The 57,671-nt window shown below is 47.5% G+C and carries 48 protein-coding genes; 33 read left to right on the forward strand and 15 right to left on the reverse strand.

The window, feature by feature from the left end:
• From EOO49_RS14835 to EOO49_RS14860, 6 genes are all read left to right on the forward strand, one after another.
• The coding region (locus tag EOO49_RS14835) for a hypothetical protein (protein ID WP_290847069.1) at positions 1-264 on the forward strand (264 nt) is incomplete at its 5' end.
• A gap of 239 nt (positions 265-503) precedes the next feature.
• On the forward strand, positions 504-2,057 hold the full coding sequence (locus tag EOO49_RS14840; RefSeq protein ID WP_290847071.1) for a bifunctional response regulator/alkaline phosphatase family protein: 1,554 nt from the start codon (positions 504-506) through the stop codon (positions 2,055-2,057).
• Positions 2,058-2,067: 10 nt separating this feature from the next.
• Positions 2,068-2,484, forward strand: coding sequence for a tRNA (adenosine(37)-N6)-threonylcarbamoyltransferase complex ATPase subunit type 1 TsaE (gene tsaE, locus EOO49_RS14845; RefSeq protein ID WP_290847073.1), 417 nt, complete (start codon positions 2,068-2,070; stop codon positions 2,482-2,484).
• Between the two features lie 420 nt (positions 2,485-2,904).
• On the forward strand, positions 2,905-4,098 hold the full coding sequence (locus EOO49_RS14850) for an alanine dehydrogenase (protein WP_290847075.1): 1,194 nt from the start codon (positions 2,905-2,907) through the stop codon (positions 4,096-4,098).
• Between the two features lie 60 nt (positions 4,099-4,158).
• Positions 4,159-4,542, forward strand: a complete 384-nt coding sequence (locus EOO49_RS14855) for a DUF4258 domain-containing protein (protein ID WP_290847077.1) — start codon at positions 4,159-4,161, stop codon at positions 4,540-4,542.
• Between the two features lie 285 nt (positions 4,543-4,827).
• Positions 4,828-6,606: an ABC transporter transmembrane domain-containing protein gene (locus tag EOO49_RS14860; protein ID WP_290847079.1), complete on the forward strand. Its 1,779-nt coding sequence runs from the start codon at positions 4,828-4,830 to the stop codon at positions 6,604-6,606.
• A 558-nt stretch (positions 6,607-7,164) separates the two neighbouring features.
• Here EOO49_RS14860 and EOO49_RS14865 read toward each other — a convergent pair.
• The gene (locus EOO49_RS14865; RefSeq protein WP_290847081.1) at positions 7,165-7,803 is read right to left on the reverse strand and encodes a hypothetical protein; all 639 of its coding nucleotides are present in this window, start codon (positions 7,801-7,803) and stop codon (positions 7,165-7,167) included.
• Positions 7,803-9,191: a phosphoglucosamine mutase gene (gene glmM, locus EOO49_RS14870; RefSeq protein WP_290847083.1), complete on the reverse strand. Its 1,389-nt coding sequence runs from the start codon at positions 9,189-9,191 to the stop codon at positions 7,803-7,805. The genes EOO49_RS14865 and glmM overlap by 1 nt, the downstream gene beginning before the upstream one ends.
• A 226-nt stretch (positions 9,192-9,417) precedes the next feature.
• On the opposite strand from glmM, the gene EOO49_RS14875 reads away from it, so the two are divergent.
• From EOO49_RS14875 to EOO49_RS14920, 10 genes are all read left to right on the forward strand, one after another.
• Positions 9,418-10,140: a thioredoxin fold domain-containing protein gene (locus tag EOO49_RS14875; RefSeq protein ID WP_290847085.1), complete on the forward strand. Its 723-nt coding sequence runs from the start codon at positions 9,418-9,420 to the stop codon at positions 10,138-10,140.
• A 3-nt stretch (positions 10,141-10,143) separates the two neighbouring features.
• Positions 10,144-11,454 (forward strand): HAMP domain-containing sensor histidine kinase, encoded by a 1,311-nt coding sequence (locus tag EOO49_RS14880; protein WP_290847087.1) that lies wholly within the window; start codon positions 10,144-10,146, stop codon positions 11,452-11,454.
• Between the two features lie 24 nt (positions 11,455-11,478).
• Positions 11,479-11,925 carry a response regulator gene (locus EOO49_RS14885; protein ID WP_290847089.1) on the forward strand — a complete coding sequence of 149 codons (447 nt, stop codon included), beginning with the start codon at positions 11,479-11,481 and terminating at the stop codon, positions 11,923-11,925.
• Between the two features lie 114 nt (positions 11,926-12,039).
• Entirely contained in the window at positions 12,040-12,624 is a 585-nt protein-coding gene (locus EOO49_RS14890; protein WP_290847091.1) for an acyl carrier protein phosphodiesterase, read from the forward strand.
• Positions 12,621-14,300: a gamma-glutamyltransferase gene (gene ggt, locus EOO49_RS14895; protein ID WP_290847093.1), complete on the forward strand. Its 1,680-nt coding sequence runs from the start codon at positions 12,621-12,623 to the stop codon at positions 14,298-14,300. Before EOO49_RS14890 ends, ggt begins: the two co-directional genes overlap by 4 nt.
• Before the next feature lie 34 nt (positions 14,301-14,334).
• On the forward strand, positions 14,335-14,712 hold the full coding sequence (locus tag EOO49_RS14900; RefSeq protein ID WP_290847095.1) for a VOC family protein: 378 nt from the start codon (positions 14,335-14,337) through the stop codon (positions 14,710-14,712).
• Positions 14,713-14,811: 99 nt separating this feature from the next.
• Positions 14,812-16,635 carry a chloride channel protein gene (locus EOO49_RS14905; RefSeq protein WP_290847097.1) on the forward strand — a complete coding sequence of 608 codons (1,824 nt, stop codon included), beginning with the start codon at positions 14,812-14,814 and terminating at the stop codon, positions 16,633-16,635.
• A complete protein-coding gene (locus tag EOO49_RS14910; RefSeq protein WP_290847099.1) occupies positions 16,632-17,072 on the forward strand; it encodes a hypothetical protein in 441 nt (146 codons plus the stop codon). The genes EOO49_RS14905 and EOO49_RS14910 overlap by 4 nt, the downstream gene beginning before the upstream one ends.
• Positions 17,073-17,149: 77 nt before the next feature.
• A complete protein-coding gene (gene uvrA, locus EOO49_RS14915) occupies positions 17,150-19,981 on the forward strand; it encodes an excinuclease ABC subunit UvrA (protein ID WP_290847101.1) in 2,832 nt (943 codons plus the stop codon).
• Between the two features lie 227 nt (positions 19,982-20,208).
• Entirely contained in the window at positions 20,209-20,673 is a 465-nt protein-coding gene (locus EOO49_RS14920) for a hypothetical protein (RefSeq protein WP_290847103.1), read from the forward strand.
• On the opposite strand, the gene EOO49_RS14925 is transcribed toward EOO49_RS14920, so the two are convergent.
• The gene (locus tag EOO49_RS14925; RefSeq protein ID WP_290847105.1) at positions 20,651-21,064 is read right to left on the reverse strand and encodes a hypothetical protein; all 414 of its coding nucleotides are present in this window, start codon (positions 21,062-21,064) and stop codon (positions 20,651-20,653) included. The genes EOO49_RS14920 and EOO49_RS14925 overlap by 23 nt on opposite strands.
• 275 nt (positions 21,065-21,339) lie before the next feature.
• Here EOO49_RS14925 and EOO49_RS14930 point away from each other — a divergent pair, with 275 nt between their 5' ends.
• The 3 genes from EOO49_RS14930 (at position 21,340) to EOO49_RS14940 (ending at position 25,237) form a co-directional block, all read left to right on the forward strand.
• The gene (locus tag EOO49_RS14930; RefSeq protein WP_290847107.1) at positions 21,340-22,068 is read left to right on the forward strand and encodes a TIGR00730 family Rossman fold protein; all 729 of its coding nucleotides are present in this window, start codon (positions 21,340-21,342) and stop codon (positions 22,066-22,068) included.
• 36 nt (positions 22,069-22,104) lie between these two features.
• Positions 22,105-22,248 (forward strand): hypothetical protein, encoded by a 144-nt coding sequence (locus EOO49_RS14935; protein ID WP_290847109.1) that lies wholly within the window; start codon positions 22,105-22,107, stop codon positions 22,246-22,248.
• A 148-nt stretch (positions 22,249-22,396) separates the two neighbouring features.
• Positions 22,397-25,237, forward strand: a complete 2,841-nt coding sequence (locus tag EOO49_RS14940) for an aminopeptidase (RefSeq protein ID WP_366927244.1) — start codon at positions 22,397-22,399, stop codon at positions 25,235-25,237.
• Between the two features lie 432 nt (positions 25,238-25,669).
• Here EOO49_RS14940 and EOO49_RS14945 read toward each other — a convergent pair whose 3' ends face one another.
• Positions 25,670-25,825, reverse strand: a complete 156-nt coding sequence (locus EOO49_RS14945; RefSeq protein ID WP_290847111.1) for a hypothetical protein — start codon at positions 25,823-25,825, stop codon at positions 25,670-25,672.
• A 468-nt stretch (positions 25,826-26,293) separates the two neighbouring features.
• Here EOO49_RS14945 and EOO49_RS14950 point away from each other — a divergent pair, with 468 nt between their 5' ends.
• From EOO49_RS14950 to EOO49_RS14975, 6 genes are all read left to right on the forward strand, one after another.
• Positions 26,294-28,702 carry a thiamine pyrophosphate-dependent enzyme gene (locus tag EOO49_RS14950; protein ID WP_290847113.1) on the forward strand — a complete coding sequence of 803 codons (2,409 nt, stop codon included), beginning with the start codon at positions 26,294-26,296 and terminating at the stop codon, positions 28,700-28,702.
• A 151-nt stretch (positions 28,703-28,853) separates the two neighbouring features.
• The gene (locus EOO49_RS14955; protein WP_290847114.1) at positions 28,854-29,102 is read left to right on the forward strand and encodes a hypothetical protein; all 249 of its coding nucleotides are present in this window, start codon (positions 28,854-28,856) and stop codon (positions 29,100-29,102) included.
• 4 nt (positions 29,103-29,106) lie between these two features.
• Positions 29,107-29,379 (forward strand): hypothetical protein, encoded by a 273-nt coding sequence (locus tag EOO49_RS14960; protein ID WP_290847116.1) that lies wholly within the window; start codon positions 29,107-29,109, stop codon positions 29,377-29,379.
• A gap of 465 nt (positions 29,380-29,844) precedes the next feature.
• On the forward strand, positions 29,845-30,753 hold the full coding sequence (locus EOO49_RS14965) for an NAD(P)/FAD-dependent oxidoreductase (protein WP_290847118.1): 909 nt from the start codon (positions 29,845-29,847) through the stop codon (positions 30,751-30,753).
• Positions 30,753-31,433 (forward strand): peptidoglycan DD-metalloendopeptidase family protein, encoded by a 681-nt coding sequence (locus EOO49_RS14970; protein WP_290847120.1) that lies wholly within the window; start codon positions 30,753-30,755, stop codon positions 31,431-31,433. Before EOO49_RS14965 ends, EOO49_RS14970 begins: the two co-directional genes overlap by 1 nt.
• The gene (locus EOO49_RS14975; protein ID WP_290847122.1) at positions 31,430-31,927 is read left to right on the forward strand and encodes a hypothetical protein; all 498 of its coding nucleotides are present in this window, start codon (positions 31,430-31,432) and stop codon (positions 31,925-31,927) included. Before EOO49_RS14970 ends, EOO49_RS14975 begins: the two co-directional genes overlap by 4 nt.
• Positions 31,928-31,957: 30 nt before the next feature.
• On the opposite strand, the gene corA is transcribed toward EOO49_RS14975, so the two are convergent.
• On the reverse strand, positions 31,958-33,040 hold the full coding sequence (gene corA, locus EOO49_RS14980) for a magnesium/cobalt transporter CorA (protein ID WP_290847124.1): 1,083 nt from the start codon (positions 33,038-33,040) through the stop codon (positions 31,958-31,960).
• 135 nt (positions 33,041-33,175) lie between these two features.
• Here corA and hutI point away from each other — a divergent pair, with 135 nt between their 5' ends.
• Complete coding sequence (gene hutI, locus EOO49_RS14985; RefSeq protein WP_290847125.1) at positions 33,176-34,414, forward strand: imidazolonepropionase; 1,239 nt, start codon at positions 33,176-33,178, stop codon at positions 34,412-34,414.
• 44 nt (positions 34,415-34,458) lie between these two features.
• Here the strand turns inward: hutI and EOO49_RS14990 are convergent, their stop codons facing one another.
• The gene (locus EOO49_RS14990; protein WP_290847128.1) at positions 34,459-35,340 is read right to left on the reverse strand and encodes a hypothetical protein; all 882 of its coding nucleotides are present in this window, start codon (positions 35,338-35,340) and stop codon (positions 34,459-34,461) included.
• A gap of 123 nt (positions 35,341-35,463) precedes the next feature.
• On the opposite strand from EOO49_RS14990, the gene EOO49_RS14995 reads away from it, so the two are divergent.
• A complete protein-coding gene (locus tag EOO49_RS14995; protein ID WP_290847130.1) occupies positions 35,464-36,504 on the forward strand; it encodes a formimidoylglutamase in 1,041 nt (346 codons plus the stop codon).
• A 451-nt stretch (positions 36,505-36,955) separates the two neighbouring features.
• Here EOO49_RS14995 and rpsA read toward each other — a convergent pair whose 3' ends face one another.
• Positions 36,956-38,725 carry a 30S ribosomal protein S1 gene (gene rpsA, locus EOO49_RS15000; RefSeq protein ID WP_290847132.1) on the reverse strand — a complete coding sequence of 590 codons (1,770 nt, stop codon included), beginning with the start codon at positions 38,723-38,725 and terminating at the stop codon, positions 36,956-36,958.
• A 317-nt stretch (positions 38,726-39,042) separates the two neighbouring features.
• Between rpsA and EOO49_RS15005 the strand changes: the two genes are divergently transcribed.
• Positions 39,043-42,321, forward strand: a complete 3,279-nt coding sequence (locus EOO49_RS15005) for a T9SS type B sorting domain-containing protein (RefSeq protein WP_290847135.1) — start codon at positions 39,043-39,045, stop codon at positions 42,319-42,321.
• 274 nt (positions 42,322-42,595) lie between these two features.
• Here the strand turns inward: EOO49_RS15005 and EOO49_RS15010 are convergent, their stop codons facing one another.
• The 5 genes from EOO49_RS15010 to EOO49_RS15030 all read right to left on the reverse strand — a co-directional run bounded on the left by EOO49_RS15010 (position 42,596) and on the right by EOO49_RS15030 (position 49,373).
• Positions 42,596-43,915 carry a nucleoside permease gene (locus EOO49_RS15010; RefSeq protein WP_290847137.1) on the reverse strand — a complete coding sequence of 440 codons (1,320 nt, stop codon included), beginning with the start codon at positions 43,913-43,915 and terminating at the stop codon, positions 42,596-42,598.
• A gap of 41 nt (positions 43,916-43,956) precedes the next feature.
• Positions 43,957-44,640, reverse strand: a complete 684-nt coding sequence (cmk, locus tag EOO49_RS15015) for a (d)CMP kinase (protein ID WP_290847139.1) — start codon at positions 44,638-44,640, stop codon at positions 43,957-43,959.
• The gene (gene porQ, locus EOO49_RS15020) at positions 44,641-45,669 is read right to left on the reverse strand and encodes a type IX secretion system protein PorQ (RefSeq protein ID WP_290847141.1); all 1,029 of its coding nucleotides are present in this window, start codon (positions 45,667-45,669) and stop codon (positions 44,641-44,643) included.
• A gap of 168 nt (positions 45,670-45,837) precedes the next feature.
• The gene (lon, locus tag EOO49_RS15025) at positions 45,838-48,288 is read right to left on the reverse strand and encodes an endopeptidase La (protein WP_290847143.1); all 2,451 of its coding nucleotides are present in this window, start codon (positions 48,286-48,288) and stop codon (positions 45,838-45,840) included.
• A 191-nt stretch (positions 48,289-48,479) separates the two neighbouring features.
• Complete coding sequence (locus tag EOO49_RS15030) at positions 48,480-49,373, reverse strand: DUF6252 family protein (protein WP_290847146.1); 894 nt, start codon at positions 49,371-49,373, stop codon at positions 48,480-48,482.
• Positions 49,374-49,674: 301 nt separating this feature from the next.
• Between EOO49_RS15030 and EOO49_RS15035 the strand changes: the two genes are divergently transcribed.
• The 5 genes from EOO49_RS15035 to EOO49_RS15055 are packed head-to-tail and all read left to right on the forward strand — an operon-like array spanning position 49,675 to position 53,235.
• Positions 49,675-50,232: an RNA polymerase sigma factor gene (locus EOO49_RS15035; protein ID WP_290847148.1), complete on the forward strand. Its 558-nt coding sequence runs from the start codon at positions 49,675-49,677 to the stop codon at positions 50,230-50,232.
• A 14-nt stretch (positions 50,233-50,246) separates the two neighbouring features.
• Entirely contained in the window at positions 50,247-50,789 is a 543-nt protein-coding gene (locus EOO49_RS15040; protein WP_290847150.1) for an anti-sigma factor, read from the forward strand.
• Positions 50,773-51,828 (forward strand): hypothetical protein, encoded by a 1,056-nt coding sequence (locus tag EOO49_RS15045; RefSeq protein ID WP_290847152.1) that lies wholly within the window; start codon positions 50,773-50,775, stop codon positions 51,826-51,828. Before EOO49_RS15040 ends, EOO49_RS15045 begins: the two co-directional genes overlap by 17 nt.
• A 29-nt stretch (positions 51,829-51,857) precedes the next feature.
• Positions 51,858-52,535 carry a head GIN domain-containing protein gene (locus EOO49_RS15050; protein ID WP_290847154.1) on the forward strand — a complete coding sequence of 226 codons (678 nt, stop codon included), beginning with the start codon at positions 51,858-51,860 and terminating at the stop codon, positions 52,533-52,535.
• A gap of 4 nt (positions 52,536-52,539) precedes the next feature.
• On the forward strand, positions 52,540-53,235 hold the full coding sequence (locus EOO49_RS15055; RefSeq protein WP_290847156.1) for a head GIN domain-containing protein: 696 nt from the start codon (positions 52,540-52,542) through the stop codon (positions 53,233-53,235).
• 38 nt (positions 53,236-53,273) lie between these two features.
• Here EOO49_RS15055 and EOO49_RS15060 read toward each other — a convergent pair whose 3' ends face one another.
• The 3 genes from EOO49_RS15060 to EOO49_RS15070 form a co-directional block, all read right to left on the reverse strand.
• Entirely contained in the window at positions 53,274-54,602 is a 1,329-nt protein-coding gene (locus tag EOO49_RS15060) for an MFS transporter (RefSeq protein WP_290847158.1), read from the reverse strand.
• A gap of 113 nt (positions 54,603-54,715) precedes the next feature.
• Positions 54,716-55,531, reverse strand: a complete 816-nt coding sequence (locus EOO49_RS15065) for a M48 family metallopeptidase (protein WP_290847160.1) — start codon at positions 55,529-55,531, stop codon at positions 54,716-54,718.
• Positions 55,532-55,917: 386 nt separating this feature from the next.
• Positions 55,918-57,657, reverse strand: a complete 1,740-nt coding sequence (locus tag EOO49_RS15070; protein ID WP_290847162.1) for an agmatine deiminase family protein — start codon at positions 57,655-57,657, stop codon at positions 55,918-55,920.
• Between the last annotated feature and the right edge of the window lie 14 nt (positions 57,658-57,671).

A 57,671-nucleotide genomic window follows, 5' to 3' on the forward strand; every position in this document is an offset into this window, starting at 1 on the left:
GCGAGTTCCTTTAATTCCCGAATTTCCAAGGCTGTCAGGTCGCCAAAATCGGTCGTGCCGCGAGCCTTTTTGTTACTTTTGCGGCGAGGCAAAAGTAAGCCCCGCTGGCAGGCGACGAATCAAAATCAAGGCCTGCGGCAGCGCAGCTGCCGAAAGAAGCAAAATGAGCGAAGCTCATTTTTATCAGGCTTCGAGAGTGAGATTGGTTCAGGGAAAAACATAAATTTCTTAAAGAAAAAAGGATCGTCTTACAACAATCCCTAGCCCGGATGACGGCAACTAGCCTTTTGCAGAAAAAACCGAATTTTTCTAAGTTTAAAACAGCGACCGCCGGAAGCTCGTTTTAAACCCTAGAAAAACCGGTTTTTACAAAAAAGCTAGTGCCAGTCAGCCGGAAAAAGCTCCAAAAAAAACAAAACCCAAACCCCGCGACTTTTACCAAAATTTTAGGAGCGCCAGCAATGTTAAAATGTTAAATTGCCCTCGCTAATTCAACCACAACTATGGATAAAATTCAGATACTTTGGGTAGACGACGAGATCGACATGCTCAAACCCCACATTCTTTTTCTGGAGAAAAAAAACTACGAGGTCACTACCAGAAACAACGGTCCGGACGCGATCGACGTGTTCGACGAAAAGAATTTCGACATCGTGTTCCTGGACGAGAACATGCCCGGAATGAACGGCCTTGAGGTGCTTGCCGAGATCAAGGAGAAAAAAGCATCGGTGCCTGTGGTGATGATCACGAAATCGGAGGAAGAATATATCATGGAAGAAGCGATCGGCTCCAAGATTGCCGATTATCTGATCAAACCTGTGAACCCAAACCAAATCCTGTTGTCGCTCAAGAAAAATCTCGACAATTCGCGTCTGGTTTCTGAAAAGACGACACTCGATTACCAAAAGGAATTCCGCAAGATCGCTATGGAAATGGCTATGGTGAATTCGTGGGAAGAATGGATAGACGTGTACAAAAAGCTTATTTTCTGGGAACTTGAACTCGAGAACATCGAAGACCAGAGCATGGTCGAAATCCTCGAATCGCAAATGACCGAGGCCAATTCGCAGTTCGGGAAATTCATCGAACGCAATTATGAGGATTGGTTCGAACCCAAAGCCGACAAGCCTGTGACTTCGAACGCTTTGTTCAGGGAATTGGTCGTTCCCGAACTCAAGAAAAAAGACCGTCCGATACTTTTCGTGGTCATCGACAATTTGCGTTACGACCAATGGAAATCTTTCGAGGCTGTCGTTTCCAACCATTACAAACTCGAGAAAGAACAGGCCTACTACTCTATTTTGCCGACTGCGACGCAATATGCGAGAAACGCAATTTTTTCGGGACTGCTTCCGACGGAAATGGAAAAACAGTTTCCGCAATATTGGAAGAACGACATTGACGAAGGCGGGAAAAACCTGTACGAAGCCGAGTTTTTGACAGCTCAATTGAAACGCCTCGGACTCAACATCAAACAAGACTATTTCAAGATCACGAACCTTGCCGGCGGAAAAAAACTGTCAGAAACGTTCAAGTCGTATAAAGACAATGATCTGGTGACGGTCGTTTACAATTTCATCGACATGTTGTCTCACGCCAAGACCGAAATGGATGTCGTCAAAGAATTGGCATCTGACGACAAGGCTTACCGCTCGCTTACTTTGAGTTGGTTCAAGAACTCGCCTTTGCTAGAGATTATCCAGCAGGCGCAATCTCTTGGTTTCAAACTCATTATTACGACCGACCACGGCACGATCAACGTCAAAAATCCGTCGAAAGTGATCGGAGACAAAAACACGAGCCTGAACTTGCGTTACAAGACCGGGAGAAGTTTGTCTTATGAGGAAAAAGAGGTTTTCGCGGTGAAGGATCCGAGGAAAATCGGGTTGCCGCAGATCAATATGAGCTCGTCGTTCATCTTTGCCAAAAACGACGATTTTCTCGCTTACGTCAACAATTACAACCATTACGTGAGTTATTACCGCAACACGTACCAGCACGGCGGAATTTCGCTGGAGGAAATGATCGTTCCGTTTTTGGTGTTCAATCCGAAGTAATTCAATTGAGATGATTTTTGAATTTGATCTAGACGGAATCCACCTGGCCGCACGTGCCATCCTGGATTCCGAACCCAAAAAGACCCTGCTTTTCTACGGGGAAATGGGCGCCGGAAAAACCACGCTGATAAAGGAAATCGCACGCGCTTTGGGCGTTGAAGGCGCAACGAGCAGTCCGACTTTTTCGCTTGTCAACGAATACAGCATCAATCCGCACGAGAAGTTGTTCCACTTTGATATGTATCGGATAAAAAACGAGTCCGAAGCTTATGATATGGGAATGGACGAATATCTTTACTCGGGAAGTTGGTGTCTTATCGAATGGCCGGAGATGATTCCGAACCTGATTCCCGAAGAACATTCTAAAGTTAGTATCTCGATTTTGGACGATGGACGACGTCGTTTGGAGTTTGGGAATTTTCAGTAACTGCTTTGCGGAAGAAGTGGCAGTTCGCAGTAGCAGTGGCAGTAGCAGAAGCAGTAGCAGTTCGCAGCAGCAGTGGCAGTGGCAGTAGTAATGGCAGAATGTCCTAACCGGAAATTGCTTCGCCAAAGAAACGGCTTTCATAAAGTCCATATGTAGTTCGGCCATTATAAAGTCTCGTTTTCGGCACAACACTACTACTGCTACTACTACTGCTACTGCTACTGCTACTGCTACTGCTACTGCTACTGCTACTGCAACTGCTACTGCTACTGCAACTGCTACTGCTACTGCAACTGCTACTGCAACTGCAACTTCAACTTCAACTGCCACTGACATCCAACCACCGTTTCCACTATTTTTAAAAAACGCGCTAGGCGTTTCGAACATTTTGCATAATTTAGGCAAGCAAATTCCAGAACCATGGCACTGACGCCTTTTACCAAGCAACAACTGTTACCGCAGGAAGAAACACTTGAGGTCACGCCTCAAAAAAGCGACCTCTTTATCGGTATCCCGAAAGAAACTTCTTATCAGGAAAGACGTATTTGTCTTACGCCCGACGCCGTAAGTTCGCTTGTTTCGCACGGACATCGCGTCATGATTGAATCCGGAGCCGGAATTGCCGCGAGCTATTGCGACAAGGAATACAGCGATGCCGGAGCCGAAATCACAGCCGATACCAAAAAGGTTTTCGGTTGCCCGATTTTGCTCAAGGTCGAGCCTTTGACGATGAAGGAAATCGAAATGGTGAATCCATCGACGATCGTCATTTCGGCCATCCAACTCAAAACCCGGAAAAAGGAATATTTCGAAGCTTTGGCCAAGAAAAAGGTCACGGGTTTGGCATTTGAATATATCAAGGACGAGGACGGATCGTATCCGGCAGTAAAAACCTTGAGCGAAATCGCGGGAACAGCCTCGATCTTGATTGCTTCCGAACTCATGATAAACAACGACTTCGGAAAAGGATTGCTCTTCGGAAACATCACTGGAGTCGCTCCGACAGAAGTCGTGATCCTTGGCGCCGGAACCGTGGGTGAATTCGCCGCGCGTTCCGCTTTGGGGCTCGGTGCGAGCATCAAGGTTTTCGACAATTCGATCACCAAATTGCGTCGTTTGCAGCAAAATCTCGGAAATCGTATTTTCACTTCGACGATACAACCCAAAAGCCTACTCAAAGCGTTAAGGCGTTGCGACGTCGCCATTGGAGCGATGCGAGGAAAAGACCGATGTCCGGTCGTCGTGAGCGAAACCATGGTCGAGCACATGAAACGCGGCGCTGTCGTGGTCGATGTTTCTATCGATATGGGCGGTTGTTTTGAAACGTCAGAAGTCACGACGCACGAAAAACCGACGTTCATCAAACACAATGTCGTCCATTATTGCGTTCCGAACATTCCCTCGCGTTATTCGAAATCGGCATCGCTTTCCATCAGCAACATCATTTCTCCTTATTTGCTGCAAATTGCTGAAAACGGCGGAATCGAACCCGCAATCCGTATGGACAAAGGCCTGAGAAACGGCGTTTACCTGTATCACGGGATTTTGACCAACAAGACAATCAGTGAGTGGTTCAATCTTCCCGATAACGACATCAACCTAATCGTTTTTTAAATCCGCGAAAGCGTTCCCAAATCAACAATTAGCTTTATTTTTGCGGGCAAAATCAAACAAATGAAATTCTACGCCCGTTTCGCCTACTACATTTTCGGATTCGCCATCGGCATCTTTTTCGTGTCCATGATCTGGAGCCAGAAAGGCACGAGCTGCAACTATTTCCCGAATGCCCGCGTGCTGAACGACATCCGTCAGAAACCTTTCTACTACTCGCCCGCGGCAGATAGCGCAATCGCAAAAGGCGTGATTTCCAAAGACGAGATCAAGATGATCCTAACCAACGGCGATGTCGATTTTTCCCAAAGCAACAAGAACACAAATGGCGGAAAACTATACATAATCGAAGGCGAGACGGCCAAAAACCAGGCCGTGGTTCTAGAAGTCGTCAATCAGACAGACAAGGCAACTTTGCGTTCGGTCAAAGCGGTTTCAGACAAATAATTTTTGGACGTGCCGGCGGCTGGCCCGAAAGTGACTTTACCGTCAAAAAAAAATCTCCATTCCAAAACTATAATCCAGAAGCCGCCGTCGGGCTGCAGGCACTCGCTTTTTGCCTTTCCTTTTGGGATTAGGTTGAGCATTCGGCTGGGCAAAAGAGCTCAAACAAAGCCAGCATCCCTCACGCGACTTCTATCCCGAAAAATTGACTCAAGGAATCATAAAATCGTGTTTGCGTATTAAGATTTCTTAACAGTTCCATTTCGTACTTTTGCGCAAATTCCAACCATGCCACGCCGCGTCGAAAACGATCTTCCGAAAGCCAAGATCACCACTTCATCACTTCAGAGAGGTTTACAGATATTCAGATATTCGGGCCAACATCGTTGGAAATTCTACCTCGGACTCGTTTTTCTGGTCTTGACTGGCGCGACAGCTCTCGCCTTTCCTACTTTGTTGGGACAATTGGTCGATTGCGCCAAAGCCGGAAATCTGGCCGAAGCCAATACGATTGCGTTAGGTTTGGTCGGGATTTTGTTCTGCCAGGCCTTTTTCTCGTTTTTCAGACTTTCGCTTTTCGTGAATTTCACCGAACACACACTTGGAAACCTGCGTCTGGCGCTTTACTCGAACCTTATCAAGTTGCCGATGACGTTCTTTTCGCAAAAACGCGTCGGGGAATTGAACAGCAGATTGAGTGCCGACACTTCCCAAATCTACGACACGCTAACCACGACAATCGCCGAATTCCTGCGTCAGTTTATCCTGATCATCGGAGGAATCATATTACTTGCCGTGATGAGCATCAAACTCACCGCGATGATGTTGGCGATCGTTCCGCTTGTGGCCGTTGCCGCGGTCATTTTTGGGCGATTCATCCGAAAGTATTCCAAGAAAACACAAGACACTGTGGCCGAAAGCCAGGTGATCGTCGAGGAAACGCTGCAAGGCATCAGCAATGTGAAAGCGTTCGCAAACGAATGGTACGAAACGGCGCGCTACACCACAAAGATCAAGGAAATCATCGACCTCGGAATCAAAGGCGGCCAATATCGCGGCTACTTCGCGTCTTTCATCATTTTCTGTCTTTTCGGATCGATCGTCGCCGTGGTCTGGTTTGGCGTGACTTTGATAATCGACAGACAGATGGAAATTGGCGAATTGATATCGTTCGTACTTTATTCGATCTTCGTCGGAGCCTCTTTTGGTGGGATCGCCGAATTGTACGCCCAAATCCAGAAAGCCATCGGAGCGACCGAAAGGGTTTTCGAACTTTTGGACGAAACGCCCGAAGAAATCAGGTTCGTTCCCCAAAGCGACATCCCGAAAATAAAAGGAGAAGTCGCATTCAACCACGTGGCTTTCAGTTATCCGTCGCGCAAGGAAATCCAGGTTTTGAAAGACGTGAATTTCAAAGCTGACTTCGGACAGAAAATTGCGCTCGTCGGGCCAAGTGGCGTCGGAAAATCCACGATTGCGTCTTTGTTGCTTCGGTTTTACGACATCGAAGGCGGACAAATCCTCATCGACGGAAAAGACATTTCCCAATACGACCTCGAAACCTTGAGAGGAAACATGAGCATCGTGCCTCAAGACGTGATCCTGTTTGGCGGAACGATTCGCGAAAACATCGCCTACGGAAAACCCGAAGCCAGCGAAGAAGAGATCGAAACCGCTGCCAAACGCGCCAATGCGTACGATTTCGTGATCGGTTTTCCGGAGAAATTCGAGACGATTGTGGGCGAACGTGGCATCAAACTTTCGGGCGGACAAAGACAACGCATCGCCATCGCGAGAGCTTTACTCAAAAATCCGGCAATCCTAATTTTGGACGAAGCTACTTCCTCACTCGATTCCGAAAGCGAAAAACTGGTTCAGGAAGCTTTGGAAATATTGATGGAAGGCCGCACGAGCATCATCATCGCCCACCGTTTGTCAACAATCAGGACGGCCGATAAAATTTTGGTCATCGACAAAGGCGAAATCATCGAACAAGGCACTCACGTTGAACTCATGTCGGTTGAGAATGGACTTTATCGCAGTTTGAGTACGCTGCAGTTTAGTTAATGCAGTTGCAGTAGCAGTTGCAGTAGCAGTTGCAGTAGCAGTTGCAGTAGCAGTTGCAGTGTTGATGCCCAGATTCGAGAAATCAGTGTTATCCGTGCAATCCGTGTTCCTACTCGCTTGCAAAAAACAGAACGCGGATCTTGGCAGATTTTCTCAGATTTTCGCGGATTTTACCTTTTCTGAATTGACCATCTGACGCAAGAGATTAGTATCATCCGTTACATCCGTGCAATCCGTGTTCCCATTCGTTGCGCAAAAAATGGAACGCGGATTTTGGCAGATTTCTCAGATTTTCGCGGATTTTATCTTTTCGAATTGATGGCCTATACAAAAGATTGAAGTCATTAGTATTGAGCGTTCAATCAGCGTTCCAGAAATATCGAAGCACATCGGCAAACGCATCAGGAAACAAGACCCGAAAAACAGCAGCATAAAAAAATCCGTCCCAAACCTGAGACGGATCTAATTTATGATAGGAATTCGGCATAATCCGCATCTGCATCTGCATCTGCAACTGCAACTGCTACTGCTACTGCTACTGCAACTGCCAAAAAATTGCTACTTCAAACTATTAATCCCATACCCAATCTTCTTCCGACGGAAAATATCGCGCAAGATCGAATACTTGCCGTCGCAACCTGAAAGCAGGCTCATTTTGTTGAACCAGTCCACGTCCGGGCGAATTACGAATCGGTTGCACTCGAAAGCGACTTCGATGTAAGCCACGACCTTGTTCGACGCGTCGAGAAACATCACCGCGTTTCTTGGCGTGTAACATTTAGTCGTCTGCATATTGAATTCTTTCGATTCGGGTTTTGTGCGGTAGTTGAAAAACCATCGGCTCAATGAATCTTTTTCCGAAGACGTGAGTTCGGCGACTTCAAGCGCCGCGAATTTCTTGACGCGTCCGCCCAAAATGTTCGAAACGTCGAATTCCCTGACGACTTTCATGTGCATTTTCGAGGCGACCGAAGCGCTGTCTTCGGCGGTAATGACCTCGCCTTTCTCGTCCACGATCGGTTTATCGGAGTAAGCCGTCGAGAAAAACGAAATAAGCACAATTTTCCTGGCAGATGAAAACGGTGGCATCGCACGGCGCTTGTCGGCAGACAGCGTTCCGTACCAACCGCAGGCTTTGTCCTGGGCAAAACCAGAAATGACGACGAGCAGCAAAAGTGCCGCGAAACAGTTTTTCATCATATTCCGGCTACGGCCTTGATTTCGTCAATGATTCGAAGCGCCAATTCGTCGGCGGCTTGTTGGGTTTTGGCTTCGGTGTAGATCCGGATGATCGGTTCGGTGTTCGATTTTCTCAAATGCACCCAATTTTCGGCGAAGTCGATCTTCACGCCGTCGATCGTCGAGATTTTTTCCGATTTGTATTTATCGGACATTCCAACCAAAATCGCATCGACATCCAAAGTCGGTGTCAATTCGATCTTGTTTTTGCTCATATAATATTCCGGATACGAAGCGCGCAATTCCGAAACCTTCATATTCTTGTTGGCCAGATGCGTCAAAAACAAAGCGACGCCAACCAGACTGTCGCGTCCGTAGTGCGATTCCGGATAGATGATTCCTCCGTTTCCTTCGCCTCCGATCACGGCCATGTTCTTTTTCATAAGTTCGACCACATTCACTTCACCGACGGCGCTTGCCTCGTATGAACCTGAGTGTTTTGCGGCGATGTCGGCCAAGGCGCGAGATGACGACATGTTCGAAACCGCACTTCCCGGTGTTTTGCTAAGTACATAATCTGCGACAGCTACCAAAGTGTATTCCTCTCCGAACATTTCACCGTCTTCCGAGATGAACGCCAAACGGTCAACATCGGGATCGACCACAATTCCCAAATCGGCTTTCTCTTCTACGACCAACTTGCAGATGTCGCCCAAATGTTCCTTCAAAGGTTCCGGATTGTGCGGAAAATGTCCGTTCGGTTCGCAGTATAATTTGACGGTTTCCACTCCGAGCTGCTCGAGCAATTTCGGGATGATCACGCCGCCGGACGAATTGACTCCGTCGACGACGACCTTGAATTTCGCGGCGCGGATCGCGTCGGCATCGACCAAAGCCAATTCCAGGACCTCGTCGATGTGAATGTCCATATAAGCGTCGTTGGCGATGATTTCACCAAGTGAGTCGACATCGGCGAAATCGAAAGCTTCGGCTTCTGCAATATCGAGGATTTTCGCACCTTCGGCTCCGCTTAGGAATTCGCCTTTCTCGTTGAGAAGCTTGAGCGCGTTCCATTGTTTCGGGTTGTGGGAAGCCGTAAGGATGATGCCGCCATCGGCCTTTTCGAGCGGAACGGCAATTTCTACCGTAGGCGTTGTGGAAAGTCCCAAATCGATCACGTCAATTCCGAGGCCGACCAATGTATTTACCACGAGGTTATGGATCATTGGACCGGAAATCCTCGCATCGCGGCCTATCACGACTGTCAGTTTTTCTTTTTTGCTGTAATTCCTGAGCCACGTTCCGTAAGCCGAAGCAAATTTTACGGCGTCTACCGGAGTGAGATTGTCGCCGGTTTTTCCTCCGATCGTTCCGCGGATGCCTGAAATCGATTTTATAAGTGTCACTTGTCTGGTTTTAATGATTAGCGCGCAAATATACTGTTTTGCCTTGTTCCGTCTTGACCTTGAGCCCATTTGTACGCCACTATTTTTATTTTGGATACAAATTTTGCATGGGTTATAAACCGTAACATTATCGCACATTAATAATGCTATTTTGTAGTCCAAATACTATTAACTATATCGTTACATGTATTTCATCGATTAAAATATACACTTAATCGGAATATTTGTGCCGAAAAATTTTGCCGGATTGGAAGGAATTCCTAGATTCGCCAAAAATGTAGGAAGCACACGCCACAAAGTGCTTTGCATTTCCAAGAAAAATTACATGGGAAAACGCGCTCGAAAATGGCTTGTCACAAGCTGGCTTTTGCTGGTTTTGACTTGCGTTTGCTGGATTTTTTGGAGTACCGAGCTGGTTTATGCCAAACCGACTCCGATTCCATCCGATTACCGCGAAGTGTCGGCCGGAAGTGCGATCGACGTTTCCCAAACTTTCGACAGATCATCGGGCAAACCGATATTGATCCACTTTTTCAACCCCGATTGTCCTTGCTCCAAATTCAACATCAAACACGTCAAGTCATTGGTTTCCAAATACAAGGATAGCTTTGATTTTGCGATTGTCGTGCTTTCGGAAAAAGGCAAATACGACGCATCTGACATCAATGACAAATTCGGCCTTGACCTACAAATTTCATTCGACGAGGACATCGCCAAAAAATGTGGTGTGATTTCGACGCCTCAAGCAGTCATTCTCGATGCCGAAAGCCGATTGTTCTTCAAAGGCAATTACAACAAGGCGCGCTATTGCACCGATGCCAAAAGCGATTACGCGAGAATGGCCATCGATTCCCTGCTCAAGCACAAAACCGATCCCAAATTCAATCCTTTGGCGCACGTAGCTTATGGCTGCGCTTTGCCTTCGGACAAAACCTGCCGTAAAAACTGACGCATGACCGACATCACCGCACCTTCGGAAAAAGAAATCGCGCACGCTACGGGATTCGAGGACGAGATCAAATTGAAATCGGATAGGCTCATCAATTACTTTTTGCCCGCATTTTTCGCGACCGGACTTTTGCTTGCGCCGGTCTACGACACCTGGAATGTGGCCTTGGGCATTGGGATTCCGCTTTTGTCGGCTTATTACATCTCAAAACTCCTGTTGCCCGATTCTAATTTGTACCAATATGTTTTGGGATCGGTTCTGGGACTTTTCATGGCGCAGTTCATCTATCAGATGCACGGCATGTTCGAGATGCACTTTTTCGCTTTCATAGGAAGCGCGATCCTGATCACTTACCAGAACTGGAAACTCCAGATTACGATCGCGACGGTCGTGATCGCTCACCACGCGATTTTCGGTTATCTGCAATATTCGGGAATGGACGCCATCTATTTTTCCCAACTCGATTTCATGGACATCGAGACTTTCGCCGTGCACGGTTTTCTGGCCTCGGTGATCTTCGTACTTTGCGGCGCCTGGTCTTACGACATGAGCAAATATGCAAATCGCCATATCAAACTCACGTACGAACTCGGGAAACTCCAGAAAAACGAGGAACAGAACAAGCTTTTGCGCAAGACGAACCTCGAACTCGACAAATTCGCTTATAGCGTTTCACACGATCTGCGCGCGCCTTTACTGTCGATGCAAGGCATTGTCGAGCTGACTTCACTTTCGACCGAAGAAGAACTCACGAGAAAACACATGGAAATGCTCATGGAAAGCGTGGGCAAACTCGATACTTTCATTTCGGATATCCACCATTACAGCCGAAATGCGCGAATGGCCATGAAACTCGAGCCGATCGATTTCGAGGATTTGCTCTCGGGCGTAAACCAGCAATTGGCTTACATGAACGGCACGCGTCCGGTTGACATCCAGGTTACCGTCGACAGTTCACACAAATTCGTATCGGACAAATATCGCGTCCAAATGGTGATGAACAACCTGGTCTCGAACGCCATCCGCTACCAAAACATCGAGAACGAGAATCCTTTCGTGAAAGTATTGGTTTCGATGTCGCCCGAAAATGCCACGATTACCGTCAAAGACAACGGCATCGGCATCAACGACGAGAATTACCACAAGATTTTCGATATGTTCTACCGCGTTTCGGACCAATCGAAAGGTTCCGGCCTCGGGCTTTACATCGTGAAGGAAACCGTCGACGTGCTCCAAGGTTCGATAAGCCTCGAATCTGAAGTGGGAACCGGAACCACATTCGTCATAAAATTGCCCAACAACGCTGCCTCATAAAAACGCAAAACAAAAACCTACGACATGACAAAATCACAAGACAGACCTTACGAGCTGGTACTATCGGTAGATGACAACGCCATTGACCGCTACATTTGCTCGACGATCGTCAAAAAGTTCAACTTCGCCAAACGCGTGCTCGAGTTCGACATGGCGACCAAGGCGCTCGATTACCTGAAGGAAAATGCCCACATTCCCGAGAACATTCCGCAAATCATCTTTCTCGACATCAACATGCCGGGCATGAACGGATTCGAATTCCTGGAAGAAGCCTCGAAACTGTCGAACGTGATCAAGAATACGTGCTGTATCGTGATGCTGACGTCGTCGTTGAATCCCGACGATCGCGATCGCGCCTCCAGAAGTACGATCGTCAAGGATTACATCAACAAACCTTTGAGCCAAAGCAAACTGGACGAGGTCGAGGAGATTTTCAACAGCCAGTTCAACGGTTGCGGAGAAGTCGCCTAAAACCAATATTTTGCCAAAAACTTCACCGGATGCCAAAAGTGTCCGGTTTTTTTGCGGCTGTATTTGCGTACTTCTTCCTCCGGCACATTCACCACTTTTCCTTACATTTAACGAATGAACTTTCTCGCCCACATCTATCTTTCGGAAAACGACGACCTGATAAAAATAGGTAATTTCATGGCCGACGGCGTGCGCGGACGCGATTACGAAACCATGCATCCGCAAATCCAGAAGGGCATTCTGCTGCATCGGTTCATCGACACTTACACTGACAATCATCCGGTTTTCAGGCAAAGTACCAAGCGGCTTCACGAGCGCTATCACCATTATGCCGGCGTTATCGTCGATGTGGTTTACGATCATTTCCTGGCCAAGAACTGGAAGAAATATTCCGATGAGAATCTAGCCGATTTCATTGACCGATTTTACGATTCGCTCACGACTTACCACGAACTGCTGAACGAGAAAACGCAAAAAATGGCGCCTTACATGATTCGGTCGAACTGGCTTTTCAACTACCAATTCAAGGACGGCATCGCCAGAATTTTATATCAGATGGACCAACGGACGCGCAACAACTCCAAAATGCAGTTCGCCATTGAGGAACTCAACGAATTCTACGAAGATTTCGAGCGCGAATTCACCGAATTTTTCGAGGATTTGAGAAAGAACGCAAAAGAAAAACTACTTTCGCTATGATCCGGTTTTTTTTGCAATTCCGTCTGCAACTACTTTTGCTACTGTTACTTTCACTATTTCCCCAATACGCATCCTCCCAAAAAGCAATGGTCGTTTCGGCCAAGAAAGAAGCCTCGGACATCGGTTTGCAAGTCATGAAAAACGGCGGGAACGCGTTCGATGCGATGATCGCGACACAACTCGCGCTGACTGTCGCCTATCCTTACGCAGGAAATATCTCGGGCGGCGGCTTCATGGTTTACAGAAAAGCGAATGGCGAAACCGGAACGCTCGATTTCCGCGAGGTCGCACCAAAAGCTTCGAACAAGGACATGTTTTTGGATTCCGATGGTAATGTGATCGCCGGAAAAAGTACCGAAACCGCGTTCTCGGTTGGCGTGCCCGGGTCGTTGGCCGCGATTTTCGACGTGCATGAAAAGTTCGGGAAAACCCCGATGGAAAAACTTATCGCGCCTTCGATCGCCTTGGCCGAAAAAGGGATCGTGCTTACCCAAAAAGACATCGACCAGATCGAGGCCAACCAAAAAGACATCATCCGTTTGAACGGAAACCAAACGATTTACGCCCAAAGCTACAAAGTTGGGGACGTGATCAAATTTCCGGCGCTGGCCGAGACTTTGAGACGTATCTCGAAAAATGGACGGGACGAATGCTACAAAGGCGAAACGGCCCAAAAACTCATCGGATACATCTCAAAAAAAGGCGGCATCATGACACTTGAAGATTTGTCGGATTACAAGACCGTCTGGAGAGAACCGATCGCTTTCCGGTACAAGAATCTCAACATCATCACGATGCGTCCGCCTAGCAGCGGTGGAATTTGCCTTGCCCAGATCTTTAGATCGATCGAGGATTACGACCTAAAAAAACTTGGTCACAATTCCGAAAAATACATCCAGCTTTTGACCGAAGCCGAACGCCGATCTTATGCCGATCGCAACCATTTCCTGGGCGATCCGGATTTCGTCAAGATTCCTGTTGCTGAATTACTTGACAAAAAATATCTGAAGCGTCGCATGAATTCGTTCAACTTCGAAAAAGCGACGTCATCGACCGACGTTTCCCACGGCGAGATCGCATTTTCAGAAAGTGATGAAACGACGCATTTCTCGATCGTGGACCAATTCGGGAACGCGGTTTCGGTGACGACGACGCTAAACGGCGCTTTCGGATCGAAACTGTATTGCGACGAGCTCGGTTTTTTCCTCAACAACGAAATGGACGATTTTTCGGCAAAACCCGGCGTCGCGAATTATTTCGGCTTGACCGGAAGCAAAGCCAACGCAATCGCGCCGGGAAAACGCATGTTGAGCTCGATGACGCCGACAATTATTGAAAAGGACGGGAAATTATTTCTCGTTTTGGGAACGCCCGGTGGTTCGACGATCATCACCTCGGTTTTGCAAACGATCCTGAACGTGCACGAATTTGGAATGGATATGCAACAAGCCGTGGACGCGAAACGGTTGCATCATCAGTGGCTTCCGGACGTGATCATTGCCGAACCGGGCGCCTTGTCTGACGAAAAAACCAAAAATCTCGAAGCGAAAGGCTACAAAGTCGATGCGAAGTTCTGGCCGATCATCGGGAAAGTCGACGCGATTCTCGTCAGGAAAGACAAATCGCTCGAAGCCGGGGCTGATAAACGCGGTGACGACGCGGCTTCCGGCTTCTGAACAACAAATCAAACCAACCAAAAATCAGATAAAAATGAAAAGAGTTACAGGAATCGGCGGGTTATTTTTCAAGGCCAAAGACCCGAAAGCGATCAACGAATGGTACAAGACGCACTTGGGATTCGACACGACCGATTACGGCACGAGTTTCGTTTCCAAAGACGAAGATTCGGATAAAAAAGCGATTACACAATGGGCGCCGTTTGCCGAAAACACTAAGTATTTCGAGCCGTCCGAGAAAGATTTCATGTTCAACTATCGCGTCGAAAATCTCGAGGCCTTGGTGGAAGAACTCAAAAAAGAAGGCGTTGCGATATTGGACGAGATCGCCACTTACGACTACGGAAAATTCGTGCACATCCTCGATCTGGAAGGCAACAAGGTCGAATTGTGGGAACCGATGGGCGAATAATTCGTGTCAGGCACGGATTTTTTCCGCATTTGGATGAATGCCGCAAACACTTGTAGCGAACCGCTCGATAACGTATCTTAGCGAACCTATTTTTGAACGATGCCGGCGCGACAAGTTTCTTCCATAATCTTATTTTTCAGAAAAATCTCGAGACAGTTCGAACGACTGTTTTTCGTGGCCAAGACGCTTTTGTCCGAAAGGCATTTCATCTATTTGGCCTGCATCGTCGTGGCTTTGACGTGCGCGATGGCCGTTATCATCCTCAAAAGTTTCGCACACAACGTTTTCGTTTTCGCGACTTATGTGAACAATTACGTCAAATTGCCTTACATCAACTCGATTTTTCCCATCATCGGAATCGTGCTTACGGTTTTCGTGATCCGGAATTTCCTTGGCGGAAGTCTCGAAAAAGGCAGTTCGCGCATTCTGTATGCCATAGCCAAGAAAGGCGGAATCATGCCGAGAAAACAGATGTACGCGCAAATCGTAACGTCTTCCCTGACTGTCGGACTCGGCGGATCGGCCGGACTCGAAAGCCCGATCACGATTACCGGAGCGGCCATAGGATCGAACTTCGCCCAAAAATACAGATTGTCCCAAAAAGACCGTTTGCTGCTTTTGGCCTGTGGTGTTGCGGCCGGAATCGGTGCGGCTTTCAACGCGCCAATCGCCGGAGTTTTGTTCGCCATCGAAGTCGTTTTGACCGACGTGACGATCTCAGCTTTCGTGCCGATCATCATTTCGGCTGCGACCGGCGCACTTGTCTCGACGATTTTGCTCAACGAGGAAGTTTTGCTGTCGTTCAAACAGATGAACACTTTCGATTACCACAACATTCCGTTCTATGTGCTGCTCGGAATTTTGGCCGGATTCACTTCGTTATATCACGCAAAAGCCTTCCAGCGCGTCGAGCATTATTTCGCGGGAATGAAAAACAAGGCTTACAAACGCGCTTTTTTCGGGGCGACAATTTTGGGAATCCTGATCTTCTTTTTCCCACAGCTTTTTGGAGAAGGATACGAAAGCATCAAAACGCTTTCAAACGACAATCCGAAAGTTCTTTTGGACAACACTTTGCTCGAAAGATTCCGCAACAGCGATTGGATTTTGCTGATTTTCATTGGCGTGACGATGTTTCTCAAAGCCTTCGCAACAGGACTCACTTTGGGCAGCGGCGGAAACGGTGGCAACTTCGCTCCTTCCCTATTCGTGGGCTCTTACCTTGGATTTTTCGTTTCGAAATTCGTGAATCTGACGGGATTCATGAACCATCAGCTTCCGGTGGGGAATTTCACGATTGTGGGAATGGCGGGCATCTTGGCCGGATTGTTCCATGCGCCGCTTACCGCGATCTTCCTTATCGGGGAAATTACCGGCGGTTATGGTTTGATGGTTCCGCTGATGATAGTTTCCTCGATAAGTTACGCCGTGGCGACATCTTTCGAGAAGCACTCGATGGACGTGAAATCGCTGGCCGACAAAGACGAGGTTTTCACGTCTGACAAAGACAAAAACATCTTGCTGAGCATCGACATCCTCAAACTTGTCCAACACGACGCGAAGTGGCTCAAGCCCGAAGATTCCATGGAAACTTTGGTCGGATTTCTATCGGAAACCAAACAGGAGATTTTTCCGGTGATCGACGATAAGTTCAACCTTGTCGGAATCGTTTGCCTGGACGAGATCCGACCGATGATCTTCAATTCGTATCGCGTCAAATTCACCAAGCTGCCAGAAATCATCCAGCCTGCAACCGAAGTGATCTCGCTCGAGGAAGGAATCGCCAATGCCGTGCACAAGTTCGAAAGTTCGGGTATCAAGACTTTGCCTGTTATCAAGAACGGCAAGTATTTCGGGATTTTATCCGAAGTCAACGTACTTGAGGCTTATCGCGAACAACTCAAACAGATGGTGATCGAATGACGATGCCAAATCCTTACATCACGATGCCATTTGGAATTGCGATAATCGTGGGCATGAATTTGCTCGGGCATTATCTGCCGCCCATTTCTTTATTCACGACTCCTTTTTATCTGACCTTGATTGTCGTTTTCCTAAACAAAGACCTTTTTGTGTGGAATTTCCACATCGCCACCATTTTCGCTTTCTTGCTGTTGCTTTTTAACGATCTCTCGCTTAGACTTTACGCAGGCGGAAGCCACGACCTGGAAGGAAAAGGTCTGTGTTCGGCGATGAGCGGCATGTCTTTTCTGATAATCTGTATCGCTATTTTCATTAAGTCATTTCAGGGCAAAAAGCCGAAAATTGTGCTGCTTCGCCTTTTCACGCTGGCTATCGCCGCGGTTTCAGCCTTCATTCTTTACGCGTTTTTTCGGACGGTCTCTAACTGCTCGCTTTAACAGAATCTTGTAGAACGTCCACCTGAAAATCAGCGCCAAAATCGTACTTTTGCAGCTTCATTTCCGCGAAGAATCATATGCAGAAGACAGACGAGACGATCGAAGTGCTAGGCGCACGCGTACACAACCTCAAAAACATAGACGTCAGTATTCCCAGAGAACAGCTCGTGGTCATCACGGGATTGTCGGGATCTGGAAAATCCTCACTGGCTTTCGACACGATTTATGCCGAAGGACAACGTCGTTACATAGAGACTTTTTCGGCTTACGCCAGACAATTTTTGGGCGGACTCGAACGTCCTGACGTCGACAAGATCGACGGGCTTTCTCCCGTAATTGCCATTGAACAAAAGACAACCAGCCGAAGCCCGCGTTCCACAGTTGGTACGATTACCGAGATTTACGACTTCCTGCGCCTTTTGTACGCTCGTGGTTCGGAAGCTTATTCGTACAACACGGGCGAAAAAATGGTGAGTTATTCGGATGATCAGATCAAGGATTTGATCAAACGCGATTTCGACGGCAAACGCATTAACATTTTGGCACCGGTAATCCGCGCGCGAAAAGGTCATTACGCCGAATTGTTCCAACAGATCGCCAAACAAGGATTTCTGCGCGTTCGCGTGAACGGAGAAGTCGTTGAGATCACGCCCGGCATGAAACTCGACCGCTACAAAACCCACGATATAGAAATCGTCATCGACCGCATGGCAATCGACGATTCTGAAGAAACCGACAAAAGATTGACCGAAAGCATCAAGACCGCGATGTATCACGGTGAAGATGTTTTGATGGTCATGGATCACGAGTCCGGCGATGCGCGTTTTTTCAGCCGGACTTTGATGGATCCGACAACGGGAATTTCTTATCCGAATCCGGAACCGAACCTGTTCTCGTTCAACTCTCCCAAAGGCGCTTGTCCGCATTGCAAAGGACTCGGAACGGTCAATGAAATCAACATCAAGAAAATAATCCCGAATCCGAAACTTTCCATCAAACAAGGCGGTTTTGCTCCGCTTGGCGAATACAAGGCGAGTTGGATCTTCAAGCAACTGGAAACCATCGGCGAAAAATTCGGGTTCAAGATGACCGATGCCATCGACAAAATCTCGTCCGAAGCGATGGACGTGATCCTGAACGGCGGAAAGGAAAAATTCGAGGTCAAATCGAAATCGGCGGGCGTTACCAAAGAATATAAAATCGACTTTGAAGGCATTTCGAACTTTATCAAAAACCAGTTCGAGGAAACCGAATCGACTTCGATAAAACGTTGGGCGAAAGAGTTCATGGACGAGGTGAAATGTCCGGTTTGCGAGGGAACGCGACTCAAAAAAGAGGCGCTTTACTTCCGTGTAAACGAAAAAAACATTGCCGAACTTTCAAACATGGACATTTCCGACCTCACGAAATGGTTTGATGGAATCGAGCACAAACTATCCGAAAAACAGAAAATCATCGCCGTCGAGATCATCAAGGAAATTCGCGACAGGTTGCACTTTTTGGTCAACGTCGGATTGGAATACCTGAGCTTGAGTCGCGGTTCACGGACACTTTCCGGAGGCGAGGCACAACGCATCCGGCTGGCGACACAAATCGGTTCACAACTCGTGGGCGTACTTTACATTCTGGACGAACCGAGCATCGGATTGCACCAGCGCGACAACGAAAAACTGATCCACTCGCTCGAGTCTTTGCGCGACATCGGCAACTCGATTATCGTCGTCGAACACGACAAGGACATGATCGAACGTGCCGATTACGTGATTGACATCGGGCCGAAAGCCGGAAAATACGGTGGTGAGATCATTTCTGCGGGAACGCCGAAACAGATGCTGGCCGAACACACGCTGACCGCTCAATACATGAACGGCGAAAAATCGATCGCAATCCCGAAAAAGAGACGCGAAGGCAACGGAAACGCGATGAAACTCAAAGGCGCGACCGGAAACAATCTCAAGAATGTCTCGATCGATCTTCCGCTTGGAAAACTGATTGTCGTCACAGGCGTTTCGGGCAGCGGAAAATCGACTTTGATAAACGAGACTTTGTATCCGATTTTGAACGCGCATTATTTCAACGGCGTCAAGAAACCGCAGCCTTACAAATCAATCGAAGGTCTGGAACATATAGACAAGGTCATTGACATCGACCAAAGTCCAATCGGACGGACGCCGAGATCGAATCCCGCTACTTATACCGACGTTTTTTCGGAGATACGGAATTTGTTCACGATGACCTCGGAAGCACAGATTCGCGGTTACAAGGCTGGACGTTTTTCGTTCAACGTAAAAGGCGGACGCTGTGAGACTTGTGAAGGTTCAGGTGTACGAACGATTGAGATGAATTTCCTTCCGGATGTTTATGTGGAATGCGAGACTTGCCAGGGAAAGCGCTTCAATCGCGAGACGTTGGAAATCCGGTACAAAGGAAAATCCGTTTCGGACGTCTTGAACATGACCGTTGACGAAGCCGTGGATTTCTTCGAGAATATTCCAAAAATCTACAGAAAAGTAAAGACGATCCAGGACGTCGGACTTGGATATATCACACTTGGCCAACAATCGACGACGCTTTCCGGTGGTGAAGCGCAAAGGATCAAACTGGCCACGGAATTGTCCAAAAAAGATACGGGAAATACGTTCTACATTATGGACGAACCCACGACTGGTCTGCATTTCGAGGACATTCGCGTATTGATGGAAGTCATTACCAAACTCGTCGACAAAGGCAATTCGGTATTGATCATCGAGCACAATATGGATGTCATAAAGCTTGCCGATCACATCATCGATATTGGTCCGGAAGGCGGTCAAGGCGGCGGAACTGTCGTGGCTACCGGCACTCCGGAGCAGGTTTCTAAGGTTAAAAAGAGTCATACTGCTCGGTTTTTGGCGAAGGAACTTAGGTGAAAAGTTAAAACTCAAATTCCATCCCGATAGCTATCGGGACCAAATTCCACTGCCGAAGGGTTCGAAAAAATCCCAAAATCCCGATCCTACAAAATCACCCTGTCACCGTTTAAAACAGTGACAGGGTTTATAACCCTGACAGGGTGTACCTTTTTTTGTAGGAATTCCACGCAAACGTTCCGATAATCCTACAAATAGAAAAATACCGGATCCGAAAAACAAATACAGTGAATCGCAAGCTGCAAGACCTACACAACGAACTGATTTCCAAAGGTTGCAATCTGTTTTTTATTGACGGAATCGGCGGTCCGATCGACAGCGATGTCGAGCATCTGGGATTTTTCGATCCGAATTGGGAAGTTTATTACAGCGAGCGCGGTCAAAAAGGAAAAGTGTTTTTGTCTACTCCCGACATTTCAGAGGCGATCGCTTTCTATCGGAAGCATATTCTTTCTATCGAGCATTGGCATTTGATCGCTTTCACGCGCTCAGCCGATGTCTTGGAAAAATATCGCTTCGGTTTGGAGAAAGTCAGGATCAAAACGATACAGAATGACCTTCCCGATTATAGCCAAAGAAACGATCGGATTTACCGACTTTTTGTGGTGAACAAATCGATTTTCGAGGCTCTGCGGTTATTTCCCGAAGTTCCATTTTTCGACGAAAATCTCACGCATTTCGGGACTTATTAGGCCACACGCCAGTTGACCAAAGTGTCGCGAGAATCAAAACGGGTTGAAAAAATAATCTCGCGAGGCGTAAATTGTCCGAATTGAGTCCGAAGGCATCATATCTGTTCAAATACTGGGCAATATTTCCCGGAAAGACGAGTACGAAGAAAATGGCGAGCGCGCCTCCTATCTCGCGTCTGTATTTGGCCCAAAAAATCAGCGAAAGCCCGAAAGCGACCTCGACGATTCCCGACAAAATCACGACCAAATCCTTGTCCATCGGAACCCAATTTGGCACTTGCGCCTGGAATTCGATCCTTGCAAAAGTCAAATGTCCGGTTCCGGCGATGACCATTGCAAAACCGATTATGTTTTTTGTCCAAAGTTGAAATTTGGTGTAAGTCGTGTCCATAAATTGAGAATTTACCCTAAGATAACCAATGCATCGCGATTCGTTGTTACAGGATTTTTGAAAGTTTGTCGACCATTGCCGAAAATGGATTACTTTAGCCGGGTTTGCTTTGGAGTGCCTGAAAGACGGAGTGACTGAGCTGCCTGAAATACCGAATTCAGCAAGGAAAATAGTTCCAGTAAATAAATATAAAAGATAACAAATACAATTTCGAATGTACCTCGATCTGCCTTAAAATTCAGGCATTCAGGAACTTCGAACTTAAAAACAGAGAAATGCGTTTAGAAGATTTTGAGAACGAGGACGATCGCATCATAAGCGACAGATTGAAACAAAAAACTTGGAGCGAGATCCGCTCGAACGATTCATGGGCGATTTTCAAGATCATGGCCGAATTCGTGAACGGATACGAAAGCATGGGAAGGATTGGGCCTTGCGTGTCGATTTTCGGATCGGCGAGAACCAAACCGGATCACGAATTCTACACCTTGACCGAACAGATCGCGTTCAAGATTTCGAAAGCGGGCTATGGCGTGATCACAGGCGGCGGGCCGGGAATCATGGAAGCCGGAAACAAAGGCGCGCATTTGGGCGGCGGAACTTCGGTCGGATTGAACATTGAATTGCCGTTCGAGCAGCACTTTAACCCTTACATTGACCACGACAAAAACCTCAATTTCGATTACTTTTTCGTCAGAAAAGTCATGTTCGTCAAGTATTCACAAGGATTTGTGGTCATGCCTGGCGGATTTGGGACTTTGGACGAAATGTTCGAAGCGATCACCTTGATCCAAACCAAAAAAATCGCCAAATTCCCGATCATATTGGTGGGACGCGATTTCTGGGGCGGACTTTGGACTTGGGTAAAAGACGTCCTGGTCGAAAAATACGCGAACGTTTCACCCGCCGATCTTGACTTGGTAAAGATCGTGGACACCGCCGACGAAGTGGTCGCGGTCTTGGACAATTTCTACAAAAAATACACGCTCAGCCCTAACTTTTAAGCTTGAGCCGCAAACAATTTGGCCACGAATTCACGAATGCGCTTTATTCGTGAATTCGTGGCTTTATTTATTGGCGACGCTCATTTGGATTTGTCCGATAAAGACTTCGGGATTCCAAACCTCAAAGGTTTATCCGAAATAAAATCGGCCGCAAGCGATGTGAGGAAATCCGGAAAGTAATGCCAAGTCACCTCGTTGTTTGTCCCAAACCACGGCTTATCATCCGCAACTTATTTAATTTCTGCTTAAACTTCCGAGGCCATTGCGCAACCAAACACGGCAATATGTATCTTTCCCGAACGTTATAACTTCAATTGCTATCAAAGAATTGCCTCCTATTTCTCGTTTGCGGATTTTGATTTTCACGTTGGTCGGATTGCCGGTTTGGGTATTCGGCCAGCATCACTCGCGTGTTGTGGCGACACTCGATGACGAGAAAAAGGAAATCGTCGTCTATCAGGAACTCACGATTTACAATCAAACGTCTGACACTCTTACGACAATTGTCCTCAACGACTGGAACCACGCCTACTCCAACAAATCGACGCCATTGGCAAAAAGGTTTTCGGATGAATTCGTAAGGTCGTTCCATCTGGCAAAGACTTTCGACCGCGGCAGCACGCAAAATTTATCGATCGCGACTCTCGATAACCAGACATTACAGTTCTTCCGACCCGAAAAACATCCCGATCTGGTCGAGATCTATTTGCGCGAAAAATTGGCTCCGGGCGATAAAACCGTCGTCAAACTCAATTATGTCAGTAAAATCCCATCGAACAAATTCACGCGTTTTGGCTATTCGAACGACGGAAAATACTATCTCAAAGATTGGTTCCTGACGCCGGCGCGCTACGACAACCACGAATTTGTGCGCTATTCCAACGTCGGGATCGACGATATCGCCAACGGGATTTCCGATTATGAGATCGAGTTCAACGTCGCCAGGAAAGTCGAGATCGACAGCGATCTGGACGAGAGGAAATCGTTTGCCGACGCCAATTCAACCAAAAAAGAATTTTCGGGAAAAAACCGAAACAGCTTCAACCTGTATATTTCGCCTTTCCCGACCTTCCATCGCTTCAAGAACGAGATCGTCAGTATCGAAAATGGCATCGAAAGCAGCAAAGTCACAGACATCCAAAAGGCCGTGATCGTGGATCGCATCGTGCATTTCGTGAAAGATAATGTCGGAAGTTATCCGTTCGAAAAAATTACGGTTTCGGAAGCCGATTATGCCCGGAATCCTTTCTATGGACTCAATCAGTTGCCGAGTTTCATCAGTCCGTTTCCGGATCAATATTTGTATGAGATCAAATTCCTCAAGACGTATCTGCACAATTATCTCCAGACGAGTTTGAGGCTGGATCCGAGGCGCGACAACTGGATATACGACGGCATCCAGATTTACATGATGACCAAGTACATCGACGAAAACTATCCGAACGCCAAGATGATGGGCGTGATTTCCAACCTAAAACTGCTCAAAGGCTATCGGCTGATAAACCTCGATTTCAACGAACAATACAGCTATTTCTACATGTTGATGGCGCGCAAGAATCTCGATCAGCCCATCGGTTTTTCAAAAAACAAGCTCATCAAGTTCAACGAACAGATTGCCGGAAAATACCGCGCCGGACTGAGTTTTCGATACCTCGACAATTTTCTCGAGCGCGACGTGGTTCCGGGTACGATCAAGGAATTTTACGCGTTGGCCACGAAATACCAAACCGACGGAAAAGACTTCGAATTCCTGCTCAAGACAAAAGCGTATAAAAACATAGACTGGTTTCTCGAGACCGTGATCAATTCGCGCGACATCATTGACTACAAGTTTACCGATGTTGCGAAAACAAAAGATTCGGTGACAGTGAACCTGCACAACCGCACCGGAACAACCGTTCCGATTCCCGTTTACGGACTCAAGAAAGGCGAAGTCGTCTGGAAGCAATGGATCGAGAACGTGAGCCGCGACAGCACTTTTACGTTCGAAAGGAAAGAAGCCGACAAAATCGTCATCAACTACAAAAACGAGGTTCCGGAATACAACCTGCGCAACAACTGGAAGTCCTTGAGGGGCTTTTCGATCGGCAACCGACCGATCAAATTCAACTTCATGAAAGATCTCGAAGATCCCGATTACAACCAGATTCTGTACGTTCCGTCGATTTCGTACAACCTTTACGACGGGATTTCGCCCGGCTTGCGCTTCCACAACAAAACGATTCTCGACAAGCCTTTCACTTTTGACGTGAATCCGATTTATTCCCCAAAAACGAATTCTCTTACAGGAAGTTACGCCGTTGCAGTTAATCAAAACCTTCGCAATTCCGATCTTTACAACATTCGGTATTCGATCAGCGGCAATCATTTCCATTACGCACCCGAAGCTTCTTATCTGAAACTGAATCCGATGATCCGGATGAGCTTTCGCAACAACGACAACTTCCGCGACAACCGCAAGGAATCGCTCATGGCCAGAAACGTGATCGTGTATCGCGAACGCACAGATTTGGTGCTCGACGATCTGGACGAGAACGAGAATTATTCGGTTTTCAATCTCAGATACGCCAATTCGCGTCAGGAAGCGACGAACACGGTTTTCTTTTCGACCGATGTGCAACTCGCCAACAAATTCGGTAAAACGGCCGTGGAGTTCGAATACCGCAAGCTTTTCGAGAACAACAGGCAACTCAACCTGCGTTTTTACGGCGGAATGTTCCTGTACAACAAAACTTCTAATGACTTCTTCAGCTTTGCGCTCGACCGTCCTACCGATTACCTTTTCGACTACAACTATTACGGACGTTCCGAAAGCAGCGGTTTGTACAGCCAACAATTGATCATGTCCGAAGGCGGTTTCAAGTCGAAAATTACGCCAGCATTCGCCAACCAATGGATTTCGACCGTAAATGGAAGTTTCAATGTCTGGAATTGGATCGAGCTTTACGGCGACCTCGGATTCGTCAAAAATCATGGCTCAAACCCCAATTTTGTCTACGACAGCGGCGTTCGTCTGAATCTCGTAACCGATTATTTCGAACTTTACTTTCCGGTTTACTCGAATTTGGGCTGGGAAGTTTCGCAGCCGAACTACAACGAGAAAATCCGTTTTATCGTGACTTTGGATCCGAAAACTTTGATCAATTTGTTCACTCGGAAGTGGTTTTGAGTTGGATCAAGGATGATGGACGGAGAGATGACTTTTGATTTTCAGGATTGTCGCGGATTCTTGCTTTTTTGGATTTCATATTGCCGACGGAGGAAAATCAGCGCAGACGGTATCCGGCCTGATTTTACTGATCGCACTTATCACACTGATTTTTTTGGCAATTGGCATATCGCATTTTTTCTGAAATTCCTACAAAAAAGGAACACCCTGTCAGGGTTATAAACCCTGTCACTGTTTTAAACGGTGACAGGGTTCATTTTTAAGGAGAGATCGAAGTTTCTGATTGAAATTAGGACTTGTCCTTACCGCTATCAGAATTCGAACTTTACTTTCCGGTTTACTCGAATTTGGGCTGGGAAGTTTCGCAGCCGAACTACAACGAGAAAATCCGTTATATCGTGACTTTGGATCCGAAAACTTTGATCAATTTGTTTACTCGGAAGTGGTTTTGAGCTGGATCAAGGATGATGGACGGAAAGATGACTTTTGATTTTCAAATTCTCCGATTGGCGGATTTTCGGATTCTCCAGACGTGAATTTCGACAGATTTTCGGGATTGTCGCAGATTCTTGCTTTTTCGGATTTCATATTGCTGACGGAGGAAAATCAGCGCAGACGGTATCCGGCCTGATTGGCCTGATTGGTCTGATCGCACTTATCACACTGATTTTTTTGGCAATTGGTATTTCGTGTTTTTTTCTAAAATTCCTACAAAAAAAGGGACACCCTGTCAGGGTTATAAACCCTGTCACTGTTTTAAACGGTGACAGGGTTCATTTTTTCAGGAACAATTGCAATTTCAAATTGATAAAAGAATTTACTCCAATCGCTATCAGCATTTAAATTCGTCCCCATAGCTATCGGATTGGAATTTGGAATTTGGAATTTGGAATTTAAAATTCACCGATTCTCACACATCCGACGCAAAAAATACATTTTCAACAAAATAAACTTCACAAAAAGATGATTCACTGAGAAAAGCCGTCCGCTTTTTTGGATCGGATTCCAAACTCAACGTTAATTTCCTTACCTTTGTTTCCTAACCGATTTCTTACCATGACGCAATCTGAAACCGCCCAAACGCTCACTTTCGAAGATTTCAAGACCGAAGTCCTGCACGATTACAAGATCGCGCTGACAAGTCGCGAATGCAGTCTTTTAGGCCGACGCGAAGTCCTTACCGGAAAAGCCAAATTCGGGATTTTTGGCGATGGAAAGGAAGTGCCGCAACTCGCGATGGCCAAGGCTTTCAAGAATGGCGATTTCAGATCCGGTTACTATCGCGACCAGACTTTCATGATGGCGATCGGCCAGCTCTCAATCCAGCAATTTTTCGCCGGATTGTATGGACACACAGATATCGAGCAAGAACCGATGTCGGCCGGAAGACAAATGGGCGGCCACTTTGCCACGCACAGCCTGAACGCCGACGGAAGCTGGAAAAACCTTACGATCCAAAAGAATTCCTCGTCAGACATTTCACCCACTGCCGGTCAAATGCCGCGATTGCTCGGATTGGCGCAGGCATCCAAAATCTACAGAAACGTACAAAACATAAACGGTGCGACCAATTTCTCGATTTTCGGGAACGAGATCGCTTGGGGAACGATCGGCAACGCGAGTACATCCGAAGGTCTTTTCTTCGAAACCATCAATGCAGCCGGCGTTTTGCAGGTCCCAATGGTGATTTCGGTCTGGGACGACGAATACGGAATTTCGGTTCACGCGCGCCACCAGACCACAAAAGAGAACATTTCCGAAATCCTCAAAGGTTTGCAACGGGACGAGAACGCAAAAGGTTACGAGATTTTCCGTTGTAAAGGTTGGGATTATGCCGACTTGGTAGCGACATACGACAAAGCTTCGAAACTCGCCAGAGCCGAACACGTGCCTTGCCTGATTCACGTTACCGAAGTCACGCAACCGCAAGGCCATTCGACATCCGGGTCGCACGAGCGCTACAAAAACACCGATCGCCTGCAATGGGAAGCTGATTTCGACTGTATCAAAAAGATGCGCGAATGGATGTTGCGCAACAATCTTTCCACGGCCGAAGTCCTCGACGGGATGGAATCGGATATCAAAAAAGAAGTGCTCGAAGGCAAAAAAGCTGCCTGGACGGCTTATCTGAATCCGATCAAACAAGAACAATCGGAATTGGTCGATTTGCTGAATTCGATTTCGGAACAAAGCGCCAACAAGGTTTTCATCCAAAAATATGCCGCCGACCTTTCGTCCATCAAAGAGCCGATCCGCAAGGATTTGCTGGTTTTGGCCAGAAAAGCGTTGCGGATGTTGCTCGAGGAAAATGCGCTGCGACTGCAATTGGCCGAATGGATAAGAACTTACACGAACAAAATCCAACCGAATTTCAGCTCTCACCTATTCTCTGAATCGGCTCAGGGCGTGGCTTCGGTACAGGAAGTTTTGCCGACGTTCGACGACAATTCGGAAGAAGCCGATGCGAGATTGGTACTGCGCGACAACTTTGACGCTTTGTTTACGAAATATCCGAACGCGCTGATTTTTGGCGAAGATTCCGGAAATATCGGAGACGTGAACCAAGGTTTGGAAGGCATGCAGGAAAAGTACGGTGAAATGCGTGTTTCCGATGCGGGAATCCGTGAAGCGACGATTTTGGGACAAGGTATCGGAATGGCCATGAGAGGTTTGCGCCCAATTGCCGAAATCCAGTATCTCGATTACTTATTATACGCCATCCAGATCATGAGCGATGATTTGGCAACTTTGCAATATCGCACGAAAGGGCGACAGAAAGCGCCGCTTATCATCAGGACGCGCGGACACAGGCTCGAAGGCATTTGGCATTCGGGATCGCCTATGGGCATGATCATCAATGCCATTCGAGGCATCCACGTTCTGGTCCCGAGAAATATGACAAAAGCCGCCGGATTCTACAATACTTTGATGGAATGCGACGAACCTGCCTTGATTGTCGAATGCCTGAACGGCTATCGTCTTAAAGAGAAGATGCCGACGAATTTGGCCGAGTTCAAAACCCCGATCGGCGTTGTGGAAACCATCCGAAAAGGTTCCGATATAACGATTGTATCGTACGGCTCGACTTTGAGGATCATAGAACAGGCGGCGAATGAACTTCAGTCTGTCGGGATCGATTGTGAGATCATTGACTGTCAATCGCTTTTGCCTTTCGACTTGAACCAGGACATCGCTAAAAGTATCGATCTCACAAATAGACTTTTGGTTGTTGACGAAGACGTTCCTGGTGGCGCATCGGCCTATATTTTGCAACAGGTCATCGACGATCAGAACGCTTATGATTTCCTCGACAGCAAACCTCAGACTTTGGCTGCCAAGGCGCATCGTCCGGCTTATGGAACTGACGGCGATTATTTTTCGAAACCGTCAGCCGAAGACATTTATGAGAAAGTATATGCGATGTTCAACGAACTCGATCCGACGAAATATCCTTCACTTTACTAATATCCGAAAACAAAAAACAACAAAATCCGATTGCGAAAGTGGTCGGATTTTTTGTTTAACATTTAAATCTTACATGGTTTCTACAATTGTATTGCGTTTTCGTTTTATCTGACGAAATTCAGTTCTCATTACAACCTAAAATCCAGAAATCATGAACAAATCAATTCTTTTGGGAGCATTTTCGCTTATTGCGTTGGCCTCATGCGAGAAAAAAACCGAAACCACGATCGAGAACAAAGACACGACTGTTGTCGTTATGCCTCCGCCACCGGCTGTGGAAACTCCTGCGGATACAAGCGATACATCGGTTGAAGTCGGAAAAGAAGGCATAAGTGTCGATTCGAAAACAACTGACGTGAAGGTCGAGGACGGAAAAACCAAAGTCGAAGTAAAAAAATAAAGCCATGAAACGTATTCTATTGCTTACAGCAGGACTTGCGCTGATGACATTTGCCTCGTGCAAGGACAAGAACGATCCGGCCGCTCCTGGCGAACCCGTTGTGGATACTATGACTGTCGATCCGCCGCCAGCGCCTCCAGTCGAAGAGAAAGAGATCGAGGTAAAAACGCCAGACGGGAAAAAAGTCGAGGTGAATGTCCCGGTTCCGCCACCGCCACCAAAACCCGGGAACTTGCCGCCGCCGCCTCCACCGCCTCCCACAGTAAAAGTGAAATAACACGGCAAGTGTCGCGTATAAAATTCAAGATATGAAACGCATCCTGTTAACAAGCGGAATCGCGCTTTTACTGCTCGCTTCGTGTAAGGACAATAACGATCCTTTGGCCGAAGGCGCGCTTGGCGTAGATACGATGTCAGTCGATCGACCGTCACTACCGCCCGATCAATTGGAACCTCGAGAGGCTGCAGAAGTGCAATCACCGGATGGAAGAGCGGAAATTGTAGTTCCCGGGCCGCCGCCACCGCCGCGTCCGAAACACCCGCCAAGGCCACGACGCTTGCCGCCTCCGCCCCATCCACCGAAGCTGAGGTTGCCACCGCCGCCTCCGCCTCCACCGCTTCCGCCACCACTTCGATAATTTGAGACAACAATCCGGCTTTGGTCCGGATTTGTCGTTAAAAACATATTAAAAGAATCGCAAACTCGTTTTTTAACAAATAACTTTAAGACGAGAACAATTTTATGGAAGAAATCCCGTCTTACGAAGTCATTATAATCGGTGGAAGCTATGCCGGACTCTCGGCTGCCATGACGCTTGGGCGTTCACTTCGCAACGTTTTGGTGATCGATACCGGAACGCCTTGCAACAGGAATTCGCCCCACGCCCACAACCTGATAGGATTCGACGGTGATTCACCTGAAGTCATCGCCTACAAAGCCAAAGAACAGGTTTTGAAATACCACACCGTCACTTTTTTCAACGGGAAGGCCGAAGCGGTTTCGGGACGCGACTCGGAATTCGAGGTCACAACCGATAACGGCGAGGCATTCCTGACCAAAAAAGTGCTTCTAGCGACAGGCGTGACCGACATAATTCCTGACATAGAAGGTTTTTCGGAGTGCTGGGGAAAAACGGTGATCCATTGCCCTTACTGCCACGCTTACGAAATCCGAGACAAAAAGATTGGGATTTTGGCCCATGGCGAGGCAGGATTCGAGATGTCGAAACTGATGCGTCAGTGGAGCAAGGACATTTCGATCCTGACCAACGACAATGAACCTTTTACTTTCGAGGAACTCAAGATTCTGAAAGACAAGGGAATTCCTGTACATCCGAAAGCCATCGGACATTTCGAATGCGAGCAAGGACAGGTTTCGAAAGTGGTTTTCACCGATGGGACGAAAGAGCCGTTCGACGCGATCTACGCCAGAGCCGGCGTGCGCCAAAGCACGATGATTCCGATAGAAATCGGGTGTGAGCTCGACCGCCACGGATTCGTGATCGTCGACGATTACCAAAGAACGAACATTCCCGGACTTTTCGCCGCCGGAGACAACACGATGGCCATGCGCTCGCTCGCACGTTCGATCGCAGCGGGAAACACAGCCGGAATCAGCATCAACCACGAATTAGTAAACGAAGATTTTTGATGGATTTGACCGAATTGCTCCTGAAACAAAACGACGTGCACGTCATCGACCGCGGTATTTCTTATGAAGATTATGTGCATTTGGATCTTTCGCCGGAAAACAACGACATTTCAGAAGATTTGGTATCGGATTCCGATGCATTTTCAGCTTACGTCGAAACCTACATCGCCAATGGAAAAGCGCAGGTCGCTTACGGCGGTTACAATGAAAAACGTCAGTTGTATAAGCGCAGTGATCTGTTTTCGGACAAAGACCAGGAACGCGACATCCATATCGGATTGGACATTTGGAGCGAAGCCGAAACGCCAGTCCTGGCCGCATTGGACGCGAAAGTGCACAGTTTCAACTTCAATTCCGGACACGGAAATTACGGCCCGACAATCGTTCTGGAACACAACATCGAAGGAAAAACGTTCTACACGCTTTACGGACATTTGTCGGTGGAGAGCATCGAAGACATAGAAATCGGGGACGTTTTCAAAAAAGGACAGGAAATCGGATTTTTGGGCGATGCGTCCGTGAATGGCGATTATCCGCCTCACTTGCACTTTCAGATTATCGACGACATTGACGATTATTTCGGAGATCATCCCGGCGTTTGTTCGGCATCTGACCTTGATTTCTATCTCAAAAATTGCCCCGACCCCAACTTATTGCTACAAATAAAACACACAACATGAGAAAAGTAGTCTTATTATTCAGCCTTATAGCCGTGATGGCGTCCTGTAAATCGAAAAAATCGGCTGCGAACGCCAACAAGCCAAAACCGGTTGAAGTGGCCACAGATGCGCGTGTTCCGCTTGACGAACTCGACGCCGACCAAAAGAAACGTTCCTACGAATTCGGGCACAGGATTCTGAACGCGTGCAACACCTCGCGATTCAAGCCGTTCAATTCGAGCGAAGCAACGCCGTCGGTAATCAAGAACGTGACCGAGTCGAAAATCACCAAAACCTGTCACCAATTCCGCCTCAAATATGGAGAATTCAGGGAAATGACTTTGGTGGAAGTTGTGAGAAACAAGAAAGACGAGACGAACGTCTACCGCTACAAAGCCGAATATTCGAAGAAAATCGCCAACAAGGAACTGCGCGTGATCATGAATGACGACAACAAATTGGTCGCGATAAAATCTACGGATTGGGTCGACAAATACGATCCGATCAAAAACTAAAGTCAATACATTTTACCGTCTTGCACTCCGTCAGAACCATTTCTTGCGCTTGAAGTAAATCGCCATCCCGATCGCGATTACGATCATCACGGCCCACACTGCATAATAACCGTTTTGCGTTTTGAGCTCGGGCATGTTCTCGAAATTCATTCCGTAAACTCCGACGATGAACGTCAATGGCATGAAAATCACCGAAAATACGGTCAGCGTTTTCATGATCTGGTTCATGCGTTGGCCTTGTGACGAAAAAAACATGTTCGAGGCGCTTTCCAAAGTGTTCGTGTCGTAGTCGATCTGGTCTAGAATCTCAAGGCATTTCTGGTGCAGACGCGCGAAAAATGTGTAGTTCGAACGCTCGATGCCGTCGTAATCTGCATCGTCTTTGATACTCTTGAGATTATAAAGCGCATCCCTCAACGGAACGACAGCTTTTTTCAGGAAATTCAAGCGCTCACGACTTTTTTCGATGCGATAAAGCACGAAAGTGTTCTCGGCGATTTTGGCTTCCATGAACAATTTTTCTACGTCTTCCTCGAAAGCTTCCAAAGTGATGAAGAAGTTTTCCATGATCGCATCCAACAACAAATACAGCAGGTAATCGTTTCCTCTTTTTCTTACGATTCCACTTCCCGTGCGGATTCTCTCGCGCAAATGGGCAAAAAAGTCGCTGCGTTTTTCCTGGAACGAAACCAATAGATTGTCTTTCATCAGGAAACTGATCTGTTCGACGCGAAGATTCGTCAGGTCATCTTCTGCCAAGATTGATTTTATACTGAAGAACAGCACGTTGTCGGCTTCTTCCATTCGCGCACGTCTTGTAACGTTAAGGATGTCGCCGATGATCGCCGGTTCCATATCGAGAAAAGTACCGATCTGCCGAATCAGTTCGGTATCGTGAAGCCCGTGGATGTTGAGCCATTTGACATCGTTGGTTTGGGACGGATCGCGCAACTCCTTCTCCATTCGATCGAGCGAACACGATTTGTATTCCTCATAACCTTCTTCGTTGTAGACAAAAAGCTGCACATCGACCGGATCGTCGTTGTAGATGCCGTTGTACTCGAGAAAATTCGGTTGGACTTTTCTGACTTTCTTGTATTTGATGCGTCTCACTTGGCGAAATTTGAACTAAAGATAAAAGATTCAGATTTTAGGGCTCATTGTCGGTAAGGAAAATTTAGGATTCTTATTTTTGGGATTCAAAACAGACAGCGACGCCTATCTGCCCTAAACAATCCTTCGAGTAAAATGCAGACACTTTACACCAATATCAAACAACTGCTCCAGATTCGCGACGTTTCGGTCGCGAAAGTTTCCGGAATCGAAATGGCCGAACTTCCAATGATCGAAAATGCGTGGCTTTTGACCGATGGCGAGTTGATTTCGGCTTTCGGGAAAATGTCAGAACTTCCGTCGTATGCAGGTGCGAAAGTGATCGACCTCGACGGAAAAGTCGTACTTCCCGCATGGTGCGACAGCCACACACACATCGTCTATGCCGGAAACCGCGTGCAGGAATTCGTAGACAGGATAAACGGTTTGAGTTATGAAGAAATCGCGAATCGCGGCGGCGGCATTTTGAATTCGGCCAAAAAGCTCAACGAAACTTCCGAAGATGCACTTTACGAGCAGTCTAAAAAGCGGCTCGACGAAGTCATGCATCAAGGTTCGGGCGCGGTTGAGATCAAATCGGGTTATGGTTTGACCGTCGAAGGCGAACTCAGGATGATGCGCGTCATCCGTCGGTTGAAGGAAAATTATCCGGTTGCGATCAAGGCGACTTTTTTGGGTGCGCACGCTTTCCCGACCGAATATAAATCGGATCCTGACGCTTACATCGACCTTATCGTCAATGAAATGCTACCTGAAATTACCAAAGAAGGCCTCGCCTATTACATCGATGCTTTTTGCGAAGTCGGCTATTTTTCGGTGGAACAGACCGAAAGGATTATGGAAGCAGGAAAAAAATACGGGCTCGAACCCAAAATCCACGTCAACCAATTCAATGCCATTGGCGGAATCGAGGCTTGCGTGAAACACGGTGCGCTTTCAGTAGACCATCTTGAGGTAGTTACCGATTCGGACATCGAAATGCTCAAGAATACCCGCACGATGCCCGTTGCCTTGCCTTTGTGTTCGTATTTCATCAGCATTCCTTACACGCCGGCGCGTCAAATGCTCAATGCCGGATTGCCGCTGGCACTGGCTTCTGATTTCAATCCGGGGACGACGCCTTCGGGAAACATGAATCTTGTCGTGGCCACGGCTTGCATCAAAATGAAGATGACGCCCGAGGAAGCCATAAACGCAGCCACTTTGAACGGCGCTTACGCAATGGGATTACAGGCGACTCACGGAAGTATCACCGTCGGGAAAAAAGCCAACCTCATCATCACGAAACCTTTGACTTCGTTTTATGAACTGCCTTACAACTTCGGAACCGACCTCATCGATGCTGTCGTAATAAACGGCGAGTTCCTTCCATAAAAAAAGCCCGACGGATCGAGCTCTTTGTTTATGTAAGAAATTGGTTATCTCAAGTTGAAACTTGTTTTTGACACCAATTCGCCTTTGTCGAAAATGTTCACGAAGTACGTTCCTTTCTCGAAATCTTTGCCTTTTCCATCGAGGAATTCACAAACGTCGACCGAAGCATTTGCGTAAGCCACGGTAGTCGTGAAGCTGTAAGTCAAAGTATCGGAACCGAATGTCTCGGTCAATTTGTCGCCCAAGACGTTGTTTTTTGAGTCGATGATCTGAACGTAATAGGTCTTTTCTCCTGATTTTGCGATTTTGTTCTCGGCAATCGAGAAGCACACTTTCAGTTTGTCGGCGCGGCTGGCTTTGTCTGTTTCGATCTGTTTTCCCGAACGGCGTTGCTTGATGGCTTGCGTACGCAAGTTCATGACCGAAAGTTTGGAGCCTTTTTCGACCGTTTTGGCAAGATTCTCATTCTGTACGACCAAAGTGTCGTTGAAACGCTTTTGTTCGCCGTATGCTTTTTGGACGCTGTCGCGCTGCACGACAAGTCCGGCGTTTTCTTTCTTAAGCACTTCCACTTGCGCCATCACTGATTTCATCCGGCCTTCGAGATTGCGATACTGGTCACGGATTTTCGAAAGCGCCGAGACATCGTTTTTGGCTTTCTCAAGATCGGCCATCAATTTCACTACTTTTTCCCTTTCGGCGATAAGTTCGTCAGACATGGATGTATTTTCTGCAATCGCGGTGTCATAGGTCGCTTTCAACGCCTGAAGATCTTTCATGACATCGTCTTTTTCCTTCACCAAGACGGTTTGCGTAGACTTCGCATCGCTACTCATCTTATACATATACGCCAAACTTCCTGCGAGTAAAAGCGCGAGTATCACTACGATCGCCTTTAATTTGGAGTTGCTGTTCTGATTTTCCATACTATTGGGTTTAAGTTGGTTGAAATGTTAAATTTTAACAAATTTAAATTATTAAAGCCGTTGGGCAACCTTGTTAACGAAAGTTTATATAAACGTCGTATTTTTGGGCGAAATTGCTTTTTGATGGAAAAATTGGTGGCGTTGCGCGCGGCAGAATTGGCCAAACTCACCCGACAAAGGAGTGGCGAAGTACGCTTTGGTGAAAAGATGTTGACAGTTCCCAAAACGGTCGATCCGCTTGTTTTCATGAGCAATTGTGAGGCGCGTTTCGTGCTTTTCGGAATTCCGGAAGACATCGGGATACGCGCCAATTCCGGTCGTCCCGGTGCTGCATCGGCCTGGCAGAACGCTTTGGAAAGTATCGCCAATCTGCAACACAACAAATTCTGCAAAGGAAGCGATATCCTGGCGCTCGGACATTTGGATGTTTCCGACGAAATGCGTCAGGCGGAAACTTTCAATTTTGCCGAAATCGACGACAGGCTCGCCATCAGCAAACTTGTACAAAGCATCGATAAGGAAGTTTCGCATCTGATCTTTTCGATCGTGAAAGCCGGAAAGATCCCGATAATCGTCGGAGGCGGACAAAACAACGCTTATGGAAACATCAAGGGCACGGCGCTCGCCAAGGGAAAACCCGTGAATGCGATCAATTTCGATTCCCAGTCCGATTTCAGGATTCTCGAAGGCCGACACAACGGCAACGCGTTCCACTACGCTTTCGAGGAAGGTTTTCTCAAGAAATATTTCATCTTCGGGCTTCATGAGAACTACGTTTCCAAAAACGTGCTCCAAAACGTGAAGAAACTCGAAGGTAGAATCCAGTACACGACTTATGACGAAATTTCGATAAGAGCCGAAAAGGATTTCGACTCGGAAATGCACAATGCCTCGCGTTTCATATCGTCAGATGCGTACGGAATCGAGATCGACCTCGACGCCATTCCGGACGTTGCGAGTTCGACAATGACTTACAGCGGATTTTCGGTGGCCAAAGCGCGTCGTTTCGTACACTTTTTCGCCAAACACAAAAACGCGGCTTATTTGCACATTTGCGAAGGCGCACCAGATTTGGGAGACGAAAAGAACAAGCACCTCATCGGGAAACTTATCGGTTATTTGCTTACGGATTTCATTAAGGCCAAGAATTCTTTGGACAATTAAAAAAAATTCCAAATCACAAATTCCAAATCCCAAAGCTGTGCCGATTGCTTTGTCGAGTTTTGCGGCGCGAATCTTGAAGTTTGCTTTATTACTAGTGCTGATTCTTTTTTTTACCGCGAATTCGCGAATTCCGTCATGCCGAGCGTAAATTCGCGAATTCGCGGTAAAATCTTGGATGACGCAATCTTCTTCATTTAATTCCTTCCGACAGGTTTGCGCATCGACCTTGGTTTATATTACAAACCGCGAATTCGCGAATTCTCTCACTACGAGCTTAAATTCGCGAATTCGCGGTTAAATCCGGGTGACACAATCTTCTCCAGAAATCTCAAGTCCAAAACATTCTCACATCCGCGGCAGCGAGAAAAACTATGGTGCATAAATTCTCCGGCACTATCCCAAAAAAAAGCCCCGTATTTCTACGAGGCTTCTATCATAAAACGATTGGGAATTACTTCTTCTCGTTTTTCTCCATTTTAGCTTTCAAGCCAGCAAGGATGTCATTGTTATCTCCAAGTGTAGGCGCCGAAGCGTTGTTGTTTGAAGAATTTTCCTGTGAATGACGTACGTTTTTCTCTTCTTCCTCACGGAAAGTAGCCGTGTGGGAAGCGACAACGCGCTTGAATTCTTTGTTGAACTCGATCACTTTGAAATCGGCAACTTCGCCTTTTTTCAATTTCTTGCCGTCTTCTTTTTCAAGGTGACGAGCAGGAATGAACGCTACAACATCGTCTCCGAAGTCTACGGTAGCACCTTTGTCAACTATTTCAGCGATAGTTCCGTTGTGTACGGTTCCAACTCCGAAAGCTGCTTCGTGCTTATCCCATGGGTTCGGTTGTGTTTGCTTGTGACCAAGAGAAAGTTTGCGTCCGTCAACATCTAGTTCAAGAACAACTACTTCCAATTTATCACCGACGTTCACGAATTCTGACGGGTGTTTCACTTTTTTCGTCCAAGAAAGATCAGAGATGTAGATCAATCCGTCGATTCCTTCTTCCAATTCAACGAATACGCCAAAGTTAGTGAAGTTGCGAACGATACCTGTGTGTTTTGAACCTACAGGATATTTAGACGTGATGTCTGTCCAAGGATCTTGCGACAATTGCTTGATACCAAGAGACATTTTGCGGTCTTCGCGATCCAAAGTCAAGATTTGTGCTTCTACGACATCTCCTACTTTCACGAAATCCTGAGCCGAACGCAAGTGCGTAGACCAAGACATTTCGCTTACGTGGATAAGTCCTTCAACACCTTCTGCAACCTCGATGAAAGCACCGTAGTCAGCGATAACAACAACTTTACCTTTCACTCTGTCACCAACAGACAAGTTAGTGTCAAGAGCGTCCCAAGGATGAGCGTTAAGCTGCTTCAAACCAAGTTGGATACGTGTTTTCTCATCATCGAAGTCAAGGATTACGACGTTCAATTTCTGATCAAGCTCCAATACTTCGCTCGGGTGGTTGATACGAGACCAAGAAAGGTCTGTGATGTGGATCAAACCGTCTACGCCGCCAAGGTCGATGAATACTCCGTATGAAGTGATGTTTTTGACAACACCTTCGAGAACCTGACCTTTTTGCAATTGTCCGATGATCTCTTTCTTCTGAACTTCGATATCTGCCTCGATAAGCGCTTTGTGCGATACGACAACGTTCTTGAACTCGTGGTTGATTTTCACGACCTTGAATTCCATCATTTTGTTGACGTATACATCGTAGTCACGGATTGGCTTGACGTCGATCTGTGAACCTGGCAAGAAGGCCTCGATTCCGAATACGTCCACGATCATACCACCTTTGGTACGGCATTTCACGAATCCGTTTACGATTTCGCCAGTTTCGTGAGCCGCGATAACGCGATCCCATGACTTGATAGTTCTAGCTTTTCTGTGAGAAAGTACAAGTTGTCCTGTCTTGTCCTCGCGAACGTCGATCAAAACTTCTACTTTGTCTCCAACTTTCAGGTTCGGGTTGTAACGGAATTCGTTCAACGAGATAACACCTTCTGATTTGGCGTTGATGTCGACGATAACGTCACGGTCTGTCATGCGGACGACAGTTCCGTCCACTACTTCTTCCTGATCTGTTGCGATGAAGGTCTTTGATACAAGATCCTCAAATTCCTTAAGGTTCGTAGCGTCAACAGCGTCAATTCCCTCTTGGTAATTGTCCCAGTTGAAGTTGTTCAAAAAGTCTTCTTGTGTTTTTAATAATTCAGACATGCTGATTAATCATTTGTATCCTGCATTTACCGGATTTCTTACCAGAATAAAAACAGAAGGGTTTCTTTTGTGTTTTTACCAATACCTTCCCGCGAAATCCTATCTGTCGAAAAGGTGCGCAAAAGTAAGGCTTATTTCTTTATCTGCCAAACCGATACAGCAAATATTGTCTTAAATGTTAAACCCGAATCGCCGGTATTTTTTTTGTAAATTGTCCGGCACAACAACAAATTACTGCCCCAAGCGTGAAAGGATCACTACCCTTTTCCCGACTCTTTTCCCATACCCGAAAGCGAGCGTTCTTTCTACTCCTTTTATTGTCAGGTTTTTCGCTTTACGCGGATGCGATTCCGTCCAAAATACTTCCACCGCAACTGATTGTCACTACCGTGGACGAATACTGCGACGGCGGCGGAATCATACAATGCCAGTTGCAGGGCGCGACGCCCGGTTCGACAATAGAATTCCGGATTTACCTGCTTCCGAATACGAACACGAGCATTTCGGTTCTCACTCCGGCAAACAACCAACTCACGGTAGACGCCGGAAATTATCGGATTGTCGCTACCGAAACCATCGGCGGAATCACAAACACGCTGCCTTTCCAGGACGTGACTATCGCCAACCAGATCCAACCGATGGATTTCGTGATTTCGCACACAGACGAACATTGCGACGACGGCACGATGACGATAAGCGTCACCTCGGGATTCGCCACGCAATACGCCCTTTTTTCCGGACCCGTGACTGCCGCGCCTCAAGCGACACCTTTTTTTGGGAATCTTCCCGACGGACTTTACGTCGTACACGCCATAGACGCTTGCGGAAACGTGAAAGCGCATTCTTACACAGTTCCACATAACGACGTGGCTTTCACTGTCGGGACGATGGGATTCGTGCCCCAACTTCCGGCGTGCAACCAGATCATGTTGACGCATCCTATCGCAGTTGTGCCTGATCCTAACGACGCTTTGTTGTTTCCGCTTACTTTCGTCTACACTATTTATCCGCCAAATAATGGAGCGCCCCAAACCCACACTTTTGTCGACGTGACGGGAAATACCATGGGTTACACATCGGTGCACACTTTGCCGTTTTGGTACGACCAACTCTATTTTTATGATCTGCAGGTCATCGACCGGTGCGGACAAAGCGAAGGCTGGACGAACATTCCCGTCGACCTCGAGATCAGCGCCGGCCTTACGCCGGAACTCGGCGAATGCGGGCAATTTTTCTTCTCGATCATGCCTTCGGTTTACATGCCGCCTTACACCATCAATTTTACAGATGCTCCGGCCGGTTTCGTTGCCACCGATTTCAATGCCGATTATCCCGGACCGTTCCTGTCAGGCCAAACGTTTTTCGGGGAACCGACCAACACCGTTCCTATGGGACATTATCAGGGAACGCTCACCGACGCCTGCGGACACACGGCATCTTTCGAACAGGAAATCGAGGAAAACGAGTTGCCGCCAACCTTTACGCCTCATCCGCATCCGGGTTGCACCAGTGATATGTCCGATCTTCAGATACAGACTATCAGTTTTGACATTGACTACGTGGTCGTGACATCGGCTCCATCGACTTATATCGAGACGATTCCCCACACCGTTCCCGAAGTTCCGAACCAGATAGACGAACAGGAAATCTGGATCTACGATTTGCCGGTCGGCGATTACCACATCATCATTTACGACACTTGCGGCATCGCCCACGAATACGACCAGACGATAGACGGGATGACGTTCAACAACACGCCGTCCGGGACGATTTGGGCCGATTGTAACGAAGGTCTCGGAAGCATCCGGATTCGCGGCGGCAATTCCACCACTTTGGTTTCGGTTAGAATCACTTCGGCACCGACCGCTTATAACGAAACTTTACCTCATGACGTGAGTTTGTACATCGGTCCGACAAGCGGTATTTTTTCGATGGAACAACTTCCGCCCGGCGTTTACACTTTTGAACTAACCAACAATTGCGGAAACACGTATCTACAGAATTACACGATTTTTGCGTATCAGACACAACAAAGCGCCGACATTACCGTGACCAAACAATGCTCGGCCTTCGACGTTGCCCTGGCCCACACTACCAATGGAACGGGAACAACTTACTGGCTGCAAAAGCGCGATGACAACACCGGACAATGGATGCATCCGGCTACGAGTTCGCCTTACACCGACGGATCGCCGCTTACCACCACGAACGCCATACAGCTCACGAACAATTCCAACAACATCAACCAACTTTTCATGGGACACTTTCGCGTGTTGAAGACTTTTCAATCGTTTCAATACGGAAACACGATTCCGCTCAGTTCCACAAAAATTTGCATCGAGCAATTGGAAGAATTCGACAACACGGGCGGCGTCGAGATTGTCGATATCGTCAAACTTACCTGTGACGGCGCGATGATTGACGTAAAAGTGATTGCCGATGGAGTTCCGCCGTATTATTACAAAATCATCGAAAAAAATGGACAGCCCTTTGTGGTAGACAATGTCGCGAACGACACTTTTACGAATCTCGATCCGGCTGTTTACACGTTTTCGGTAGAGCATTCCTGCGGACAGGTCGTGACCAAGATCGTCGATATCGCCTCGCTCCCTTCGCTGATCCAGGCCGTGCATCCGACAAATCCGATTTACGAGTGCGACGGGGACGACAACGACGGAAAGGCGAACTTCAATTTGGCGCAGTTCAATGCGATTATCGTCGGAACACAAAATCCAGCTGATTTTACCGTGACTTATCACGAAAGCGAATCGGAAGCTGAAAACGGCACGAATCCTTTGCCGACAACTTATTACGGAACGACTTCAACTATTTACGGAAGACTCAAACTCAATTCTGGTTCTTGTTTTGAAGTGGTCGAAATCGAATTGGTCGTGAATCCTTATCCGATTTTGAATATGCCTTTGCGTTATGCGCTTTGTCCGAACGGAAATGTGACAATTACCGCAGATTCAGGAATGGACGGCTACGTTTGGTCTTCGGGTCAGACGACGCAAAACATCACCGTAAACACCATCGGAACTTATACGCTCACGGTGAGTCAAACCACAAATGGAATTACTTGCACGGGCGTTTACCAAATTGAGGTTTTCCCGGTCGTTACGCCGACAATCCATCACATCGACTATCGCGATTGGACCGACGACAGCAACACGATAATCGTCCATACGAACGAATCCGACACTGGCGATTTCCTATATTCGGTCGACAACGGCATGACTTTTCAATCGTCAAATGTCTTCAACGGACTTGCTCCCGGCGAGTATCACGTGGTCGTAAAAGATTTGGGCGAATGCGATTCAGACGATGATGTGGTTTATTTGCTGATGTATCCGAAGTTTTTCACTCCAAACGACGACGGTTACAACGACTATTGGAAGGTAAAGTTCGACGAGTTCGAACCCAATATCCAAACTTTCATTTACGACAGATACGGTAAACTCATCACAGGTTTTCCCGTCGGTGGACGTTGGGACGGCACTTACAATGGCAAACTGCTTCCGTCAACCGACTACTGGTTTGTGGTGATTCGCCAGGACGGACGCGAGCTGCGTGGACATTTCGCGATGAAACGTTAGTACTCCTCCATTTTGTAGTTGTTCGGATGCAGGACATTTTGTCCCATCGCTTTTTTTATGTTCAGCGCTTGCGATTCGCATATTCGAATAGCTTGGAAGGTTGTTTTTTTTGACCTTATTTGTTTATCTGCAAAATACAAATGTCGCGTAAACCAAAATTCCACCATTACAGATTTTCTGTAGTTTTTGTTAAATAAAAAAGCCACCTTGTCAGATGGCTTGTGTTTTGTGAAAAGTAAATATAGCAAGCAAAATATAACAAATTCAAGCCCTTTCAATGAGCCACCTCCGCCACATCGGCAGGATCGTGTTTATGCTTGAACAAAACGGCAAAAGCCACTGCGACAACCAAAGCGTAAACCGCGAACGAAAACCATATCCCATGCCAGTCTTTGAGTCCGTTTACGGTGAAATAGTTCTGGATCACGTATCCGCTTATCGAGCTTCCTAAAATCGCGCCGAAACCGTTTGTCATCATCATAAATACACCTTGGGCGGACGATCTTATTTTTGAATCCGTTGTAGTTTCTACAAACAACGAACCCGAAATGTTGAAAAAGTCGAAAGCCATGCCGTAAATGATATTCGAGAGTACGATCAGGAAAAGCCCGAAAGACTCAGGAGCACCGAAAGCGAAGAATCCGAACCTCAAAACCCAGGCGAACATACTGATCAGGATTACGTTCTTGATTCCGAATCGCTTCAGGAAAAACGGTATGGCCAGGATGAACAACGTTTCGGAAATCTGGGAAATCGAAACGATCATCGTGGAATAGCGCACAACAACGGAATCAGCATATTCGGGAATATTCTTGAAATCCTTGAGGTAAGTGTCGCCATACATATTGGTCAACTGCAATGCGGCGCCAAGGAACATCGAGAAAAAGAAAAACAACGCCATTTTAGAATCGCCAAGCAATCGGAATGCATCCAGACCAAGCTTTTTAGAAAGTGGCGCGTCCTTGTCGATAAGTTTCATCGGCGGACATTTCGGTAAACTGAAAGAATAAAGTCCTAACAAGATGGCTCCGATTCCGGCGAAATAGAACTGGTTCGCGTTGAGGGAATTCCCAAAAATCGAGGCGAATTTGGTGCCAAGGTCGATTCCGAAGCGCAAAGGAGAAAACGTGTCGCTGAACAGATTCGTAATCCACATGGCCACAATGAATCCGATCGTTCCCCAAACCCGAATCGGTGGAAAAACCTTGATCACATCGTAATCATTATCCTTTAATATCTTGTAAGACAAAGCATTGGAAAGCGAAATTGTAGGCATGTAAAAGCACATTCCGCCGAGCAATATCCAAAAGAAAGTCACCGGATTGTCGGTTCCGGCCAAAACGAACAAAGTCGCTCCGTACAATATGTGGAGTACGCCGTAGAGTTTTTCGAGATTCATCCATCTATCGGCGATGATTCCCATTAGTGCCGGCATAAAAATCGAGGCAATTCCCAACGTGGAAAACACCGCGCCAAATTCCTGGCCGGACCATTTCTTAAAAACAAAGCCGTAAGTTCCCAAAGTCGTCAACCAAGCGCCCCAAACAAAAAATTGCATGAAACTCATGGCCGTCAAGCGTAATTTGATACTCATAAAGATGTGATTGGTTTGGCGGTAAAGCTAATGAAATCGATTTAGATTTCGTACACGAGTTCGAGCACTTTGTCGAGTTGTTCTTCCCTTGACAGATGCGAATTATCGATTTCGATGGCGTCGTCAGCCTTGCGCAAAGGCGAATCATCGCGGTGCGTGTCGATGTAATCGCGTTCCTCCACGTTTTTGAGCACTTCATCAAAAGTGACCGACTGGCCTTTGTCGCGAAGTTCGTCATAACGGCGTTGGGCGCGCGTCACGGCACTCGAGGTCATGAAGATCTTGAGTTCAGCTTCCGGAAAGACGACGGTTCCAATGTCGCGTCCGTCCATGACGATCGCCTTGTTCTTGCCCATTTCCTGTTGCTGTTCGACAAGTTTGTGCCTTACCTCGGAAATTTCGGCCACGCGACTCACGAAATTGGAAACCTCGATCGTCCTGATTTCCCATTCGACATTGCGGTCGTTGAGAAACATCTCGCCAAAACCCAATTCGGCATTAAAAACAAAAGTGAGTTTTATATCCGGAAGGTCGGAAACCAGTTTCTCCACATCGAAATGATGGCCGTCGATGTAATGGTGTTGCATGGCATAAAGCGTCACCGCGCGGTACATCGCACCCGTGTCGACATAAACATATCCGAGGATCTTGGCCAGTTGTTTGGCTATCGTACTTTTTCCGGTAGAGGAAAAACCGTCAATGGCAATCGTAATTTTCTTGTTCACTTAGAATTCGTCTCCAAAGTTGATGGTTAGCCCGAAAAGACTGGTGTTGGCAGCCAAAGTGTATCGGGAATAGGAATAGTTGAATTTGAGTCGGCCCAGTTTGAGACCGAAACCTGCCGACAATCCGGCGAAGGTACGTTTTTCAAGTATCTTGAGTTCTTCGGAACGGCGGAAGTTATAACCAAGCCGAATGTTGAATCCTTTTTTGGGAAACAATTCCGCGCCCACGATCACGTGTCGCAACGCATTGTTGAAGAACGAGACTTTCTCTGGAGTCGATCCGCCTTCGATGTCGTTTTCGGCACGCGCCGGATTCGAGAACGAAACGTTCCATTGCTGCAGGTTTTCCAACGTAAGATGCCAGCGCAAAGGCACGTGTTCGAGTTCTTGGGAAACGCCCGCAAGCACTTCCATCTGGACGCGTTCCTGAGCTCCGGCGTAGGTCGTGAATTGGGTTCCGAGGTTTCTTACCGAAAGCGCCCAATTGATATCGTTGTCCTCGTCGATGTAAATCGCACCCAGATCGAGCGCGCCACCAAACGAGTTGTAGCTTTCCAAAGCAGACGAAATCAGCTTGGCGTTCGCACCCAAATACAAACTTGTCCAAGGAACATTGTAAGCATATCCGACCGAAACCGCAACTTCGCTTCCTCTGAAATCACTAGTGCGGTTGCCGTTTTCGTCATAACCTTCGAATTTTCCGTAGTTGATGTAGTTCACCCCTGCGTGCAAAGTCTGGACGTGCCGATCGTAAACGTAGGCGTACGAAGCCGTGCCATAAGTGACTTCCCCAAAATAACTTCCGTAATTCAACGCGAATCTATTGTCCATTTCGGGATTGATCGTCGCCGGATTGAAATGAGCCGTGTTCGGATCTTCGTCGTAAATCGTGATGACCTTTCCGCCAAGGGCCGCCTGACGCGGTGAAGTGACCAGATTCAGGAACTGGTAAACTCCTTTTCCTCCAATCTGCGCAAAAGAAGTCGCACAGCAAGAAAGCGTGAGGAAAAAGAGGAGTTTTCGAAGCATATTTTTTTGGTCGTTAACAGTTCTATAACGCCAATGCGAAGATATTATTTTGAAAGGGAAACTTTGTCAAACTTTTGGCCGATGCGCGAAAAAAGTGCAAATTTCCACCTCATCGCCCATACGAAAGATCACAAAAAGAAAAACCCTCGAAATAACGAGGGTCTATTCTTATAAAGTTTTGGCGTTTTTGGCCTTTTGGTCGGTGACCGCGAGCTTTATCACTTCGCTCATTTCCTTGACGTAATGGAAGGTCAGTCCTTCGAGATATTCGGCTTTTATGTCGGCGATATCCTGTTTGTTCTCGTGGCACAAAATGATCTCCTTGATGCCGGCGCGTTTGGCTGCAAGAATTTTCTCCTTGATGCCACCAACCGGAAGCACTTTTCCGCGAAGCGTGATCTCGCCCGTCATGGCCAGATGTTTCTTGACGCGTTTTTGCGTCAGAAGCGAAACCAGCGAAGTCAACATCGCGATTCCGGCACTCGGACCGTCTTTTGGAGTCGCGCCTTCGGGAATGTGGATGTGGATGTTGTGCTTGGAAATCACCTCGGGATCGACGCCCAAAAGTTCCGGGTTCGCCTTTATGTATTCCATGGCGATCGTCGCCGATTCCTTCATCACATTACCTAAATTCCCGGTTAAGCTCATCGAGCCTTTCCCTTTGGAAATCAAGCTTTCTATAAACAAAATATCACCTCCGACAGATGTCCAGGCCAATCCCGTAACCACACCGGCCACGTCATTGCTTTCGTATTTGTCGCGTTCCATTCGAGGTGCGCCCAAAATCCTGACGATGTCTTGGTCAGTGACTTTTTTGTTGTATTCTTCTTCCATCGCCACAGACTTCGCCGCGTGACGCACGACTTGAGCAATCTTGCCTTCGAGTCCGCGAACGCCGGATTCTCTTGTATAACCTTCGACGATCTTTTCGAGTTGCTTTTTCCCGATGGCGTAATCCTTCGGCGTAAGACCGTGTTCTTTCAACTGCTTCGGAACCAAGTGTTGGCGCGCGATTTCAGTCTTTTCCTCGATCGTGTAGCCAGACATCTTGATCACTTCCATCCTATCGCGCAAAGCCGGCTGGATCGTGTTCATGTTGTTCGAGGTCGCGATGAACATCACTTTCGAGAGATCGTAACCCAATTCGAGGAAGTTGTCGTAAAAAGCGCTGTTCTGTTCCGGATCGAGCACCTCAAGCAAAGCCGACGATGGATCGCCCTGATGCGAATTCGACAATTTATCGATCTCGTCAAGCACAAAAACCGGATTCGAGGTCTTGGCTTTCTTGATGCTTTGGATGATGCGCCCGGGCATGGCTCCAATATAAGTTTTTCTGTGCCCGCGGATTTCGGCTTCATCGCGAAGTCCGCCAAGGGAAATCCTCACATATTCGCGTCCCAAGGCTTCCGCCACCGATTTTCCGATGGAGGTCTTCCCGACGCCCGGAGGTCCTGTCAAACAGATGATCGGAGACTTCATGTCGTTTCTCAACTTCAGGACTGCGAGATATTCGATGATCCGTTTTTTGACATCTTCCAAACCGAAATGGTCGCGGTCGAGAATTTTCTGGGCGCGTTTCAGATCGAAAATATCTTTGCTGTAATCGTTCCACGGCAATTCGAGAAACAGTTCGAGATAACCGCGCTGTATTCCGAAATCTGGTGCCTGCGGGTTCATGCGCTGCATCTTCAGCAATTCCTTATTGAAGTGCTCGCCTACTTTTTCGTCCCACTTCTTGGCTTTGGCCTTTTCGCGCATGTCGTCGATTTCCTGTTCGTGCGAAACGCCTCCAAGTTCTTCCTGGATCGTGCGCATTTGCTGTTGCAGGAAATATTCCCGCTGCTGTTGGTCAAGGTCGAAACGCGTCTTGGATTGGATGTCGTTCTTTAGCTCCAACTTCTGCAATTCCACGTTCATGTAACGCAAAGTCTCGAGCGCGCGCTCTTTAAGTACATTTATAGAAAGCAGGTTTTGCTTGTCGCCCACTGGCAGATTCATGTTCGAGGACACGAAATTGATCAGGAACGAATGGCTTTCTATGTTTTTTATCGCAAAAGTCGCCTCGGTAGGAATGTTCGGGCTTTCTTTTACGATGCGGATCGCCTGGTCTTTGATCGAGTCGACGATTGCCAGGAACTCCGTGTCGTGTTGTCCGGGACGTACTTCTTCCACTTCCTTGACAGTTGCGCGCAGATATGGTTTCTCCGAAATGACGGCGTCGATCTCGAAACGCTTTTTACCCTGAAGGATCACGGTGACGTTTCCATCGGGCATTTTCAGCACTCGCAAAATTTGGGCGACCGTTCCTATTTTGTGGATGTCGTTCTTGGTAGGATCTTCGTCTTCCTCGTTCTTTTGGGCGACAACTCCAATGATCTTGTTCCCGGCGTTGGCGTCGTTTATGAGTTTGATGGATTTGTCGCGTCCGGCGGAAATCGGGATTACGACACCCGGAAAAAGAACGGTATTTCGCAGCGGCAAAATCGGAAGCGATTCGGGCAATTCCTCGCGGATCATCTCTTCCTCGTCCTCGGGCGTAAGCAGTGGTATAAGCTCTGCATCGGAATCAAAATCCTGCAGTGACAAATTGTCTAATGTAAAAATCTTGTGGTGTGACATTGATAGTATTGTGTCAAGTTGGCAGACCGAAACGTAGCGGTAAGACAACAAAGATAGGTTATCAGTTATTTACGAAAACGCAAAATCGACGTAATGCCGATTAATCCGTCGGGCGCTTGTACTGCCCAAAACCATGCCATAAAAAAATCCGCGAAGTGCGGATTTTATACTTTTAAGTGCAAAACGACCTTTTAGTAAGCCACGTCGAAACTGCCTTGCGTGATTTGATAATTCGCTGTTTGACCTTCGATTGTCGCGGTAAAAGTGCCCTTGATATGGTCAGCGGTTTTTTGGGTTATGTTGACCGATCCCGAGGTGGCCGGCCCGCCGCTTCCGCCTGCGCCCAAATACATGACCTGAACGCCATCGGTAATGACTGAACCTGTCGCGATAGGGTGATTTCCTACAGTAATATCAGAATTCACGATAACCGAAATCGTAGCATTTTGGCTGATTCCGGCAATGCTGATCACCGAAATGCTGCCGTTGACGCTTTCCTGAGCCGAGACATTCGTGGCATTGAACGCGGTTCCGTCTACCAACGCAGAGAAATCATTGGTTGATGGTCCGCCAAGATCGTCGGTATATGGAACGGTGAAAGTTCCCTCAGTAAAATCTTTGGGCGCCATATCGCCAGTGCCGTTCCAATAGCCTTTGAACTGGAAAGTTCCCGTAATGGTATGATTGGTCGTGTTCACGCTCGAAATCACGACAGAACCCGTATTTTCTCCGGGATTTGTCGGGTTGACGCTTTGCCAGCCGTCTTCGGATCCGCTTTGCGTAAACATCAGGATATTTTGGTTGGCCGCATACGAACCTGAAGTATTTCCTCCTATCACGAATGCGAAAGAATCGCCGTTTGCGCGTGTGGCTGCTATGGTGATCGCTCCGCCGGCGATAAAACCTTGGGCTGTAAGTGCGGTGTATTGCGTTCCGTCGACCTTGACCTGGAAGGAGCCGTTTTCTGTCGGATTCGGATTGCTCGGATCTGGAATCACGGCCGGATCGAGTTGTTCCACGTCGCACGAAACGATATTGAAAACAGATACGAAAGCCATGATGGCAATAAGGAATTTGTTTGTCATAGTTGTTAGTTTTGGCCAAATATAGCGAAAGTGTCGGAGTGAGAAAGTGACGAAGTGAAAAAGTGCCCGAGATTTGCTTACGATCGCCATTTCGGCGCCATTTTTCAGCCTGTTTTTTGGTTGGCTGATGTCGGATGAAAAAAAAATCTGAAAAATTTTCATCGGATAAAATCTCCCGAAAACACTTGCAAACACTGGCTTCCGCCCCAATCCAAACGCAGGCACCCTGCACTCAGGCGCTCCTAAACTGTAACACACCCAATATTCGGCCGTCCTTTACCATGAATCACAATCAGAAAACTTGAGCCTAGCCAGCCACACTATCGAAGACCTGATCTCGCTTTGCAAGCGAAAAGACCAGCGCGCCCAATTTGAGGTGTACAACCGCTACTGCAGGGCGATGTACAACGTGGCGTTTCGAATCGTGAAGGACGAACACTATGCCGAAGATGTGATGCAGGAAGGCTTCCTCAGGGCCTTTACCAAACTCGACGACTATCGCATGGAAGTGGCTTTTGGCGCCTGGCTCAAGAAAATCATCGTGAACCACAGCATCGACTTCTATAAAAAGAACAGCCGTTATGTACAGGAAGAACTCGAGAAAACACTGTACAAGCTTGAGGACGGCGAATCTGGACAAGAAAGTGAGATGGCCTTTACGAACCTGAAAGCGAATCAGGTGCTGGATTGCATCCAAAGTCTGAAAGACAGCTACAGCATGATCCTGACGCTGTTCTACATCGAAGGATACGATCAGGAAGAAATTACCGAAATCCTCGGCATCAATTACGGCAACTGCAGGACGTTGTTGAGTCGGGCGAAAGAAAGTCTAAGAAAGAAACTTCAGGAGATTGCCTGAACAAACAAGATGTTATGAAAACGGAAAATGACAGTATAGACAACCTGTTTGCGGGTCTTCAAGGCCAATGGGACATTTACGAGCCAAGTCGCTCCCATGCCCAGCGTTTCCTCGAGAAGCAAGCGCGTAAGAAATCGCGTCCGCTTTATACGGCGCCACTTGCCGTTGCCGCCACGATCGTGCTTTTCTTCGGACTGTTCACTTTTTACGACAAGGCGACTTCGCGTCCGCAGACCGAAACGGCCGAGTTGTCGAGACAGACACGCGAAACCGATTCGGTGTTCACATCCATAATCAAATATGAGATCGCGAACATGAAATCGAAGGAGTCAGACCTTAACAAACCGATGATCCAGGACGCTTTGGCGCAACTCAAGGCCATGGACGAAGATTACGAAAAAATCAAGGCCGACCTCGCAAAAGGAGGCGAAAACAAACAGTTGATCCACGCTCTTGTAGCGAATCTAAAAACACAGATCTCTTTTCTCGAAAACGTACTTGAACGACTTGAGAAAACAGATCAACTAAACACCAATGCAAATGAAAACCACGTATAAGCTATTTTTCCTACTGCTTTTCCCCTATCTGGTTCTTGCCAACGGAATCGAAACGGGAAAACACAACAAGCAAAAGACGATCTCTAAAGCCTATAAAGTCAACGACGACGCCGGAATCGACATCGACAATCAATTCGGTCCGGTTTTCGTGACGACCTGGGACGAAGACAAGATCCAGATCGACGTCGTGATCAAGGTAAGCGGAAACAGCGAAGATTGGGTCGACAAAAGACTGGCTTCGATTGACGTCGACATCAACGCACTGACGACTTTGGTTAGCGCCAGAACCAAAATCGGGAACGTTTCGGGCAAGTCGAGCGGCACTTCGATGGAAATCGGCTACACGATCAAAATCCCCAAAAGAGGCGGCGTGAAAGTTTCCAATAAATACGGAGACGTGATTTCTACCGATCTTTTCGGCCCCGTGAAACTCAACGTCCAATACGGAAATCTCAAACTGGCCAAACTCAACAGCTCCTCGAACAACTTTGATTTGCAATACTGCGGATCGGTGAATATCGAAAAGATCAAGATCGGAAGTATCAAAGCCGATTATTCCAAACTGAACATCGGAAGTTTCGAAAACCTAGTCATCAAAAGCGATTATACCGACGTGACTGCCAAGGAAGGAAACAACGTGCAATACGACGGAAATTACGGAAAGCTCAAGTTCAGCAAGGTCGACAACCTCGAAGGCAAAGGCGATTATCTCACGGTTATCGCGTCGGACGTGGACGGAAACATCTCGCTTCGCGGCAATTACAGCACGATAAAGGTAGACAACATCGGAAATCCCGGCGGAAACGTCTCGGTCTCGGGCAACTACGACACGGTTCTGGTCAAATTTGCGGGCGATTTCGCGTTCGATTTCGAGGTCAAAGGAAAATACACGAATGTCGGACTCGACGGATCGCTTCAGGTCAACACGAAAATCGAGAACAACAAAGAGCGTCTTTATAAGGGTTTCCACGTGCGATCAGGCGCAAAGAAAATCGCTATCGACGGCGAATACGGAAACGTCTCGCTGAAACGCAACTAGAAAATTATTAATTGATCAAATCAATCATCATGAAAAAAACAATCATCGCCGCACTGCTCGTCCTTTCGGGAGTCGCATCGGCACAAACAACAAAACAGATCAACGTTTCCAAGTATGACGAAATCGCGATCTCGGGACCTTATATCGTGGAACTCGTGGCCGGAACCGAAGGCGAAATCACGCTTTTCGGAGAGCAGCAGGATCTGGACAACATCGTTGTGAAATGCGATGGCGAGCATCTCGTGATCAAACCTGCCAAGCACATCAAATGGAAAAACAAAGCCGTCAGGATCACGATCCCGTTCGAGAGTTTGTCAGAATTGGCGCTCGCGGGTTCGGGCAGCATCACCTCGAAAGCGCGAATCAAAGCCGACCATTTCGAGATCGCGCTTTCGGGTTCGGGACGCATCGCGCTTGACCTCGATACCAAGGAATTGGAGGCCGCGCTTTCGGGTTCGGGCAAGATCGAACTGGCCGGAAAGACTTCCAAAGCCGAGGCCAACGTGTCCGGATCAGGGAAAATCTTGGCTTTCGAACTGCAATCGGCTGTAGCTGACGCGAACGTTTCGGGTTCGGGTTCTTGCGAAGTGACTTGTTCCGATGCAATCACGGCGAGAATTTCGGGTTCGGGCCGCATCCACTACAAAGGAAATCCTGTGAAAGAAGACACCAAAGTCGCCGGTTCGGGCAGCATCGCAAAATCCTGAGACCGTGAAAACGCTACTCGCAATTGCCGCACTGCTGACCTTTACAGCCGGTGTGGCCGGGACTTCATTGAAAGTCCGCAAGGTGAAAACGGGAGCTTACGACAGGATAATGATCACGGGGGATTTTTCGGTAAAATTCGTCGAAGGACGCGAAGGCGAGATTTTCCTCGAAGGCGATCGCATCGACATCAATCATTTGGTGGTTTACACCGATGGAAATGTGCTGAGAATCTATCCGAAGCAAAACTTTCGCGCTTGGTGCGGCGACATGGAATCGCTTACGGTTGTCATTCCGATCGAATCGATTTCGGAAGTGGTCTATGCCGGAACGGGAAAAATCGAATCTCACGTAAAGATCAAAGCCGACCGATTCAAGACACAAATCAACGGAAGCGCACAAGTTTCGCTGCATCTCGAAACCAATGAAACCGAGGCGATGCTGACAGGTTCGGGAAAACTGAAACTTTCCGGAAGTACGGGCAAATTCATCTCGAGCGTAACCGGAGATGGCGGGCTCGAAGCTTACGCTTTCCATTCGGCCGCGACCGAGGCGATCGTCATCGGAACCGGAAATTCACAGATAAGCAGTTCGGAAACCTTGAACGCACAAGTCGCAGGTTCGGGACAGATCAGTTACATCGGGAATCCGAAAATCGAGAAAACCATTATCGGCAGCGGCCTTATTGCGGCTAGGCAATAAATCCTTTCGACCAAAAGTTGAAAGTTAGCACGGACGCCTTATTCTTTGATGGATAGGGCGTCTTTTTTTGGGATTTTGAGCAAGATGAAAATCCCGATGATGAAGAATGCGGCCAAAAACATGATCGAATATCTCGGACCCCAAGCCTGGTCTATCACGCCGTAAATACTCATCCCGATCACGATCCCGATTTTCTCGGCCACGTCATAGAAACTGAAGAACGAAGCCGTATCGTTGGTGTTCGGAAGCAATTTCGAGTATGTGGAACGCGATAGCGACTGGATTCCGCCCATGACCAGTCCTACGAACGACGCCATGACGTAGAATTCCACAGGTTCGTCAATGAAATAAGATCCGGCGCAAAGCACGACCCAAAAACCGTTAATGGCGATCAAGACCGGAATGTTCCCGAATTTTCGAGAAGCGCGTGAAGTCAGGAAAGCACCTAGTACGGCCACGAGTTGGATCAGCAAAATACACACGATCAGTCCTAAAGTGCTTTGTTCTTCAGATTCCCATTTGATTTCCTGAGCACCGAAGTAAGTCGCCACGAGCATTACAGTCTGTACGGCCATGCTGTAGACGAAAAATCCTCCCAAATAGCGCTTCAGCGGAATGTTCTGGCTCAGTTGTCCCCAAACTTTCCGGAGTTCGCGAAACCCGTTGAACACGACAGCACGCGTGAGTTTACCCGAATTCGAGTTGCCTTTCGGAAGATACAGATAAGTGTATTGGCTGAAAACGATCCACCAGATCCCGACTGCGATGAACGAGATTCTCATCGCTGTATCGCGAGCGACATCGTCTGTGCCCGAAATGAAAAAAGTCTTCGGAAACATCACCATTCCCAAATTCACGACCAAAAGCAAAACGCTTCCGATGTAGCCCAACGAATACCCTTTTGCGCTTATCGCGTCCTGTTGTTCCTCGAATGCAATGTCTGGCAAATACGAATTGTAGAAAACCAAACTGCCCCAAAATCCTACGAGTCCAAGGAAATAGCAAACCAATCCGGGATAGATGTTCTCGAGGTTGAACCAATAAAGTCCGATGCACGACAGCGCTCCCAAATAGTTGAAAAAGCGCATGAACATTTTTTTGTTCCCGACGTAATCGGCAATTCCGGAAAGCAAGGGCGAAAGGACAGCCACGAGCAGGAACGCGAATGCAGTCACGAAACTGATCAAGGCCGAATTCTTGAGGTAAAGTCCGAAAACCGAGATGTAACCACTTCGCAGGTTGAAAAGCGAATTGTAAAAAATCGGGAAAATGGCCGAAGCGATCGTCAGCGAATAAACCGAATTCGCCCAATCGTAAAACGCCCAGGCATTCAATAATTTCTTGTCTCCTTTAGGTAATTGGCTCATTTCGTACGGATTGGTCAATAAAAAAAGCTGCCCGTTTAAGGCAGCTCGAATATAGTCGTTTTATGTCAAATGTGGAAAGTCAATATTGAAAGACAATTCCCAAAATCGGAAAGTCAATATTTGACACCGAGTTTGGAAGCATTGGCTTTGGCTTGCGGAATCAACTTTTGGATGTTGTTGATACGCGTGTTGTCTGACGGGTGCGTACTCAGGATTTCGGGAGTCGAACCTCCGCCCGATTGTGCCGACATACGTTGCCAGAACGTAAGGGCATTGTCTGGATTGTAACCCGCGATCGCCATTAACGTAAGTCCTATTTCGTCCGCTTCAGATTCATGACTGCGCGAGAACGGAAGAATCACGCCAACTTGCGTCCCGATCCCGTAATATTGTTGGTACATCGCCTGTCTTTCCTCGTTTTGTCCGCTTGTGGCCAAGGCCAGTCCGGCCGCTCCGATCGCTTGGGCCTGGGCTTGACTCATACGTTGCGCTCCGTGGTTCAGCAAGGCGTGCGCGACTTCGTGTCCCAAAACGGTTGCGAGTCCTGCTTCGTCTTTGGTTACCGGAAGAATTCCGGTGTAGACAACGATTTTTCCGCCGGGCATACACCAGGCGTTTATGGCTTTGTCGTCAACGAGCTTATATTCCCATTGATATCCTTTCAATTCGGCGCTGATGCCTTTCGAAGCGTAATATTTTTCGACGGCGTCCTTGATCTTCGACCCGACTCTTTGCACCATTTGGGCTTGGGCCGTTCCCGTGACGACTTTGTTTTCGGTAAGGAATTGGTTGTACTCGGCGAAAGCGGATGGAAAAAGTTGGTCGTTGGAAACGATGTTGAACTCTTTTTTTCCGGTGAGTGCGTTGGTGGAACAAGCAGCGGCAATCATCAAGAGCGCGCATGCGATAGGAATCAATTTGTTTTTCATGGCTGATGTTTTAACACCGTAAAGTTACCTTAAAATGTTAAAATCGGTTTATAGGATTGGGCGGATTTTTTGTAGATAAACTTTGAAATTCCGATCTCATCATTCGTTTATTCGTGGCTTTCAATTAATGACATAAGTTTTTTAGGATTCGATTTTTGGAGATTCCAACGGCAAGAATTCGCGAATTCGCGGTTTAACGAAAAGAAAAAAATTGAACCATTAAGTGCATTAAGCTCATTAAGTTCATTAAGGTTGTTTCGCTTCTTAGGCAGCTTAGATTGTTTTGGCGGGAAAATTGGACAATTAGAAGTCGAGGATTTCGGAGACGGACTGTCTTGTTTGGTTTTCCGACGTAGTCTGATAATCTGACAATCCGAAAATCCAATCTAAAACTTCAAAACCTTGCGCGTCACTTTTCCGAACGCACCTTCAAAAGTCAGGAAAAGCGTGCCTTTCCAGGTTGGCAAAAGATCCAGCGAAATTGTGCCGCTTCCGCCTTCGACATTGGTTTCGTAAAGTTTTTGTCCCAAAGTGTTGCAGACGGAAATCTTGATCTTGCCATAAATCCTGTCGAGGTTCACCGCTACTTTGTCTTTCGCCGGATTCGGGTAAGGCTGCGAAATGTGGCTTATCGCCCACTCGCCCGCCGAAAGCGCCTGGGTTTGGATCGTCCAAAAACCATCCGGGGCAACTATTGGGCGCGAGATCTGTTTTCCGGAGTTGGCGCTTGCGTGGATGTAATATTCGACATCGGTTCCGTCTGCGGGCATTGGGATATTGGCCGTCCAGTTTTCGCTTGCTATCGGATTCATTGTCGTCTGCGTCCAATTTGAACTGCCTTGCGGACGCCAGAAAACGATCGCGCCGGAAATTCCGGAACTGTGCCTGATCGTGGCAGTGATCGGAACCATTTCATCGGCAACAGCATCAGAAACCGGCTGGTGCACGATCCAAAGCGGATTTTGCACGCCGATCGTGTGCGTGATGCAATGGATCGCACCCAAAGACGCAATCAGGTTTTCATTGGCGTTGTCGACGTCGATCCCGACGATATTGTAACCCGGAAGCAACTGTTGGTATTGGGCGATCGCGGGCGCATCGACTGCCGCACGATAATTTGGGATAATGACCGAGCCGTTCACAAAAACCGCGTTGGTGAACGTGCGGTAATAGCCGCCGGTGTCAGGAAAAGAGCCCGTCGTACTTGGAGGCGCGTCTATCCAATGCACTTTGTAGGGCGATCCGAAAGCCGATTGCTGCGTTGCCAGGACTTGCGCGATATTGGCCTCGATTTGCGGGCCGTCCGCGATGCCTTGCGGATAATGGCTCACGAGCAGCGTTTCCTCATCAAGCAATTTCATGTGCATGTCGATATGATGGATTTCGTCATACGGAAGCGTCGGCATTTTGATGAAATTCGAGATTCCCATGTAGGCCTGCATGATCGCGTCGATTTGAGATTCGTCCTTGACAGAGACATTGTAGGGATTTCCTGCGTCGTTCTCGTCAAGGATCAGTTCCGAAGCGAAAGCGTTCCCGAGTCCGTCCGACATATAGTTTCCGCCAGTGTTCACGAGGTCGTTCGTTCCTGTGTCGGTTACGTAAATCGGGATATTGAACAAGTTGGCTTGAGCCGATGGCATGGCGTCGTCATTCGGGCGCGGACGGTTGTAGATCCAATCTGTCAGGGCGCGATCGCCCACGTCGTTCGAATAGACTGTGTTTCCGGCGTAGTCTCGAATCCAGATGCTGTCAGAGGGCGCGTTCAGGAAAATCACGTTGGTAAGCGAAATGCCATTGTTGGTAAGATAAGCGGAAACGGCATCTTGATTTTGGGTCGTGATGACGACTTTGCATTCGTTGACTCCGACGGCTACGATCTGGCGCAAGATATTCTGGTAAGCCGGAACCCAAGTAAGCACCAGGTATTCGACTTCTTCCCATTCGGCGGCGGCTCTCACCGCTGTGGTTGGCGGGGCGGAAAGCGCAGTTCGGCGAAACGACAAGTTTGGAAGTTGCTGCTTTTCGGATTCGGTGAGATTATGCGGAAGCGGATTTTGTTGGGCCGACAAACTCGCCGTGGACAAAAAAGCCACAACTATAAAACCGAAGTAGTTGTTTTTCATGGATTTGGTTTTGG

The organism is Flavobacterium sp., from assembly GCF_004295795.1.
In the GTDB taxonomy this organism is placed as follows: domain Bacteria; phylum Bacteroidota; class Bacteroidia; order Flavobacteriales; family Flavobacteriaceae; genus Flavobacterium.

Excerpts from the sequence above, each read along its gene's own strand:
- EOO49_RS14840 (WP_290847071.1), top strand. The coding sequence starts at position 504 with ATGGATAAAATTCAGATACTTTGGGTAGACGACGAGATCGACATGCTC.
- tsaE (WP_290847073.1), top strand. The coding sequence starts at position 2,068 with ATGATTTTTGAATTTGATCTAGACGGAATCCACCTGGCCGCACGTGCC.
- EOO49_RS14850 (WP_290847075.1), top strand. The coding sequence starts at position 2,905 with ATGGCACTGACGCCTTTTACCAAGCAACAACTGTTACCGCAGGAAGAA.
- EOO49_RS14855 (WP_290847077.1), top strand. The coding sequence starts at position 4,159 with ATGAAATTCTACGCCCGTTTCGCCTACTACATTTTCGGATTCGCCATC.
- EOO49_RS14860 (WP_290847079.1), top strand. The coding sequence starts at position 4,828 with ATGCCACGCCGCGTCGAAAACGATCTTCCGAAAGCCAAGATCACCACT.
- EOO49_RS14865 (WP_290847081.1), bottom strand. The coding sequence starts at position 7,803 with ATGAAAAACTGTTTCGCGGCACTTTTGCTGCTCGTCGTCATTTCTGGT.
- EOO49_RS14880 (WP_290847087.1), top strand. The coding sequence starts at position 10,144 with ATGACCGACATCACCGCACCTTCGGAAAAAGAAATCGCGCACGCTACG.
- EOO49_RS14885 (WP_290847089.1), top strand. The coding sequence starts at position 11,479 with ATGACAAAATCACAAGACAGACCTTACGAGCTGGTACTATCGGTAGAT.
- EOO49_RS14890 (WP_290847091.1), top strand. The coding sequence starts at position 12,040 with ATGAACTTTCTCGCCCACATCTATCTTTCGGAAAACGACGACCTGATA.
- ggt (WP_290847093.1), top strand. The coding sequence starts at position 12,621 with ATGATCCGGTTTTTTTTGCAATTCCGTCTGCAACTACTTTTGCTACTG.
- EOO49_RS14900 (WP_290847095.1), top strand. The coding sequence starts at position 14,335 with ATGAAAAGAGTTACAGGAATCGGCGGGTTATTTTTCAAGGCCAAAGAC.
- EOO49_RS14905 (WP_290847097.1), top strand. The coding sequence starts at position 14,812 with ATGCCGGCGCGACAAGTTTCTTCCATAATCTTATTTTTCAGAAAAATC.
- EOO49_RS14910 (WP_290847099.1), top strand. The coding sequence starts at position 16,632 with ATGACGATGCCAAATCCTTACATCACGATGCCATTTGGAATTGCGATA.
- uvrA (WP_290847101.1), top strand. The coding sequence starts at position 17,150 with ATGCAGAAGACAGACGAGACGATCGAAGTGCTAGGCGCACGCGTACAC.
- EOO49_RS14925 (WP_290847105.1), bottom strand. The coding sequence starts at position 21,064 with ATGGACACGACTTACACCAAATTTCAACTTTGGACAAAAAACATAATC.
- EOO49_RS14930 (WP_290847107.1), top strand. The coding sequence starts at position 21,340 with ATGCGTTTAGAAGATTTTGAGAACGAGGACGATCGCATCATAAGCGAC.
- EOO49_RS14935 (WP_290847109.1), top strand. The coding sequence starts at position 22,105 with ATGCGCTTTATTCGTGAATTCGTGGCTTTATTTATTGGCGACGCTCAT.
- EOO49_RS14945 (WP_290847111.1), bottom strand. The coding sequence starts at position 25,825 with ATGAAATCCGAAAAAGCAAGAATCTGCGACAATCCCGAAAATCTGTCG.
- EOO49_RS14950 (WP_290847113.1), top strand. The coding sequence starts at position 26,294 with ATGACGCAATCTGAAACCGCCCAAACGCTCACTTTCGAAGATTTCAAG.
- EOO49_RS14955 (WP_290847114.1), top strand. The coding sequence starts at position 28,854 with ATGAACAAATCAATTCTTTTGGGAGCATTTTCGCTTATTGCGTTGGCC.
- EOO49_RS14960 (WP_290847116.1), top strand. The coding sequence starts at position 29,107 with ATGAAACGTATTCTATTGCTTACAGCAGGACTTGCGCTGATGACATTT.
- EOO49_RS14965 (WP_290847118.1), top strand. The coding sequence starts at position 29,845 with ATGGAAGAAATCCCGTCTTACGAAGTCATTATAATCGGTGGAAGCTAT.
- EOO49_RS14970 (WP_290847120.1), top strand. The coding sequence starts at position 30,753 with ATGGATTTGACCGAATTGCTCCTGAAACAAAACGACGTGCACGTCATC.
- EOO49_RS14975 (WP_290847122.1), top strand. The coding sequence starts at position 31,430 with ATGAGAAAAGTAGTCTTATTATTCAGCCTTATAGCCGTGATGGCGTCC.
- hutI (WP_290847125.1), top strand. The coding sequence starts at position 33,176 with ATGCAGACACTTTACACCAATATCAAACAACTGCTCCAGATTCGCGAC.
- EOO49_RS14990 (WP_290847128.1), bottom strand. The coding sequence starts at position 35,340 with ATGGAAAATCAGAACAGCAACTCCAAATTAAAGGCGATCGTAGTGATA.
- EOO49_RS14995 (WP_290847130.1), top strand. The coding sequence starts at position 35,464 with ATGGAAAAATTGGTGGCGTTGCGCGCGGCAGAATTGGCCAAACTCACC.
- rpsA (WP_290847132.1), bottom strand. The coding sequence starts at position 38,725 with ATGTCTGAATTATTAAAAACACAAGAAGACTTTTTGAACAACTTCAAC.
- EOO49_RS15010 (WP_290847137.1), bottom strand. The coding sequence starts at position 43,915 with ATGAGTATCAAATTACGCTTGACGGCCATGAGTTTCATGCAATTTTTT.
- porQ (WP_290847141.1), bottom strand. The coding sequence starts at position 45,669 with ATGCTTCGAAAACTCCTCTTTTTCCTCACGCTTTCTTGCTGTGCGACT.
- lon (WP_290847143.1), bottom strand. The coding sequence starts at position 48,288 with ATGTCACACCACAAGATTTTTACATTAGACAATTTGTCACTGCAGGAT.
- EOO49_RS15030 (WP_290847146.1), bottom strand. The coding sequence starts at position 49,373 with ATGACAAACAAATTCCTTATTGCCATCATGGCTTTCGTATCTGTTTTC.
- EOO49_RS15040 (WP_290847150.1), top strand. The coding sequence starts at position 50,247 with ATGAAAACGGAAAATGACAGTATAGACAACCTGTTTGCGGGTCTTCAA.
- EOO49_RS15045 (WP_290847152.1), top strand. The coding sequence starts at position 50,773 with ATGAAAACCACGTATAAGCTATTTTTCCTACTGCTTTTCCCCTATCTG.
- EOO49_RS15050 (WP_290847154.1), top strand. The coding sequence starts at position 51,858 with ATGAAAAAAACAATCATCGCCGCACTGCTCGTCCTTTCGGGAGTCGCA.
- EOO49_RS15060 (WP_290847158.1), bottom strand. The coding sequence starts at position 54,602 with ATGAGCCAATTACCTAAAGGAGACAAGAAATTATTGAATGCCTGGGCG.
- EOO49_RS15065 (WP_290847160.1), bottom strand. The coding sequence starts at position 55,531 with ATGAAAAACAAATTGATTCCTATCGCATGCGCGCTCTTGATGATTGCC.
- EOO49_RS15070 (WP_290847162.1), bottom strand. The coding sequence starts at position 57,657 with ATGAAAAACAACTACTTCGGTTTTATAGTTGTGGCTTTTTTGTCCACG.